56 protein-coding genes (1 of these 56 only partly in view) are annotated in these 56,484 nt (G+C 65.1%); 27 read left to right on the top strand and 29 right to left on the bottom strand.

The window, feature by feature from the left end:
* Both N826_RS06895 and N826_RS45685 read left to right on the top strand, forming a co-directional pair.
* On the top strand, positions 1 to 172 hold the 3' portion of the coding sequence (locus tag N826_RS06895; protein ID WP_044427023.1) for a cold-shock protein. It extends 38 nt beyond the left edge of the window; only the last 172 of its 210 coding nucleotides appear in the window; its start codon lies beyond the left edge, outside the window; it ends in the stop codon at positions 170 to 172.
* A gap of 49 nt (positions 173 to 221) precedes the next feature.
* Positions 222 to 347 (top strand): hypothetical protein, encoded by a 126-nt coding sequence (locus tag N826_RS45685; protein ID WP_280178429.1) that lies wholly within the window; start codon positions 222 to 224, stop codon positions 345 to 347.
* Positions 348 to 425: 78 nt separating this feature from the next.
* On the opposite strand, the gene N826_RS06890 is transcribed toward N826_RS45685, so the two are convergent.
* Positions 426 to 2,201 carry an SLC13 family permease gene (locus N826_RS06890; RefSeq protein ID WP_044427021.1) on the bottom strand — a complete coding sequence of 592 codons (1,776 nt, stop codon included), beginning with the start codon at positions 2,199 to 2,201 and terminating at the stop codon, positions 426 to 428.
* 302 nt (positions 2,202 to 2,503) lie between these two features.
* Here N826_RS06890 and N826_RS06885 point away from each other — a divergent pair, with 302 nt between their 5' ends.
* Entirely contained in the window at positions 2,504 to 3,106 is a 603-nt protein-coding gene (locus tag N826_RS06885) for a glycosyltransferase family protein (RefSeq protein ID WP_044427019.1), read from the top strand.
* A 70-nt stretch (positions 3,107 to 3,176) separates the two neighbouring features.
* Here the strand turns inward: N826_RS06885 and N826_RS06880 are convergent, their stop codons facing one another.
* Both N826_RS06880 and N826_RS44145 read right to left on the bottom strand, forming a co-directional pair.
* On the bottom strand, positions 3,177 to 3,674 hold the full coding sequence (locus N826_RS06880; protein WP_044427018.1) for a hypothetical protein: 498 nt from the start codon (positions 3,672 to 3,674) through the stop codon (positions 3,177 to 3,179).
* Between the two features lie 82 nt (positions 3,675 to 3,756).
* A complete protein-coding gene (locus N826_RS44145) occupies positions 3,757 to 4,311 on the bottom strand; it encodes a DUF2780 domain-containing protein (protein WP_052830892.1) in 555 nt (184 codons plus the stop codon).
* A gap of 289 nt (positions 4,312 to 4,600) precedes the next feature.
* Between N826_RS44145 and N826_RS06870 the strand changes: the two genes are divergently transcribed.
* Complete coding sequence (locus N826_RS06870; protein WP_244619453.1) at positions 4,601 to 6,808, top strand: malate synthase G; 2,208 nt, start codon at positions 4,601 to 4,603, stop codon at positions 6,806 to 6,808.
* 41 nt (positions 6,809 to 6,849) lie between these two features.
* Here the strand turns inward: N826_RS06870 and N826_RS06865 are convergent, their stop codons facing one another.
* Entirely contained in the window at positions 6,850 to 8,655 is a 1,806-nt protein-coding gene (locus tag N826_RS06865; protein ID WP_044427016.1) for an ATP-dependent nuclease, read from the bottom strand.
* A gap of 220 nt (positions 8,656 to 8,875) precedes the next feature.
* Here N826_RS06865 and N826_RS06860 point away from each other — a divergent pair, with 220 nt between their 5' ends.
* The 10 genes from N826_RS06860 (at position 8,876) to N826_RS06815 (ending at position 17,818) form a co-directional block, all read left to right on the top strand.
* Complete coding sequence (locus N826_RS06860) at positions 8,876 to 9,895, top strand: NAD(P)/FAD-dependent oxidoreductase (protein ID WP_063772213.1); 1,020 nt, start codon at positions 8,876 to 8,878, stop codon at positions 9,893 to 9,895.
* Between the two features lie 95 nt (positions 9,896 to 9,990).
* Complete coding sequence (locus N826_RS06855; RefSeq protein WP_044427014.1) at positions 9,991 to 11,148, top strand: NAD(P)/FAD-dependent oxidoreductase; 1,158 nt, start codon at positions 9,991 to 9,993, stop codon at positions 11,146 to 11,148.
* Between the two features lie 71 nt (positions 11,149 to 11,219).
* Positions 11,220 to 11,780, top strand: a complete 561-nt coding sequence (locus N826_RS39735; protein WP_063772212.1) for a hypothetical protein — start codon at positions 11,220 to 11,222, stop codon at positions 11,778 to 11,780.
* A gap of 178 nt (positions 11,781 to 11,958) precedes the next feature.
* Entirely contained in the window at positions 11,959 to 12,393 is a 435-nt protein-coding gene (locus tag N826_RS06845; RefSeq protein ID WP_044427012.1) for a CBS domain-containing protein, read from the top strand.
* Positions 12,394 to 12,631: 238 nt separating this feature from the next.
* Positions 12,632 to 13,960, top strand: coding sequence for an OmpP1/FadL family transporter (locus N826_RS06840; RefSeq protein WP_052830891.1), 1,329 nt, complete (start codon positions 12,632 to 12,634; stop codon positions 13,958 to 13,960).
* A gap of 272 nt (positions 13,961 to 14,232) precedes the next feature.
* Positions 14,233 to 15,087: a phytanoyl-CoA dioxygenase family protein gene (locus N826_RS06835; RefSeq protein ID WP_169789296.1), complete on the top strand. Its 855-nt coding sequence runs from the start codon at positions 14,233 to 14,235 to the stop codon at positions 15,085 to 15,087.
* A gap of 291 nt (positions 15,088 to 15,378) precedes the next feature.
* Positions 15,379 to 15,621 carry a hypothetical protein gene (locus tag N826_RS06830; protein ID WP_044427009.1) on the top strand — a complete coding sequence of 81 codons (243 nt, stop codon included), beginning with the start codon at positions 15,379 to 15,381 and terminating at the stop codon, positions 15,619 to 15,621.
* A gap of 153 nt (positions 15,622 to 15,774) precedes the next feature.
* Positions 15,775 to 16,092, top strand: coding sequence for a hypothetical protein (locus N826_RS06825; RefSeq protein WP_044427005.1), 318 nt, complete (start codon positions 15,775 to 15,777; stop codon positions 16,090 to 16,092).
* A 111-nt stretch (positions 16,093 to 16,203) separates the two neighbouring features.
* Positions 16,204 to 17,211, top strand: coding sequence for a Tim44 domain-containing protein (locus N826_RS06820; RefSeq protein WP_044427002.1), 1,008 nt, complete (start codon positions 16,204 to 16,206; stop codon positions 17,209 to 17,211).
* 271 nt (positions 17,212 to 17,482) lie between these two features.
* On the top strand, positions 17,483 to 17,818 hold the full coding sequence (locus N826_RS06815; RefSeq protein WP_044427000.1) for a hypothetical protein: 336 nt from the start codon (positions 17,483 to 17,485) through the stop codon (positions 17,816 to 17,818).
* Between the two features lie 98 nt (positions 17,819 to 17,916).
* On the opposite strand, the gene N826_RS06810 is transcribed toward N826_RS06815, so the two are convergent.
* The 3 genes from N826_RS06810 to N826_RS06800 all read right to left on the bottom strand — a co-directional run bounded on the left by N826_RS06810 (position 17,917) and on the right by N826_RS06800 (position 20,393).
* A complete protein-coding gene (locus N826_RS06810) occupies positions 17,917 to 19,026 on the bottom strand; it encodes an S-(hydroxymethyl)glutathione dehydrogenase/class III alcohol dehydrogenase (RefSeq protein ID WP_044426997.1) in 1,110 nt (369 codons plus the stop codon).
* 85 nt (positions 19,027 to 19,111) lie between these two features.
* Positions 19,112 to 19,696, bottom strand: a complete 585-nt coding sequence (locus N826_RS06805; protein ID WP_044426994.1) for an NADPH-dependent FMN reductase — start codon at positions 19,694 to 19,696, stop codon at positions 19,112 to 19,114.
* Positions 19,697 to 19,766: 70 nt separating this feature from the next.
* Entirely contained in the window at positions 19,767 to 20,393 is a 627-nt protein-coding gene (locus tag N826_RS06800; RefSeq protein WP_147040222.1) for a trimeric intracellular cation channel family protein, read from the bottom strand.
* 102 nt (positions 20,394 to 20,495) lie between these two features.
* Here N826_RS06800 and N826_RS06795 point away from each other — a divergent pair, with 102 nt between their 5' ends.
* Entirely contained in the window at positions 20,496 to 21,725 is a 1,230-nt protein-coding gene (locus tag N826_RS06795; protein WP_044426989.1) for a Bcr/CflA family multidrug efflux MFS transporter, read from the top strand.
* Position 21,726: 1 nt separating this feature from the next.
* On the opposite strand, the gene N826_RS06790 is transcribed toward N826_RS06795, so the two are convergent.
* Complete coding sequence (locus tag N826_RS06790) at positions 21,727 to 22,131, bottom strand: response regulator (protein ID WP_044426987.1); 405 nt, start codon at positions 22,129 to 22,131, stop codon at positions 21,727 to 21,729.
* 122 nt (positions 22,132 to 22,253) lie between these two features.
* Between N826_RS06790 and N826_RS06785 the strand changes: the two genes are divergently transcribed.
* Positions 22,254 to 22,562, top strand: a complete 309-nt coding sequence (locus N826_RS06785; protein WP_052830889.1) for a hypothetical protein — start codon at positions 22,254 to 22,256, stop codon at positions 22,560 to 22,562.
* On the opposite strand, the gene N826_RS06780 is transcribed toward N826_RS06785, so the two are convergent.
* The 9 genes from N826_RS06780 to N826_RS06740 are packed head-to-tail and all read right to left on the bottom strand — an operon-like array spanning position 22,549 to position 32,060.
* On the bottom strand, positions 22,549 to 23,334 hold the full coding sequence (locus N826_RS06780; RefSeq protein WP_211099232.1) for a PIG-L deacetylase family protein: 786 nt from the start codon (positions 23,332 to 23,334) through the stop codon (positions 22,549 to 22,551). The two genes, N826_RS06785 and N826_RS06780, sit on opposite strands and share 14 nt — an antisense overlap.
* A 20-nt stretch (positions 23,335 to 23,354) precedes the next feature.
* The gene (locus N826_RS06775) at positions 23,355 to 24,626 is read right to left on the bottom strand and encodes a glycosyltransferase family 4 protein (protein ID WP_044426982.1); all 1,272 of its coding nucleotides are present in this window, start codon (positions 24,624 to 24,626) and stop codon (positions 23,355 to 23,357) included.
* 4 nt (positions 24,627 to 24,630) lie between these two features.
* Positions 24,631 to 25,518: a sugar phosphate isomerase/epimerase family protein gene (locus N826_RS06770; RefSeq protein WP_044426980.1), complete on the bottom strand. Its 888-nt coding sequence runs from the start codon at positions 25,516 to 25,518 to the stop codon at positions 24,631 to 24,633.
* A 35-nt stretch (positions 25,519 to 25,553) separates the two neighbouring features.
* Positions 25,554 to 27,005 carry a YcaO-like family protein gene (locus N826_RS06765; RefSeq protein WP_044426978.1) on the bottom strand — a complete coding sequence of 484 codons (1,452 nt, stop codon included), beginning with the start codon at positions 27,003 to 27,005 and terminating at the stop codon, positions 25,554 to 25,556.
* Entirely contained in the window at positions 27,002 to 27,835 is an 834-nt protein-coding gene (locus N826_RS06760) for an MBL fold metallo-hydrolase (RefSeq protein WP_044426976.1), read from the bottom strand. The genes N826_RS06765 and N826_RS06760 overlap by 4 nt, the downstream gene beginning before the upstream one ends.
* Positions 27,826 to 28,797, bottom strand: coding sequence for a Gfo/Idh/MocA family protein (locus N826_RS06755; protein WP_044426974.1), 972 nt, complete (start codon positions 28,795 to 28,797; stop codon positions 27,826 to 27,828). The genes N826_RS06760 and N826_RS06755 overlap by 10 nt, the downstream gene beginning before the upstream one ends.
* Positions 28,797 to 29,939, bottom strand: a complete 1,143-nt coding sequence (locus tag N826_RS06750; RefSeq protein WP_044426973.1) for a hypothetical protein — start codon at positions 29,937 to 29,939, stop codon at positions 28,797 to 28,799. Before N826_RS06750 ends, N826_RS06755 begins: the two co-directional genes overlap by 1 nt.
* Complete coding sequence (locus N826_RS06745; RefSeq protein ID WP_044426971.1) at positions 29,936 to 30,832, bottom strand: HD domain-containing protein; 897 nt, start codon at positions 30,830 to 30,832, stop codon at positions 29,936 to 29,938. The genes N826_RS06750 and N826_RS06745 overlap by 4 nt, the downstream gene beginning before the upstream one ends.
* On the bottom strand, positions 30,822 to 32,060 hold the full coding sequence (locus N826_RS06740) for an inositol-3-phosphate synthase (protein ID WP_044426969.1): 1,239 nt from the start codon (positions 32,058 to 32,060) through the stop codon (positions 30,822 to 30,824). The genes N826_RS06745 and N826_RS06740 overlap by 11 nt, the downstream gene beginning before the upstream one ends.
* Positions 32,061 to 32,429: 369 nt before the next feature.
* Here N826_RS06740 and N826_RS06735 point away from each other — a divergent pair, with 369 nt between their 5' ends.
* Positions 32,430 to 32,963: a uracil-DNA glycosylase gene (locus N826_RS06735; protein WP_211099231.1), complete on the top strand. Its 534-nt coding sequence runs from the start codon at positions 32,430 to 32,432 to the stop codon at positions 32,961 to 32,963.
* Here N826_RS06735 and N826_RS06730 read toward each other — a convergent pair.
* Positions 32,932 to 34,392 (bottom strand): OpgD/OpgG family glucan biosynthesis protein, encoded by a 1,461-nt coding sequence (locus N826_RS06730; RefSeq protein ID WP_044427419.1) that lies wholly within the window; start codon positions 34,390 to 34,392, stop codon positions 32,932 to 32,934. The genes N826_RS06735 and N826_RS06730 overlap by 32 nt on opposite strands.
* Positions 34,393 to 34,584: 192 nt before the next feature.
* Between N826_RS06730 and mdoH the strand changes: the two genes are divergently transcribed.
* Together mdoH and N826_RS39730 are read left to right on the top strand one after the other, a co-directional pair.
* Positions 34,585 to 36,477, top strand: coding sequence for a glucans biosynthesis glucosyltransferase MdoH (gene mdoH, locus N826_RS06725; RefSeq protein ID WP_052830888.1), 1,893 nt, complete (start codon positions 34,585 to 34,587; stop codon positions 36,475 to 36,477).
* A gap of 178 nt (positions 36,478 to 36,655) precedes the next feature.
* Complete coding sequence (locus N826_RS39730) at positions 36,656 to 38,692, top strand: ATP-binding protein (protein WP_052830887.1); 2,037 nt, start codon at positions 36,656 to 36,658, stop codon at positions 38,690 to 38,692.
* Here the strand turns inward: N826_RS39730 and N826_RS06715 are convergent.
* The 3 genes from N826_RS06715 to N826_RS06705 form a co-directional block, all read right to left on the bottom strand.
* Positions 38,673 to 39,329: an SH3 domain-containing protein gene (locus tag N826_RS06715; RefSeq protein ID WP_044426964.1), complete on the bottom strand. Its 657-nt coding sequence runs from the start codon at positions 39,327 to 39,329 to the stop codon at positions 38,673 to 38,675. The genes N826_RS39730 and N826_RS06715 overlap by 20 nt on opposite strands.
* A gap of 340 nt (positions 39,330 to 39,669) precedes the next feature.
* Positions 39,670 to 40,308 carry an FMN-binding negative transcriptional regulator gene (locus N826_RS06710; protein ID WP_044426962.1) on the bottom strand — a complete coding sequence of 213 codons (639 nt, stop codon included), beginning with the start codon at positions 40,306 to 40,308 and terminating at the stop codon, positions 39,670 to 39,672.
* A 47-nt stretch (positions 40,309 to 40,355) separates the two neighbouring features.
* Positions 40,356 to 41,096: a GntR family transcriptional regulator gene (locus N826_RS06705; protein WP_147040219.1), complete on the bottom strand. Its 741-nt coding sequence runs from the start codon at positions 41,094 to 41,096 to the stop codon at positions 40,356 to 40,358.
* Positions 41,097 to 41,264: 168 nt separating this feature from the next.
* On the opposite strand from N826_RS06705, the gene N826_RS42855 reads away from it, so the two are divergent.
* The 6 genes from N826_RS42855 (at position 41,265) to egtD (ending at position 45,817) form a co-directional block, all read left to right on the top strand.
* Positions 41,265 to 41,423 carry an SDR family NAD(P)-dependent oxidoreductase gene (locus N826_RS42855; RefSeq protein WP_147040217.1) on the top strand — a complete coding sequence of 53 codons (159 nt, stop codon included), beginning with the start codon at positions 41,265 to 41,267 and terminating at the stop codon, positions 41,421 to 41,423.
* Positions 41,417 to 41,692, top strand: coding sequence for a hypothetical protein (locus tag N826_RS06700; RefSeq protein ID WP_044426960.1), 276 nt, complete (start codon positions 41,417 to 41,419; stop codon positions 41,690 to 41,692). The genes N826_RS42855 and N826_RS06700 overlap by 7 nt, the downstream gene beginning before the upstream one ends.
* Before the next feature lie 46 nt (positions 41,693 to 41,738).
* Positions 41,739 to 43,181 (top strand): FAD-binding oxidoreductase, encoded by a 1,443-nt coding sequence (locus N826_RS06695; protein WP_084720554.1) that lies wholly within the window; start codon positions 41,739 to 41,741, stop codon positions 43,179 to 43,181.
* Positions 43,182 to 43,285: 104 nt separating this feature from the next.
* Positions 43,286 to 44,308 (top strand): Rpn family recombination-promoting nuclease/putative transposase, encoded by a 1,023-nt coding sequence (locus N826_RS06690; RefSeq protein ID WP_044426958.1) that lies wholly within the window; start codon positions 43,286 to 43,288, stop codon positions 44,306 to 44,308.
* A gap of 193 nt (positions 44,309 to 44,501) precedes the next feature.
* Complete coding sequence (locus N826_RS06685; protein ID WP_044426956.1) at positions 44,502 to 44,807, top strand: GNAT family N-acetyltransferase; 306 nt, start codon at positions 44,502 to 44,504, stop codon at positions 44,805 to 44,807.
* 29 nt (positions 44,808 to 44,836) lie between these two features.
* Positions 44,837 to 45,817, top strand: coding sequence for an L-histidine N(alpha)-methyltransferase (gene egtD / locus N826_RS06680; protein WP_044426952.1), 981 nt, complete (start codon positions 44,837 to 44,839; stop codon positions 45,815 to 45,817).
* A 74-nt stretch (positions 45,818 to 45,891) separates the two neighbouring features.
* Here the strand turns inward: egtD and N826_RS06675 are convergent, their stop codons facing one another.
* On the bottom strand, positions 45,892 to 46,869 hold the full coding sequence (locus N826_RS06675; protein WP_044426950.1) for an AAA family ATPase: 978 nt from the start codon (positions 46,867 to 46,869) through the stop codon (positions 45,892 to 45,894).
* Between the two features lie 175 nt (positions 46,870 to 47,044).
* Here N826_RS06675 and N826_RS06670 point away from each other — a divergent pair, with 175 nt between their 5' ends.
* A complete protein-coding gene (locus tag N826_RS06670) occupies positions 47,045 to 47,344 on the top strand; it encodes a hypothetical protein (protein ID WP_147040215.1) in 300 nt (99 codons plus the stop codon).
* Between the two features lie 22 nt (positions 47,345 to 47,366).
* On the opposite strand, the gene N826_RS06665 is transcribed toward N826_RS06670, so the two are convergent.
* The 3 genes from N826_RS06665 to citF form a co-directional block, all read right to left on the bottom strand.
* Positions 47,367 to 48,572 (bottom strand): acyltransferase family protein, encoded by a 1,206-nt coding sequence (locus N826_RS06665; RefSeq protein ID WP_084720552.1) that lies wholly within the window; start codon positions 48,570 to 48,572, stop codon positions 47,367 to 47,369.
* Positions 48,573 to 48,995: 423 nt separating this feature from the next.
* Positions 48,996 to 50,525, bottom strand: coding sequence for a fumarate hydratase (locus N826_RS06660; protein WP_044426946.1), 1,530 nt, complete (start codon positions 50,523 to 50,525; stop codon positions 48,996 to 48,998).
* Positions 50,526 to 50,564: 39 nt separating this feature from the next.
* Positions 50,565 to 52,112 (bottom strand): citrate lyase subunit alpha, encoded by a 1,548-nt coding sequence (gene citF / locus N826_RS06655; RefSeq protein ID WP_044426945.1) that lies wholly within the window; start codon positions 52,110 to 52,112, stop codon positions 50,565 to 50,567.
* A gap of 187 nt (positions 52,113 to 52,299) precedes the next feature.
* Between citF and N826_RS06650 the strand changes: the two genes are divergently transcribed.
* Positions 52,300 to 53,460, top strand: a complete 1,161-nt coding sequence (locus N826_RS06650; protein WP_044426943.1) for an acyl-CoA dehydrogenase family protein — start codon at positions 52,300 to 52,302, stop codon at positions 53,458 to 53,460.
* 70 nt (positions 53,461 to 53,530) lie between these two features.
* On the opposite strand, the gene N826_RS06645 is transcribed toward N826_RS06650, so the two are convergent.
* The 4 genes from N826_RS06645 to N826_RS06630 form a co-directional block, all read right to left on the bottom strand.
* Positions 53,531 to 54,286 (bottom strand): ZIP family metal transporter, encoded by a 756-nt coding sequence (locus tag N826_RS06645; RefSeq protein ID WP_244619452.1) that lies wholly within the window; start codon positions 54,284 to 54,286, stop codon positions 53,531 to 53,533.
* 266 nt (positions 54,287 to 54,552) lie between these two features.
* Positions 54,553 to 55,122 carry a DUF2076 domain-containing protein gene (locus N826_RS06640; protein WP_044426940.1) on the bottom strand — a complete coding sequence of 190 codons (570 nt, stop codon included), beginning with the start codon at positions 55,120 to 55,122 and terminating at the stop codon, positions 54,553 to 54,555.
* A 60-nt stretch (positions 55,123 to 55,182) separates the two neighbouring features.
* Entirely contained in the window at positions 55,183 to 56,202 is a 1,020-nt protein-coding gene (locus tag N826_RS06635) for a DUF6635 family protein (protein WP_052830886.1), read from the bottom strand.
* A gap of 67 nt (positions 56,203 to 56,269) precedes the next feature.
* On the bottom strand, positions 56,270 to 56,484 hold a 215-nt coding region (locus N826_RS06630; protein WP_044426938.1), incomplete at its 5' end, for a Bax inhibitor-1 family protein.

Genomic DNA, 56,484 nt, shown 5'->3' with positions numbered 1-56,484 from the left:
GGGATATGGCTTTATCCAGCCTGACCAGGGTGGACCGGACGTATTCGTTCACATCTCCGCCGTCGAGCGTTCGGGCATGAACGGCCTGAACGATGGCGACGCGGTTAGCTTCGACCTCGAGAACGACCCCCGCAAGGGCAAGACCTCGGCTGTCAACCTGAAGCGCGTCTAAGTCTGGCGCAATTCGGGACGGCCTTCAGGACAAGGATTGGGAGGCGGCCGTGAGGCTCCAGTCGTGGCGCAAGGGCGACATCCGTCGCGTCTGGCGTAATTACTCGACCGGCTTGGCCGCTTTCGTCCTCGCCGCCATTGTCGTGGTGGTGCTCGTGCTGACTACTCCCCTTTAGGGGAGCTTCAGGCCCCTGGCCGGGAGCGCCGACTATCTCGGTTCTCCCGGCGGTCGCCTGCTTACGTTAATCCGGTTCCTACATCGGCCAGAACATGCCGATCAGGAACGTGCCCAGGGTGATCACGATCACCGACAGCGGCAGGCCCAGTCGCCAGTAATCCCCGAACCGATATCCGCCCGGCCCCATCACCAGCGTATTGCACTGGTGACCGATCGGCGTGAGGAAATCGCAGGCGGCCCCGACCGCCACCGCCATCAGGAACGGATCGGGGTTGAGGCCGAGCTGGCCAGCCAGGCTGGCTCCGATCGGGGCCATCACCAGCACCGTCGCGGCGTTGTTGAGGAAAGGCGTGACGGCCATGGCGACCGTCAGGATCAGCGCCAGCGCTCCCATCGGCGGCAGCGCCCCGGCGGCGCCCGAAAGCCAACCCGCGATCAGGTCGGTGCCGCCGGTGGTGCGCAAGGCGTCGCTGACCGGGATCAGAGAACCGAGCAGGATCAGGATCGGCCAGTCGACCACCTCGTACGCCTCGCGCGGGGTCAGGACACGGGTCAGCAGAAGGATCACCGCCGCCCCGAAGAACGCTATAGTGACCGTCACCATCTGGAGCGCCACCAGCGCCATGGCGATGGCAAGCACCGTGATGGGCAAGTACAGGTGGCGTTTCCGCCCGAGGCTGACATTCCGCTCGGCCAGGGGCAGGCAGCCCAGTTCCGCCAGCGTGTCGGGCATGGCGTCCTTGTTGCCATGGAGTACCAGCAGGTCGCCCTGCTGGAACCGCACCCGGCGCAGGCGCTGGCTGACTCGGCGCCCGCGCCGGCTGAGGGCCAGCAGGTTGACGCCGAACCGTTCGCGCAGGCTGACTTGGGCGGCGGAATTGCCGATCAGTGGCGAGCCCTGGGTCACCACCGCCTCGACCATGCCGATCTCGCCGCGCCGGGCGGATGCGATCTCGCCCTCCTTCAGGCCGACCAGTTCCAGCTTGCCGTCAACCGTGATCTTTTCCAGCGCCTGGGCCTCGCCTTCCAGCACGAGGACGTCGCCGGCGAACAGGGTCCAGTGGCCCGAAGGCACGTAGCGGCGGAACCCCTCGCGAATGATGCCGACGACGGTCACCTCGGCTTCCGCCATGCTCTCCAGGTCGAACACGGTCTTGCCGACCAGCGGCGACTCAGGCGGCAGGCGGGCCTCGGTCGTGTAGTCCTCGATCGAGAACTGGGCGTCGCCCGCCGCTCCCGACCGTTCGGCGCGTGGCAGCAGCCGCCATCCGAAGGTCAGGAAGACGATGCCGACCACCGCCAGACCGATGCCGACCGGCGCGAAATCGAACATCGTGAACGGCTCACCCACGATGTCCTCGCGCATGCGCGACACGATGATGTTGGGAGAGGTGCCGACCAGCGTCGCCAGTCCGCCGAGCAGCGACCCGAAGGACAGGGGCATCAGCAGGCGGGAGGCCGGCTTGCCGGTCCGGCGCGAGATCTGGAACGCGATCGGCATGAAGATCGCCAGGGCGCCGATATTCTTCATGAAGGCCGACAGCACCGTCACGACGCTGACCAGGATGCCGACCTGCGAGCTGGTGGTCTTCATGTGCGGAATGAAAGGCCGCATCATCAGTTCGACGATGCCGGAGCGACCGACAGCGGCGCTGACCACCAGGGCCGACGCGACGATGATCACGATGTCGTCGCTGAATCCGGTGAAGGCCTTGTCGGGAGGGACGATGCCGCAGGCTATCGCCGCAAGCAGAGCGCCGAGCGCCACGACGTCGTAGCGGATCTTGTCCCAGATCAGCAACCCGACCATGACAATGACGATTGAGAAAGCCGCTATCTGGCTGAAAGTCATGGAGTGCCTTGACGGGTAGATCTGTGCAGCGCCGGTCGGACAACCGGCTGAGGAGCAACATCCGGTCGCGACCACGGTTCCAGCAAGGCTGCCCCGCAATCGCCATCGTCATGTCGCGTCCGGGATAGCCAGGATGCGAGAAAACCCGAATCTGGAATGCCGGTTTCCTGTTCTGATTTGCGATTCGCAATTCAGGAGGCAGCAGAAACCACGAATCCCCGCACTCCATCGGATTAACTCAGGTGGCACGGTCTATGCACAAAGGAGACAAACAATACTGCGTTAGTTTGGAGAGTCGTCAAATGCACTCGGACCTGATTGTATTCGGAGAGAACTGGGGACGGCAGCCGACGGGGGCCCATCACCTCGTCCGTCACCTCGGCACCGAGCGGAAGGTGGTCTGGGTGAACTCTCCCGTGCTGCGATGCTGCGCGAGCTGCCCCCGTGGCCAAGACCAGCCCTCGGACATGGGAGACTACCGGCCCGACCGCATCCTGGCGCCGCTGGCGCAGCACGTCTCCAGCAACACCGCATCGCGGGCGGACAACCAGCAACTGCTTGGACACCAGATCCGCACGGCGATGTCGATGCTGGAACTGCGCCGCCCGATCCTGCTGAGTTCGGTGCCGACCGCGATCGACGCCGTCGGGGAGATCGACGAGCACGCGGTCGTTTATTACTGCGACACCAACTTCACCCTGATGGCCGACGTCAGCTGTTGCTCCATCAAGGCGATGGAAGCCGAACTGGCGGTTCGAGCCGACCTCATCATCGCGGCGACGCCTGAACTGGCCCAGCGCTTTCCCTGCCACAGGACCGTGGTCATCGACCAGGACGACGAAGCGGACGGAAGCTGGACCGCCCGTGCCGCAACGGTCGGACGCCTGCTCGACCAACTCGCCTGAGCGGCCGGCAACGCCACGGAAGTCCTTGATGGCCGGGAACTCCCGCTGGAAGGACACCGTCGGGGTGCCGTCAGACACGCGGCAGGATCTCGACCGTTTCGCCGAGCGGGCGGCCATCCGCCAGCCAAAGAAGCGCCTTGCGGCCGAACATGGGCGTGCCGGGCACGGTCCGCCCCGCCTCCGCCAGCGCCTCGTTTGCCGTGACCTTGAAGAAGCTGACCGGTTCGGTCGTGAAGGCGATCCCTTCCTGCTGAAGGGAGCGGCCGAACGGCACCGTCGCGGAGGCCAGCCGCCCGAGCACGCCGTTGCCCAGTGCGCCGGTCAGGGCCCGCACTTCGGCGATCTCGACCGGCAATTCGCCGGTGCCGGCGACAAGGACGACGCGGCGCACCAGCACCGCGCCATCCGCCGTCACGCCGTGCCGCAAGACGAGAGCGCTCAGCATCCCGTTCCAGTGCGCCGACAGGGTCGCCGTCATCGACGCATTATGGTCCAGCAGCGCCCGGAAGGCCGAAGGCAGCGCCGACGAGGCTACTTCATCGAAGGACGACATTTCGAACGCGGACATGAGATCTGACATTTCGGGCAATCGATTTCCTGTCCGCTGACGGCCAAGCCTTGGCCGGCCCCCGTCCTAACCGGTGGCAGTCTTAGCCAGTCAGGGCGCTCTTCAGCAAGCCCGCCGCACCGCCGCCGCCACTGGAGTTGAGATATTCCATCACGACGGGAAGGAACTTGCCCGCCATGTCGGGCGACATGCCCAGGGACGAGAACGATCCGGCGAGCGGCGCCAGGGCTCCCAGCCCGCCGGCGGCACCGCCGCCGCCGACGCTGCCGAGCGCGCCGGTCGCCATCCCGGCCAGTCCGCCGCTGTCGGCCTGTCCCTTGGAAGAGGACGCGCTGGAGGCGGTTCCCATCAGGCCGTCGATGCCGGGAACCTGACTCTGGACCTGACCGAACTGCTCCGGCGCCATCCGCTGCTTCGCCAGATTGAACAGGGCGCCCGCACCACCTTCGGCCTGCGGCTTGGTGACGCCCAGCTGCGACGTCAGCGCATTGACCAGACCGCCCGCGTCGGCGGCATGGGCGCTGCCCGTCGGACCGCTGAACGCGGCCAGGGCGGTGAAGAGAAACAGAGCCAAGGCGTGGACGGGGAAGCCAGCCTTGAATGAGAAGATCGCCCGAAATGATGTGACATGCCGCATGGTATTTTGTTCTCCATTATGAAAGGCGTGCAATGCAACTCCGTGGAGCCGCGGCAGTGGCGGTGATGTGGGACAGGGTATGTGGACTTGCAACGTTTGCCCCAGGGTTTGTCCAGGAAGCGTCCAGTCCCCCGGCAGCATTACCCACTGGGTGCCCATCTCACGATAACAAGCGCCGAGACAGGAGTTCACGGAACAACAGCTATGCCGACTGTATTTTTGACTCTGGCGTTGATGCGGTGCACAAACACGCTTGGCGCCGTCAGGGAAATGATTGGATGCCACTAAAATGAATGACTTGCAGGAGGGTGGAGTTTTGAGCGAATGGAACCAGATCGGCGAATTGCAGGTTGCCGCCGAACTTCGTGAATTCATCGAAAAGGAAGCACTGCCGGGAACCGGGATCGAGCCGGACCGCCTGTGGAGTGCTCTGGACGCCATCCTCCACGATCTGGCGCCGCGCAACCGCGAACTCCTGAAAAAGCGTGACGACCTGCAAGCCAGGATCGACGCCTGGTACGGCGACCACCGCAGCCGCCCGATCGACCTGGAGGAGTACAAGAGCTTCCTGCGCGAGATCGGCTACCTGCTGCCCGAAGGCGAGGACTTCCAGGTATCGACCGCCAATGTCGATCCGGAAATCTCGACCATCGCCGGCCCGCAGCTCGTCGTCCCCGTCATGAACGCGCGCTATGCCCTGAACGCCGCCAACGCGCGCTGGGGCAGCCTGTACGACGCGCTCTACGGGACGGACGCCATCCCGTCCGACGACGAGAAGACCCCTGTCGGCGGCTACGATCCGCACCGGGGCGCCAAGGTCATCGCCTACGCCCGTCAGGTCCTGGACGATGCGGCGCCGCTGGTCGAGGGATCCCACGCCGATGCGGCGGGCTATTCCATCGCGGACGGCAAGCTGTCGGTCACGCTGAAGGGCGGCGGCACCACGACGCTCCGCGATGCCGCCAAGCTGGCCGGCTATCAGGGCGGCGCCACATCGCCGACCGCGATCCTGCTGGCCAACCACGGCCTGCACCTAGAGATCCGGTTCGACCGCGAACACTTCATCGGCAAGGACGACGCCGCCGGCATTTCCGACGTCGTCGCGGAATCGGCCCTGACCACGATCATGGACTGCGAGGACAGCGTCGCCGCCGTCGATGCCGAGGACAAGGTCACGATCTACCGCAACTGGCTCGGCCTGATGAACGGCAAGCTCACCGCCACCCTGGAAAAGGGCGGCAAGCGGATCGAGCGCCGGCTGAACCCCGACCGCACCTATACGACGCCGGACGGCGGCACGCTCACCCTGCCCGGCCGCAGCCTGATGCTGGTCCGCAACGTCGGCCACCTGATGACGATCGACGCGGTCAAGCTCAAGGATGGCAGCGAGGCGCCGGAAGGCATCCTGGATGCGCTGTTCACGACCCTGATAGCACTGCACGACCTGAAGAAGGGTGAAGGCGACCTGCGCAACAGCCGCACCGGCTCGCTCTACATCGTCAAGCCGAAGATGCACGGTCCGGAGGAAGTCGCCTTCGCGAACGAGCTGTTCGGCCGCGTCGAAGACGCGCTCGGCCTTGCCCGCTACACGATCAAGATGGGCATCATGGACGAGGAGCGCCGGACGACGGTGAACCTGAAGGAGTGCATCCGGGCCGCCAAGGACCGGGTCGCCTTCATCAACACCGGGTTCCTCGACCGCACCGGCGACGAGATCCACACCGCCATGGAAGCCGGCGCCGTGCTGCGCAAGGGCGACATGAAGGGTTCGGCCTGGATCAAGGCGTACGAGGACAGCAACGTCGATACCGGACTGGCGACCGGCCTGAAGGGCCGCGCCCAGATCGGCAAGGGCATGTGGGCGATGCCCGACCGCATGGCCGAGATGCTGAAGACCAAGATCGGCCACCCGCAGGCCGGCGCCAACACCGCCTGGGTCCCCTCGCCGACCGCCGCCACTCTCCACGCCCTGCACTACCATCAGGTCGACGTGGCCGCCCGGCAGGAAGAGCTGAAGGGCCAGAAGCGCGGCAAGCTGGACGATATCCTGACGATCCCGCTGGCCGACCGGCCGAACTGGGCGCCGGATGCCGTTCAGCAGGAGCTGGACAACAATGCGCAGGGCATCCTGGGCTACGTCGTCCGCTGGATCGATCAGGGCGTCGGCTGCTCCAAGGTGCCGGACATCGACAATGTCGGCCTGATGGAAGACCGCGCGACGCTACGCATCTCCAGCCAGCACATCGCCAACTGGGTGCGCCACGGCATCGCGTCGGAGGAGCAGGTGGTCGAGACGATGAAGCGCATGGCCGCCGTGGTCGACCGCCAGAACGCCGACGATCCGCAGTACAAGGCGATGGCAGCCGATTTCGACGGCAGCATCGCCTTCCAGGCGGCGCTGGACCTCGTGCTGAAGGGCCGCGAGCAGCCCAACGGCTACACCGAACCCGTCCTGCACCGCCGCCGCCGCGAATTAAAGCAGAAGCTGGCGGGGTAACAGCGGAATATCCGGGAGAGTGCAGGCCGCCGGAGTCTGTTTCAGCGGGCTCCGGCGGGTTCGGACATCTCCCTTGCGGACTCGAACAAGTCTGCAAGCAGGTCAAGTTTTTCACTTACCTCCGACGGAATGGCGCTGGCATCCACGAACTTCACCATCCGATGCAGCTCTCCTTTTTTCAGGAGCATCGGTTCATGGAGCTTGTCCCTCAGCCGGCGGAAGAATTCCTCGGCGAACGTGCTCAGCTTCAGCCGCGCGGTCCGTGCTTCCCAAACCAGACGCGCCGCATCGGTTGGCGAGTTCTTCCAGGTCTGAAAGTCGGCCGGTATGGAATCGAAGATTTTCTCGAGCACGAGCCGGTCGAGAACGCTTTCTATTTCCGGCCGGTAGGCGCCGAAAAGCTCCAGATCCTGAAATTGCTCCATGGCGTAGCGGCGCAAAAGATCGGGCGTGATGAAATAGTTCTCCGCCTCGTAGCGCCGCCAATAGACGACCTTCAGCGGGCCATCGATTTCATTGCGCCGATCTCTCCCATCGTTGTCGAGTATCGCCAATCCCCGAAGGCCGGGGAGCATGCCGCGTAACGCGCCAAAGTGCTCCCGAGGCAGGATGCCGAAACCGCCCTCGACCCGTTCCAGCTCGCTTTCCTGGCTTACCAGGGGGTAATTGTCCTGCACATAGAAGGAATTCACCCGATCATCCCATTCTTGGGCCACCGGGTGATCGATTCGTTCGGCCAAGGCACGCAGCATGTCGATGTCGGTACCGCCCTCGACATACAGGACATACCCGCGCTCCCGTGCCCTGACATAATGATCGGCGCCGAAATGTTTCAGGCAGTTGCGGATCGACGTCCTCTTGGCCAGATCGTCGGCCTTGCCGTTCAGCAATAAGGTCAGGTTGCTCTCGAGCGCTTCATCCAGGATGACCTCCGAATGAGTCACCATGACGACCTGGGAGTCGTTCTCGGTAGCGATGTCGCGCAGCAAGACATAGACCTGCTTCTGACGCAGGATTTCCAGATGCGCATCGGGTTCGTCGATCAGCAGCACGCTTCGCTTATGGGAAAACAGGTACGCGAAGATCAGCAGCATCTGCTGAAAGCCGCGTCCCGATGAAGCGACATCGAGCAGATCCTTCGCGCCCGGCTGCTTGTAGTGCAGCTCGATGGCGCCGCGCGCGGTTTCCGTCGGTGTCCCAAGAGACACGCCGAACAGGCGGTTCATCAGTTTTACAACGCGATCCCAATCCTGCGGATGGTCCTTCGCGACGATCAGACACAAGTTCCGCAGCACTTGGGCGGTTTGCCCCTGACCGAGCAGCAGATCGATACGTCCCGGCTGGAGGATCGGTTCCTCCGTCTCCAGGCCTGACATGGGATAGAGCAGTTCCACGCTGATAGACGCGGCATGCTTGATCAGGTCGAGGTTCCCGATGACCGCTTTGTCCGGAGAGCAGTAGACCAGCTCGTCCCCCCGATTGCTGAAAAGCATGCTCAGCGGAATGACTTCCCCTTTGAACTGAACGCCGACCGTAATCGTCAGGGGAATATACTTGCTGCCTGCGCGTACGATCGTGTTGTGCCAGAAGGATTGAGTCTTCTTGACCGGAACAGCCACGATGTTCAGCCTGTTGAGAGCTGTAGCCGTCCGCTCCTTCGCCACCGAGTCGCGACGCTGGTCATACCAGTTCTTCACCGCCTGCGACCACAATGCCAGCGCTTGGATCGCACTCGTCTTGCCGCAATTGTTCGGCCCGATCAACACGGTGGGATGATCGAGTTCAATCCGCTGCTTCTCGCCAAACGTCTTGAAGTTCTCGATCTCGAGGAAATGCAGCAGACGCATCGATCAGGGCTCCAGACTCGGCGAGGCATTCCTTGGATCATATCCGACGGGACGGGGAGCCCCTCGGTTTGATGCTCCATGGCCGATGGGATTGCAATGGAGATCGCCACATCGAGCGCTGGGCATCCCGCGCCAGTTCGGGGTCAGACGTTAGAAACAGGGAACGCCACCCCCTAAGGTCCGTTGAGGGCATGCGCAGCCATTCAGGGGACAGAGGAACATGACTGGCAAGCTCGATTGCCTGATCGTCGGCGGCGGACCCGGCGGGTTGACGGCGGCAATATATCTGGCCCGTTTCCGGCGCACCGTGCTGGTGGTCGACGAGGCCAAGAGCCGGTGCGCCTGGATACCGACGTCTCACAATCATGCGGGCTTCATGAACGGCATCAACGGTCTGGACCTGCTCGACCGGATGCGCTGCCAGGCGGCACAGTACGGTGCCCGCATCGAGACCGGCTCGATCAAGTCGCTGCGGTGCATCGATCAGGGCGGCTTCGTCGCCACGACCGAAGCGGGCGGGGCGCTGGCTGCGGAAACCGTCATCCTGGCGACGGGCGTGATCGACGACCAGCCGCGCCTGCCCGACCTGTTCGACGCCGTCCAGCGCGGCCTGATCCGGGTATGCCCGATCTGCGACGCCTATGAGGTGATCGACAAGAAGGTCGCGGTGATCGGCCATGGCCGCGACGCCATGGGCGAGGTCCTGTTCATTCGCGGCTACACCGCCGACCTGACCCTGCTGACCCTCGGCACCCCGATGAACCTGACCGCGGAGGACAGGAACAAGCTTTCCGAACTCGGCATCCGCACGGTCGAGGAGCAGGTCGAGCGGGTGACCGAGGAAGACGGCAGGATCACCAAGGTCGTCCTGAAGAGCGGCGAGGAACTGTCGTTCGACACGCTCTATTCGGCGCTCGGCACCCTGGCCCGCTCGACGCTTGCCGCCCAGGTCGGCGCCGACATGAACGACCAGGGACGGGTGATCGTGGACAGCCACTGCCTGACATCGGTTCCCGGCTTCTATGCCGCCGGGGACATCGTCGAAGGCCTGAACCAGATCTCCGTCGCCATGGGCCAAGCCGCCATGGCCGCGACAGCCGTCCACAACCAGCTCCGCCGCCGCGAAGGCATGATCCCGCCCGACAGCGCCGTTCCCCCGGCCGATCCGGAGCCGATCCAAACTCCCAAGACCACGCTGGCGGCCTGCACCCAGCCGCCGGAAGCAGGAGTGGGAGAGTAGCCGCAACTCACCCCCCTGCCCCTCTGGTCAGCGCCTAGCTTGGGCGCTACGCTGACAGCCGACCAGCCTTGATGGCGGAAACAGAGCGGCGGACCATGACTTCCTGCGACTTCCTGATTATCGGCGGCGGCATCGCCGGAGCCTCGGCGGCGTTCGAACTGGCGGCGTTCGGCAGCGTCGTGCTGGTGGAGCGGGAGAGTCAGCCTGGGTATCACTCGACCGGGCGCTCCGCCGCCCTCTATACGGAAACCTATGGCAATCAGGCGATCCGTGCCCTGACCGTCGGCAGCCGCGCCTTCTACGACGGGGTCGCTGGGGCGGGTTTCTCCGAACACCCGGTGCTGACTCCGCGCGGCGTCTTGCTGATCGGGCGGGACGACCAGCGCGCCGCGCTCGACCACGCTTTCCAGGCGGGAAGCGTGCTCACCCCGAGCGTGCGGGTGCTGACGGCTGCCGAGACGCTGAGGATGGCGCCCATGCTGCGCCCCGACTATGTCGCCGGAGCGGTATGGGAACCGGACGCGATGGATATGGACGTCCATGCGATCCATCACGGCTACCTGAGGGGCCTGCGCGCCCGTGGCGGACGGATCGCGACCGATGCGGAACTCCTGGGCCTAACCCGCCGCGACGGGCTCTGGCACACCGAAACCCGCGCGGGGTCATATTCCGCACCCTGGGTCGTCAATGCGGCCGGCGCCTGGGCCGATACCGTAGCGGCACTGGCGGGTCTGGCCCCCATAGGCCTCGTCCCGAAGCGCCGGACGGCGATTACCTTCGACCCGGTATTCGATCCAGAACGGACCAGTCCAGGACAGGCCGGCATGCCCCACTGGCCAATGGTCTGCGACGTGGACGAGACGTTCTACTTCAAGCCCGAGGGCGGACGCCTGTTGGCATCCCCCGCCGACGAGACGCCGTCGGAGCCCTGCGATGCGCAGGCGGAGGAACTGGACGTCGCCTTGACGGTTGACCGGATCGAACAAGCCTGTTTGTTCTCGATTCGCCGGATCAGCCACCGGTGGGCCGGCCTGCGTACCTTCGCGCCGGACAAGACACCGGTGGTCGGACCCGATTCGCGGTCGGAGGGTTTCTTCTGGCTGGCGGGTCAGGGAGGTTACGGTATCCAGACCGCCCCTGCCATGGCGAGGACTGCGGCCGGGCTGCTGACCTCCGGCAAAATCCCGGAGGATCTGACCGCCCTTGGCGTCAGCGCGGAGGATCTTGCGCCCGGGCGGCTGAGGGCAGACTGAATGACGAGGCCGCTGCGAAGCGGCCCTGGAACGAAGAGGCCGCGAAGCGGTCCTGAACGAGGTACCGGAAGATGAACGACACGGCGAACCGTCATCGCTCGACCATCCATTCACGCATCGGCGGGCCGGTCCTGCTGGGAGCCGCCGTCATCGTCCTGGCATCCTGCGCCAATCCCAGGGCCGATGAGGCTCTGTTCGCCCAGCAGGCCTTCGTCGGCATGCCCAAGCAGACGCTTCTATCCTGTGCCGGCGTACCGGAGCGCAGCACTTCGGTCGACAACCTGGAATACTTTACCTACACCAGCACCCGCACGGTCTCCTATCAGAGCTATACGCCTTTCATGGGGCCAGGGCGGTTCTACGGCTATGGCTACGGCTATCCTTATTACGGCGGCTATGCGCCAACCTACGACATCAGGAACTACAGTTGCCAAGCGACGTTCACGCTGCGGAACGGCAAGGTCGAAAGACTGGTCTACGGCGGGCCTGAAGGTATCGGTCCCAGCCAGCTGGCACAGTGCCAGACGATCGTGGAGGCTTGCCTCGCCCTGGTGCCGCAGCAGACCCCCGCCCTCTCGTCTCCGGCGGCTTCCTTGCCGACGGCACCGGCCGCTTCGGTGCCCGCCCGTTAGCGTTCCTCCAACAATTTCGGGTTCCTGACAACTGCGACTTGCACTCAGCCCATCGGATGGTCCTATCATGTAGAGGTGACCCCGATTGGCCTGATGCGGCCATGATCGTCACTCAACGATAGCGGTCCGGCCGCATGAACGGGACGGGCCGCCTTGATACCAAGGAGGAGCAAGTCCCATGCATGTCGCAGCAGTCATCAAGCGCAAGGGGTCGGGCGTCATTTCCATCACGCCCGACCACACCATCGCCGACGCCACCAAACTGCTGACCGAGAACCGCATCGGCGCCATCCTGGTGATGGACGGCGGCGAGGGTATCCGGGGCATCATCTCCGAACGGGACATCATCCGGGCGCTCGCCAAGCATGGCGCGGATGCGCTTAGCCACACGGTCGGCTCGCTGATGACCCGCGAGGTCCAGCAGTGCTCGCCCAACGATACCATCGCGGAAGTCATGACGACGATGACCACGCGGCGATTCCGCCACCTTCCCGTTGTGGACGGCGGCAAGTTGCTGGGCATGATCAGCATCGGCGACGTGGTCAAGCAGCGGCTGGACGACACCGAACTGGAAGTGGAAACCCTGCGCGGCTACGTCACCGGCCAGGGCTGACCGGATAGCCCGTCTCCTCCCGCTACCCCTGTCGCTCTCGCCGGTCTCTGATCGGTGGGCGGAGCGCCGGATATCCGTGCGCTCCCTCCGCCCTTAAAAAACGCCCCCACGCCCAGCGCATCCAGCTCAAGAGACCAGTTGACGTTTACGTAAACTGTATGTACCCGTTTCAGTCGAAGCCGCCATTACTGGTCAAAAAACAGGCGGAATGAAGAGCATCCTTGGGAGGTAATGATCCATGAAGCGTTTCGGCGACGTTTCCAGACCCTTAGCCGCGTCTGCCAGTCCCTTTGCCAGCCGCTTGGCCGTCACGTCTGTTCTGGCGCTGCTGGCCGGCGCGCAGCCGGCAAGCGCGGCCGGCTTCTATATCAAGGAGCAAAGCGTTACCGGACTGGGCCGGGCCTTCGCCGGCGAATCGGCCATGGCGGAAGACGCCAGCACGATCTTCTTCAATCCCGCCGGCATGACCCGGCTCCAGGGACCGGAAGCGACGGCCGGCGCCCATCTGCTGGTGCCCCGCGCCGATCTGGAGAACAGGGGTTCGTCGGCGTCGGTCCGGACACCGGCCGGCGCCGTGACCCGTCCGATCGGCGGCAGCGACGGCGGCAATCCCTACGATCCGACGCCTGTCCCCAACGCCTATTTCGCCTATCCGCTGATGGACCGCGATCTGTGGGTCGGGCTTGGCGTCTCGGCGCCGTTCGGTCTGGCGAACAAGTACAATGCCGACTGGTTCGGCCGCTACGACTCGATCGAGACCGATCTCCTGACGATCGATATCGCCCCCAGCGTCGCCTACAAGGTGCTCGATTGGGTGTCGATCGGCGGCGGCATCGACATCCAGTACGCCGACGCCAAGCTGACCAACGCCATCTTCGCCGGCACCGGCCCGGACATCATCTCCAACGTCGAGGGCGACGATTGGGCCGTGGGCTACAATGTCGGCATCCTGTTCGAGCCGCTCCCGACCACGCGGGTCGGCATCCATTACCGGTCCAAGATCGACCACACGCTGGAAGGCGACGTCAAGCTGAACCGGGCCGGCACCTCGCTCAGCAACCTGCCGGGCTCCGCCGACCTGGATCTGCCCGATATCATCGCGGTCGGTTTCGCCCATGACGTGACGCCTGCCCTGACGGTCATGGCGGAGTACAACTGGTACGGCTGGAGCAGCTTCAAGGAGATCCGGGTCAAGCGTTCCGGCCTGGCGGACCAGGTGGTTACACAGAACTACCAGGACACCTTCTCCGTCGCGCTCGGCGCGCAGTACAAGGTTGACGACGCCTGGACGGTGCGCGGCGGTTTCCAGTACGACGAGACCCCCACCGTGGATGGCTTCCGGTCTACCCGTACGCCGGACGGCGACCGGTACTGGCTGAGCGCCGGATTGTCCTACGACGTGTCGGACAGCTTCACGGTGGATGTCGCCTATACCCACGTCTTTATCGACGATGCCGACGTGAACACGAGCCAGACCGGGGCGGCAGCGGCGCTGTCCACCAATACCCGCGCCATGTCCGAGGGCAGCGTCGACATCTTTGCGGCCGCTCTACGCTATAAGTTCTAAGCTTTCGGATCTTCGAGACTCACCTGAATATTATACGACTACTATGAGGAGCGACGCGGCGGAGGTATCGGCGTGTCGCTCCCGTGATGACCGACGGAACGCGGATTTCGCCATCAAGTATTAGAACACCTTTCGGTTTCCAAATACTGCAATCGATGTGAAAGGATCGATCTCAAGTTGAAGATTTAGACAAATCCTTAATGGAGGTCGAGGTGCCCGTGTTGGACTCGGTTCTTGGCAAAACACTCCCATTCAATATTCATTGGCAATTGGTGAAACAGACCCCGCACCTGACGCTCAGCAAGCAGCAGGCCGAAACGTTCTGGGAACAGGGACACCTAAGCATTCCGGAATTCATCGATCCTGCGGAAGTCGACGAGATCGAGCGCATCTTCCGGCACCTGTTCGACGTCCGGGCGGGCTGGAAGGAAGGCCATTTCTACGACATGGCAGGTTCCGAACAGAACGGCGACTTCAAGCTGCCGCAAATGCTTCATCTCACAAAATACGCTCCCGAACTTCTGCGGACCAGTTTCTGGGCCAATGCCGACGCGCTCGCCCGGCAACTGCTTGGGCCGACCGCGCATTTCTCCTTCGACCACGGGATCAACAAGCCGGTGCGTCCCGATTCGCAGACGCCCTGGCATCAGGACCAGGCCTTCCACCGCGCCGGCAGCCGGATCGAGAACATCACGGTCTGGCTCCCCCTTCAGGAGGTCAGCCCCGACAACGGCTGCCTGAAGTTCATCCCCGGCAGCCACCTGACCGGCATGCTCCAGCACCGCAACTACCAGAACGACCAGCGGATCGAGGGCCTGGAAGCGATAGACGTCGACAACGACGAAGCGGTCTTCGCACCGCTGCCCAAGGGCGGCGTCTCGATCCATCACAGCCGCACCCTTCACGCGGCCGGCCCCAACCTGTCGCGTGGTCCCCGTAAGGTCTATTCGCTGGTGTTCGCGGTCGAGATGGACGAAGTCGTGGTGCCGGTCGACTACGATTGGAACAGCCACAAGCCTACCGCCCGACTTCAGCGGCAGCAGGCCTTCGACAGCAAGCTGACCAGCAGGGTCCAGCGCTCGATCAAGAAGGTGCTTTCCACGACGCTGCACAGCGTCGTCGGCTAGCGTCGGACGGCGGTCTATAAGACTAATTTCCGACAGGACCCCTGGGCCGAAGTTTTCGGAGTAATACCAGGAGCCGAAGAGTTTGACCGGCGGTCGGCAAGTGTTGGGCCACGGCCCAACCTACAGGCTCCTGCTTCGTAGCTTGGGCCGTGGCCCAACAAACACCGTCCATACAGGTCAATGTCTTCAGTCCCTGGTATAACTGCACGCTTCTGCTTTCAAACGCCTAAGTAACTTTATGTCGCAATAGATGTTAATGAAATTAATCAAGGTTAAGACGGAGCATTCATCATGGGATCGGTCGTTCGCGGCTTTCCGTTTCTGCGGCTGCTGGATATCGGCCGGCGGCACGGGAGCATTACGATAGCCGAACTAAACCGGCTGCTGCCGATAGACGGTCCGGAAGCCGCCGAATCGGGACATGCGCGCGACGCCTTGCGCAACCGGGGCGTCGCCATCGTCCTGAGCCGATCCAGTTCATCGGGCGAGGGATTCCATCTGCTGAACGACGACAGGATCGTATACCCGCGATAGAGCGGCGGGAAAGCTCCGGAGATACCTCCGCTGGGCCGGCCCCGGCGAGGCGTGGCGGCCTTAAGCTCCACGGTTCCCGATCCATCTCCAGGAGCGATGTCCATGCAGTTTCCGTTACAGGCAGCGCCTCGTGCGTCAGTGCTCGTTGTATCCATGGTGGCCTCGCTCCTTTCGGCATCCGGTCTGGCGCAGGCTCAGGGCGTAACACCCTACGACACCTTCCGGGATGCCTCGGGCGCACCCGCTTATTCCAGCAATCTCACCACATTGCCGGATGACCGCGACCTGCTCGGTCCCGGTTCGGCCCCTCTTCTGACGATGAGCGACCCGTTCAGCGAGCGCGTCAGGCCGGCACGCGGCTACGGCGAGATCGGCGATCCCGACGCGGACTATTTCGAAGCGCAGGCCGACCTGACTCGCCAGAAAGCCCAGTCGCTGCAAGCCCTGGACGATCAGAGGCGTGCGCGGTGACCCCACGATATGGAATAGATGACGGCGTGCTTGCCATAATCGCTGAAAAAATGCGCAAGCGACCCTATATAGGAGCGAGAACCATCCTGGCAGGCACCACAGAAACAGGTCATGACCCAGAACAATAAATCCCGGCGCAGCCGGACGGTCGTCGTTCTCGCAGCCCTCCTGTCCATCGCCGCCACGACCGCGGTCGATGCGCGCGCCGGCAAAGGCAGCAGCATGGGCAGCCGTGGCAGCAGGACATACGACGCCCCAGCCACGACCAACACGGCGCCGGGCACCGCAGCCCCGATGCAGCGCTCCGCCACCGAACAGCCGTCGGCGGCGCGTCCGGGGGCCCCGGGTGCCGGCATGCAGCAGCAAGCTCCCGCCCGGCGTGGCTTCTTCGGCGGGCTGGCGGGCGGCCTTCTGGGCGCCGGCCTGTTCGGCATGCTCCTGGGCGGTGGGTTATTCGGCGGTCTGGGTGGCATCGCCTCGATCATCGGCTTGCTGCTCCAGATCGCCCTGATCGGCGGACTGATCTGGCTGGCGGTGCGCTTCTTCCAGCGCCGCAACCAGCCCGCCATGGCGGGCGCCGGCGGTCCAATGAACCGTGGCCCGCTCAACGGCGGTCCACTCAACCGCGAACAGGGTCCCGCCGGCTACGGCAGGACCGGCGGCGGCGGAGCCGCAGCGGCCTCCCGCACCGTCAAGACGCCGAAGGGCGTCGATGGCGTCGGAATCGGTCCTGCCGATTACGAAGCGTTCGAAAAGCTGCTGCGCGAGATCCAGACCGCCTATGGTCGTGAGGACAAGGCGGCGATCCGGTCTCTGACGACGCCGGAAATGGCCGGCTACTTCGCGCAGGAACTGGACGACAACGCCGCGCGCGGCGTCGTCAACCGGATCGAGGACGTGAAACTGCTTCAGGGCGACCTGGCCGAGTCGTGGCGCGAAGGCGCGGTCGATTACGCCACCGTGGCCCTGCGTTACGGACTGGTGGACTATACGGTCAACAAGGCGGACGAACAGGTGGTCGACGGCGACCGCACGAAGCCGTCGGAAGGCGTCGAGATCTGGACCTTCCAGCGTCCTGCCGGCGGCGGCTGGGTACTCTCCGCCATCCAGCAGTCCTGATGCGATCCTGGGCTTGAAGCCATGGACGCCACCCGGCGACGCTTCGCCGGGTGGCGTCCAGCCAGATCAGGGCGTCCGATTCGGGCTGGGTCATGACCGTGGCTCCCCTGCTTCGATCAAGCATTGTTTTGAAGCCGCCGATCCGATCCATCAAAACATCTTGAGGTATTCGCGCACTCATCCGGCTGACATGCGTGCCTATGTCTCTTTCGTGCGGGATGGTACGCCGGACGGTACACGTGTATTGTCGGGGTGAAACAGGAGGGATGCCGTGAGTAAGTACGAGGAGCAAGCCTACCGAGTTGGCGGCGCCAAGCCCAATCCTAACGCCAAGCCCAATGTACCGTTGCTGAAAAGCCAGTTAGCCCGGCTGAAGCACGATCTCGAGCAATTCATGGCCCGCAAGCCCGATGGCTCGGTAATTGCCCCGCTGAGGGAGCGGATCAGGGAAATGGAGTCGACCATCGCCAGCGCGGAGGCCGAGAACAAGCGCGAGCGTCAGGCGAACCGCCCCGACGACGACGATACGGGATCGGGAGCGCGCGGCGAGATGAGGTCGACGTCCAGCCGCTTTCCACCAAGGGGACGGCCCGGTCGCGCCGGTTGAGCCTGCCGGCATAAAGAGCCTGCCAGAGAGAAAGCACCGGCGGCGGGATGACCCGCCGCCGGCGCTTTTCTTTTGCGCACCAAACGGGCGCGCGAAGTTCAGAAGGTAACGACCGAGCGGATCGACTTGCCTTCGTGCATAAGGTCGAAGGTGTCGTTGATCTGGTCGAGCGGCACGACATGGGTGATCAGGTCGTCGATGTTGATCTTGCCGTCCATGTACCAGTCGACGATCTTGGGAACGTCGGTCCGGCCACGGGCGCCGCCGAAGGCGCTGCCCTTCCACACCCGGCCCGTGACGAGCTGGAACGGACGGGTCGAGATCTCGGCACCCGACGGCGCCACGCCGATGATGGTCGAGATGCCCCAGCCCTTGTGGCAGCACTCCAGCGCCTGGCGCATCGTGTTGATGTTGCCGATGCACTCGAAGGTGTAGTCGGCGCCGCCCTTGGTCAGTTCGACCAGATGCGGGACGATGTCGCCGCCGATTTCCTTCGGGTTGACGAAGTGCGTCATGCCGAACTTCTCGGCCATCTCCTTGCGGCCGTTGTTCAGATCGACGCCGACGATCATGTTGGCGCCGACCATGCGGGCGCCCTGGATCACGTTCAGGCCGATGCCGCCCAGGCCGAACACGACGACATTGGCGCCGGGATGGACGCCCGCCGTCCAGATCACTGCGCCGAGGCCGGTCGTGACACCGCAGCCGATGTAGCAGACCTTGTCGAACGGAGCGTCCTCGCGGATCTTGGCAAGGGCGATTTCCGGCAGGACCGTGAAGTTGGCGAAGGTCGAGCAGCCCATGTAGTGGTAGATCGGCTTGCCGTTGAACGAGAACCGGCTGGTGCCGTCGGGCATGACGCCCCGGCCCTGGGTCTCGCGGATCGCCTGGCACAGGTTGGTGCGCTGGCTGAGGCAGTATTCGCAGTTACGGCATTCCGGCGTGTAGAGCGGAATGACGTGGTCGCCCTTCTTCAGGCTGGTGACGCCCGGTCCGACATCGACCACGATGCCGGCGCCCTCGTGCCCGAGGATACAGGGGAACTTACCTTCGCTGTCGGCACCCGACAGGGTGTAGGCGTCGGTATGACAGACGCCGGTGGCCTTGATTTCGACAAGCACTTCGCCGAACTTCGGGCCTTCCAACTGTACTGTCTCGATGCTGAGTGGTTTGCCGGCCTCAAAGGCTACGGCAGCACGTACGTCCATTATTAAATCCCTCCCAACACGGACATTTCTTCCCTTGTGCTTCGATGCTTAACCATCCATCCGGGCAAATCAACCCTCCAAGGGTCTAGGAGCCGGACCTAGCACGTTGGTGGTAGCGTATATGGTCCGCGAAAGCGGCCAGAAACCCTTTGAGGAAATCGGCGGTTCCCTGGTCCGTCAGGTTGCCTTCGGCGTCGAACTTGGAGTTCGCCTGACCGATCATGACTTCCGGACGGTTCATCACCTGTCCATTGAGATAGATGAAGCACTGGCGCAGATGGTACTGCGCGCGGGACGACCCCAGCACGCCCGGACTGGCGCCCAGGATGCCGATCGGCTTGCCGTCGAACGGCTGCTCGGGCGGACGCGAGGCCCAGTCGATGGCATTCTTCAGCACGCCGGGGACCGAGTAGTTGTATTCGGGCGTCGCGATCAGCACGCCGTCGGCGGCCTTGAGGGCTTCGCGGAAGGACTGGACGCTGGCCGGATAGCCAGGTCCGGTGCGCAGGTCGTCGTTGTAGAGGGGGATTTCCGACAGGTCGAAGATGTCGATTGCCAAATCGGCCGGGGCCAGCGCCTTCAGCGCGCGGAGTGCCGCGGTATTGATGGACCCCTTGCGCAGGCTGCCCGAAAAGCTGACGACCTTCAGGGTCGTCTTCTGGTCGCTCATGATGTCTGCTCCGGTATGGGGGATTGAGTATTCGAGGGCGGTGGGGCCGGCGGTGCGACCGTGACATACTTCAATATTCGCGTCCCGGCCGCGACTTGTAAACCGGCAGCGATACGCCGAAGGCGATACCGACGGCGCGAATCGCGAAGGCGGTCCCGAAACCGGCTGCCTGCGCCCATACCGGCGGCGCTCCGGACAGGATCAGGCCGATATCCGCCAGCGCTCCGGCGGCGGCGGCCGTCGCGTAGATCTCCTTCCGCAGCACCAGCGGTACCTCCGCGCACAGCACGTCGCGGATGACGCCGCCGAAAGTCGCCGTCATGACGCCCATGATGACGGAGACCGGCAGCGAACCGGTGACCTCCAGCGCCTTTTCGGCACCCGTGACGCAGAACAGCGCCAGACCGGCGGCATCGGCCCAGAGCAGCACGCGATAGCGCGACTCGATGTAGGGAGCGGTGAAGAAGATCGCGATGCCGGTGCCGATGCAGATCAGGACATAGACCGGTTGCGTGATCCAGTAGACGGCCCCTTGCCCCAGCAGCAGGTCGCGGATAGTCCCGCCGCCGATGCCGGTGACCGTGGCGATCAGGCAGAAGCCGACGATGTCCATCTGCTTGCGCGATGCCGTAAGCGCGCCGCTGGCGGCGAACACGGCGACGCCGCACAGGTCGAGCCATGCGATCCACTGCTCCAACGCGATCCTCCCATGCGGGTTTGTCCAGGTCCCGGCTTCTATACACCGGCTTCCATCGGTGCGATGCTCCTTCGATACCGGCTCATCTGATTCAAAGTTCCAATGGCATCGCTTTCCGACGGACGGGCTTCGCCCGTCAAATCACCCGTTCATCCACACTGGCTGGCGGTCGTGCTCAGCTCCCTGATGGCCTTCGCGCCGTTGGCCATCGACATGTACCTGCCGGCCTTGCCCGCGATCGGGCGCGACCTAGCGGCCCCGCCGGCGGCCGTGCAGCTGTCGCTTTCCAGCTTCTTCCTCGGTTTCGGCATCGGACAGCTCGTCTGGGGGCCATTGGGAGACCGGTTCGGGCGGCGCGGACCTATAGTGGCCGGGATTGTGCTGTATATCGTCGGATGCGTCGCCTGCGCGCTGACCGCCGATGCCGACCATCTGGTTTTATGGCGTTTCGTCCAGGCGTTCGGCGCCTGTGCCGCTCCGGTCCTAGCGCGGGCTATGGTGCGCGACCTGTTCCCGCAGGATCAGGCCGCCCGCATGCTGTCGCTGATGATGCTGATCATGGGGATCGCCCCGATGGTGGCGCCGCTGCTGGGCGGACAGGTGCTGGTCTGGTCGGGCTGGCGGATGATCTTCTGGGGGCTGGCGGTCTTCGGGCTGATCGTGCTGGCGGGGCTTTACACGATTCCGGAAAGCCTGCACGCCGACAAGCGGCGGCGCATCGGGGTCGGCGACATGCTCTCGGGCTATCTGCGGCTGCTCGGCGACCGCGCCTTCATGGCCTATACGCTGAGCGGCGCCTTCTTCACCGGCGGCATGTTCGCCTATATCGCAGCGACGCCCTTCGTCTACATCGAATATTTCGGCATCTCGCCGCAGTTCTACGGCTTCCTGTTCGGCATCAACGTCATCGGCATGATGGTCTTCAACATGGTCAACCGGCGGCTGGTGCTGGCGATCGGGTCGGACCGCTCGCTGGTATGGGGCGCCCTTGCCTGCGCCGGCTTCGGCCTGATCCTGGCGGTGCTGGGGACGACGGGAAGCTTCGGCTTGCTGGGGATCGTCGTGCCGCTGTTCTTCTACCTGGCGATGATGGGACTGGTCGGCGCCAACGCGATGGCCGGAGCCATGTCGGTGGTGCCCGGCATGGCGGGAGCAGCGTCCGGACTGGCCGGCACCGTCCAGTTCGGCATGGGAGCCGCCGCCAGCGCGCTGGTCGGCTGGCTATCGGACGGCACGCCCGTCCCGATGGTGCTGATGATCGGCGTCATGGCGGTGTGCTGCGCCGTCTCGGCGCTGGCGCTACCGAAGCGCGGGGCGGAACCGGCCTTGTGAGCTACAGGAACGGCGACAGCCGCTTCGGGATCTTCGTCGGAAACTCGCCCTTTCGGATCAGTTTGACCGCTTCGATGCATTCGACAAGTTCGCTGACCGTCGCCGGGCTGGCGAGATAGCCGAACGCCACGTCCCGGTTGCGGCGGGCGATCTCCTTGTCGCCGGCGGTGAAGAGTGACTTGATGTTCCAGCTGTTGGCGATGGTGCGCGCGACGACGATCCCAAGACCCGGCCCCGCCGGAAGATCGATGTTTATCAGGGCGAGGTCGGGCCGGAACTGTTCGGCCAGGGTGATGGCGTCGTTCACCTCCGTCACCGGTCCTATCGGATCGTAGCCCGCCTCCCGGAGAGCTTCGGACAGGGCTTGGGCGAGGATCAGGTCGCTTTCGAGCAGCAGGATTCGCATTGGATCATGGTGGGTTTCGGATACGCGGTCGGGGAGCTTAACCCGCCACGGCACTTAAGGTTACGGATGCTTAACCTTAATGATCCAAAACATGTGCATGCAACTTATGAGAAGTTTATCGCATGTTCGACATCAGTCCGACCATAGCCCTCGCCGTGTTCGTTTCGGCCTTCGTGCTAGACTTCCTGTATGCCCGCTACACCTACTACATCATCTCCATGAAGGCGGAGATGGCGGCGACGGTCTCGTTCGTCTGGCACATGCTGAGCGCTTCCGTGATCGTCCAGTACGCGGATAACTCCGCCTACATCCTGTTCATGTGCTTAGGGGGAACCCTGGGTACATATCTGACGGTCTGGCAACGGCGGCGGGCGGCGCAGAACGCTGGCACGGACACCGGCACGGCAACAGCAGGGCTCACGCACCCCTGAGCGCACCCGCCACGGCCGGATCGGCCAGGAAACACTCGGCGTGGTCCGGCATCCCGGCACGGGCGGCCTCGTCCGCCGCGAACGCCGTCAGGGTCTGACCGACCCGTTCGACCCCGCCGAACTGGAACGGCAGTTGCGTCGCGTAGCGGCAGCAACCAGCGATCTTGGCGGGAAGATGGTCCGTGACCGGGACCGCCAGCTTGACCAGCCCCGACGGCAATCCCGGCGGTGGAGCCTCCTCCGGAGCGCGGGTCGCATAGGGAAGGTCGCGGTACCACACGGCGGGACGCCCGAGCGACACGACGGCGCGGACGGCCTGCCGGTGATCGACATGGTTGCCCAGTGCCTGAGGGGCGAACACGACATTGGGATCGACGGCTTCGGCGATGGCGCCGACGCGGACCGCTACCTCGCGCCAGATCTGGTCAGTGGCCAGCACGGGTCCGAACAGCGCCGCCGGGGAGTCGTAGCCACGGTGCGGCGCTTCCTCCAGATCGAGCCAATGGACCTCGTCGGCCTCGATTCCGGGCGTCGCGGCGAAGGCGGCGTCCTCGTCGCGGCGGAGCGCCATGTAATCGACTTCGGGAGCCAGCCCCTTGTCGGTCTGGCAGGCGAGCGCGAAGCCTTTCGGGTTGACGACCGAGCGCGTGAAGACGGTCGCCAGGACGACGCTCCAGCCGCGTGCCTTGAGGGCGGCCAGCGTTCCGGCGCAGGAGAAAGCGACGTCGTCCAGGTGGGGGGAAACGAACAGCGCTGTACGGGTAGTGGTCACGGTCGCGTCGGCCCTCATCGTTACAGCAGATGCGGTGCTGCGCGGAACCGGCAGGAAAGGTCCGCCGTCTCCCGCGTGACTTCGGCAGGATCGTAAAGGGTCGTCCAGCCGGTGTCCGGCTTGGTCCCTTGCAGGTCGCGGTAGATTTCCTGGATGCGGCGGCCGATGGCGTGCCAGGAATAGAGGCTGCGGACTTCCTCCAGCGACTGATGGGCCAGCCGGCGGCGCAAGGGTGCGTCGTCGACGATCCGGGCTATCGCCTGGGCCAGGCCGTCCACTTCGCGCGGCTCGACCAGCAGGGCGTTGGAGCCGTCGGTCAGGCAATCGACCACGCCGACGGCGTTGGTCGAGACGATGGGCAGGCCGCTCGCCATCGCTTCCAGGATCGTGTTTGAGAATCCCTCGGAATATGTCGGCGAGACGAAGATGTCGCCGCGCCGGTAGACATCGGCCGCCGCGAAGTAGTCGGCGTGACCGGTCATCTCGACATCGTCGCCAAGGTTCAGCTCGGCCACGCGAGAGCGTACCGCCTCTACATCGGGGCCGATGCCGGAAATGATCAGGCGCAGCTTGCGGCCTTGGCCACGCAACTGGTCGAACGCGTCGATCAGCTCCATCACGCCTTTCCGCCGGTCGACGCGGCCATGGTAGAGCAGGACCGGCACGTCGGAGAGATCTGCGATGTCGCGGTCGGGGCGCGGATGGAAGCGTTCGGTGTCGGTGGCGCCGGGGACGATGACGAAGCGGTCGAGCGGAGTGCCGTGGTGGTCGCGGACTTCCTCCGCGAAGCTGCGGCTGCCGATGATCAGCGATCCGGCATGGCCCAGCACCGCCAGCATGGCCTGCTTATGGGTGGCGCAGCAGGTTCCGACCCAGTGGCCGTCGCCTCCCTGGATCGAGACGACGTTGGGGATGCCGAGCCGCCGGCTGACCTCCAAGGCGGCCAGCCCGCAGGGATAGCCGTACTGGGCATGGACGAGATCGAACGGCTTGGCCGCATGCTCCGCCAGCGCCGCTTCGATCATGGCCGACAGGTCGGCCTCGAAGTCAGCGGGGCGTTTGTGGCCGACCTCCTGCTCGCCCAGCGATTCCAGCCCGATGACCTTGACGCCCGGCACGGCGGGGGGAGGGCCGCCGCCATAGACGGCGGAACCAGCAGGATCGTTGCGATACTGCGAGATCATGACGACGTCGTGACCACCGGCCACAAGCTCGCGCAGCAGGTTGGCGGCGTAGACGCTCATGCCGGAGATGGCGGGGAAGAAGCGGCGGCTGATGAAGCAGATACGCATGGCGTCACGCACTCCGGCGGGTCTGGGCCGAACCCTCGACTGAAGCGGCAGGCAAATGGGCCTTCAGCCAGTCGAGGCTTTCGGGGATGGCGAGGTGGGCGCGGTGAGACTCGCGGGAAAGCTCGACGCAGACCAGCCGGTCGAAGCCAATGCCCTCCAGCGCTTCCAGAACAGACGGGACGTCCATGTCGCCCTGCCCGAATGGCAGATGCTCGTGGACGCCCCGGCGCATGTCCTCTACAGCGACGGTGCCGAGGCTGCCGGCGAATTCCTGGACGGCGGATGCTGGATCACGCTCCCCCGTGACGAGGCAGTGGCCGGTGTCGAGCGCCAGGCGCAGCGGCCAGGAGGTCCGCTTCGACAGGTCGCGGCTCAAGCGCTGGAAATCGTCGACGGTTTCGACCAGCATACCGGGCTCCGGCTCCAGCGCCACGGTGACGCCGTGCTCCGCCGCCGCATCAGCCACCTGGGCGACGCCGTCCACCAGCCAACCCCACGCAGTCGCGGGATCGACGCCGCGCTGGGGGACACCCGCCCAAAACGATACGGCTTCCGCCTCGCAGATGGCGGCGATGCGGACACAGCGGGTCAGGAAGTCGATCCGGCGGGCGCGGCCCTCGGGCGTCGGGTTCAGCAGGGTCGGCTCGTGCTTGACGCGCGGGTCGAGCAGGTAGCGCGCACCCGTTTCGATCACCAACCCCAATTTCAGTTCGCGCAGCCGCCCGGACAAGGCTTCGGCGCGGCGTTCCAGGTCGGGTTCGAAGGGATCGAAGTGGTGGTGATCGAGCGTCAGCGCCACGCCGTCATAGCCGCTGTCCGCGATCAGCGAGAGCGCGTCGTCGAGCCGGTGGTTGGCGGCGCCGTTTGTGTTGTATGCGAAGCGAAGGGCCATTCTGTGGGCCTCCTTTTTTGGTTTTTCCCGATTGGTCACTCGCCCAGGACGAAGCGGACGGCATGGCTTTCCGGCTCGCGGTAGAGGGCATAGAGCGGTCCGACGATACGGTCGATGGCTGCGGTGTCGAGCCATGCCGGCCCTCCCAGCCGCTCCATCGCCGCCTTCGTCAGGGGAACGGCACTCTTGCCCGGCGGCGAAGCGCCGATGCCGGCCAGTTCGCTGCCGCGCTCCAGCAGGCGGCGGATGCCGCGCTCGCCGATGCGGTGATAGCTCATCGTCTCGCACTCCAGGCCGGGGACGATGGCCTTCACAGCGAAGACGTCGCCGCCGGGCGGCGAGAGGTCAAGGTAGAGGATGTCCAACCCGCTCCCGCGCAGCTTGCCCGAGATCGTTCGCAGCCGCTCGGCCGGTGTGTCGGCCGGCGAGGTCGGCAGATCGGTGAACGGAGAGGAGGTCCGCCGCGACAGCACGCTGTCGGCCAGCATGCCGCGCAGGTCTGCGGCAGACTGGCTGACCCAGGCGGCCATCGCCTCGACCGCGCGCGGCTCCTCGGCGGATGCGACATGGCGGGCGCGGTAGCGGTCGAGATAGCCGGGAGGCGCCACCCGGTTCACGAGATCGAGCGGACCGTGCGACATCGCCTTCCGCGACCGGCTGGAGCAGAACTCCAGCAGCGCCTTCGCCAAGGCACGCTCGCGGTCGAGGTCGGCAGCCTCGCCGCACGCCGTCTGCATGATCGGCACGGTGGAACGGCCGTCGCGGTCTGAGCCGACGACGTAGAGGTTTACCAGCCCGAAATCGGTCGATGCCAGCTTGGCAATCACGTCGATGCCGAGGACATCAAGGTATTTCAGCAGCCGGCGGGTCTCCGGATCGGCAACGTCGGCAAGGTCGAGCACGTGTCCCTGATCCATCGCCCGGAAGCCGGTGCAGTTGCCGTCGCGCTGGAGCAGTTCCAGCAGGCCGTGGACCAGCGCCCGCTCGAAGCTGTCCCCTGCGCCAAGGCCGTTGGTGATCGGCGTCGTCAGCGGCTCGATCCCGTCGAGCTGGGAACGGTAGCAGGCGGCGAACTCATACGGAACCAGCACCGCCTCGCCCGACGGGAAGCGCTTGGCCGCGACCCAGGTCAGGGGCATGTCCGGCGTGTAGTCCGAACCGGCGGGGAGGCACAGCGTCAGCGGATCGCAGATCGCCGCCGCGCCGCGGCGGGCGGCGAGATCGTTGTAGCTGCCGGTGACGCGCTCTATTCCGCGCAGGACCGTGTCGGCCTGGGCATTCTCGGTCAGTTCCCCCAGCACGCCGACCAGAGCCTGTTCCTCAGTGGCGCCGTAGCCGAAGGCGTCGAACTGGGCGCCGTCATTCTGGCGGTGACAGGCGAAGACGACCGGCACACCGATCCGGTCCAGGGCATCGACCCGAAAATGCTCCAGGTCGCCCGGCGGCAGGTTGGCTCGATAGGCGTCGATGACTTTGCGGAGACTCATGCCAGCGTCTCCAGCGGGAACGGACGGGTGCTCGGCGGTCCCGCCAGCAGGCGGTCGAACAGACCCAGCGCATGGGCGCGGGTAACGCCGGAGGCGTGCTCGAACGGCGTGAAGACGGTGTCGAAATCAAGCTCGGCGAAGACGGCGCGGTAGCGCCTGACCTCGTCGTGGCTGAGCGGGATCTGGTAGTGGAAACCCTTGTGGCAGCTCAGCGCCACCGGGCGGCCTTCCCCGTCCAGATCGACCTTCAGGCAATCGCCGCAGAACAGCGCCCGGTCCTGGACGTCGTGCAGCACGGCATGACCTTCGTAATGGCCCTGGGTCGCGATCATGGTCAGTCCGGGCGCCAGTTGGTGGACGTCGTCCGCCGGCCACGACACCCGGAACGCCTTGGTGTAGCGCAGCCCGTCGCGGTGGATCACGACGGTCGGCTCGAACCGCTCCGCCAGTTGCCAGAGCGCGCCGAAGCCGTGGGGATGGGAGCCGGCCAGGATGGAGATGCCGCCAAGACGCGCGATCTCGTCCAGGGCCTCCGGCGTGTAGAACGGAGCGCCCTCGAACGCGATATTGCCCTCGTCGCGCAGCAGCAGCCAGCCGGTGGAGCCGAGCCCGAAGGCCGGATCGCAGGAAAAACCAATGATGCCGGGCATCGCTTCGGCCCAGTGGGTGGTGACGCTGCCGGTCAGGTCTTCGACGGTGCGGAAGTCCCAGCCGTCGGGTGGCAGGGCGTTCCGGACATCCATGCAGACGGGGCAGCCGATCGGCTGCTGCCCGGCAAACCAGGGTTGCCAGAACCCGCAATGGGCACAGGCGTACTGGATCAGCGGCATGATCGCTCCATCAAGGTGAACAGGCGCAGGTCGCGCTCGGCGGGAAAGGCGAAGGGGCGGCCGGACAGGACGGCCTCGCCGAAGGCTTCAATCTGATTCAGGAAGGGACTGCGGTCGGGGTCGGGCACCGGAACCGCGCTGCCCGCTCCCGTGGCGGCATCGATCAGCGTCAGGTTGCCGCCGGGCGTCTGGCCCATGGTGTTGGTCGCCACAGCCATGGCGCGGGTGCCGACCAGTTCCAGCGTCCGGCGCGGGTAGGTGTCCGGGCAGTTGTAGGCAACCTGGATCGTCCCCAGGGTGCCATCGGCGAAGCGACCGGTCAGTACGGCGCCGTCATCGACGTCGTAGGGGTGGACGCGTTTCTGGGTCAGCGCGTGCAGGTCGCTCCAGGGCGTGTCGAGCAGGACTTCAAGGAGGTCGATGCCGTGGGGGGCGAGGTCCCACAGCGCTCCGCCGCCGGCCCGGCGCGGGTCGGCCCGCCAGTTGTCCGCCGTCCAGTCCGGCGGCAGCCAGCAGGCGTAGAAGATCCGGGCCTGGGTGATCGTCCCCAGCGCGCCTTCCGCGATCAGGGTGCGGAGATGCCGGTGCGCCGCGTGGAAGCGCTGGTCGTAGGCGATGCCGAGCGTCACCCCGGCCCCGGCGCAGGCATCGACCATGGCGGCGGCGTCGGCCGAATTGGTCGCCATCGGCTTCTCGCACAGCACATGCTTGCCGGCTTCGGCGCAGGCGGCGACGACGAGCCGGTGCTGGTCGTTGGGGGTTGCGACATAGACGGCTTCGACCTTCGGATTGCTCAACACGGCGGACAGGTCCGAGGTCCCCAGGCTGCCCAGCCGGGACGGGTCGCGGTCGCATAGCGCCACGACGCGGCCATTGGCGGCGGCGTGGATCGCGGGGATGACGTAATCACGCGCCACCCAGCCGCAGCCCACCACCGCCCAGCCAAGTTGTCGGTCGGCCATCACCAGCGCTCCGGCAGGTTCAGCAGGATACGGCGGCGGGCGAGGTCGTCGGTCAGCGGATCGTCGCCGACCCTGCCGCTCAACTGGTCTTCGCGGGGCAAGTCGATCTCCAGGTATGTGGCGTTCGCGTATTCGCGGGCGAAGGCTGGCGTCGGCCATGCGGGCCTGAGGCGACCGCTGTCGCGGGTAAGCAACGGGTTGAGCCGGAGCGGCGTGCCGGCCAGGGGAAGGTGAAAGTCGATGGGCGACGTGGGACCGATGCCGCCGGCTCTCCAGGCCAGCGATACCGCTTCCACCGCCGCAAGCTCCTGCGGTGTTCGCGCCAGTGCGGGTCCGTGCGCCAGTTCGGCGTCGTCGTAGAGGCGGCATCCGGGGAAGAGGGCAGCGTATTCCTCCGGCGTGCGGGGACGCCCGGCGATGCCGTGCTCGAACCGGATATTGTGGGCATGGCCGATCAGGACGCTGCCACGCTCGCCGGCGCCGGCCATCAGACTTGCCGCGATCCGCTCCTGCTCCGGCATGAAGTAGAAGGCGTCGTGGCACAGGATCGCGGCGCCCTCCGGCAGCTCCAGCGGCAGCCCCGCCGTCACGTCGGCGCAAACGAGCGGCGCATCGGGCAGCAGGAAATGCCGGGCCAGCCAGAGCTTGGAGAAGACAACGTCGATGCCAGCGGCCGCGATGCCGTGGGCCGCCACTTCCCGCAGGATCTGGCCGATGCCGCAGGCGAGTTCCAGCACAAGCGGCGGGTCGGTCCAATTGGTTTCCAGCAGACCCAGCGCCGATAGGAAGGTCGGCGCCGACCAGCGGTGCGCGAAGTAGTGCGCGACCGGGCCGAAGTTCAGCCGTTCCATTGCCTGACGCAGGGTCAGTCCGTCGATGTCGTCCGCGAGACAGGCAGCCTCGTCGAGCGACGGCGGCGCGATGCGTGCCCAGTCGTCCTGGTCGCGCAGCAGCAGCGCCAGGGCGCCCCGCTCGTCGCCCCGGTCGATGGCGGCAAGTGCGGCATCGCGCAGCTCCCGCCGCCCCGTCCGCAGATAGGGAATGCCGGCCAGGACGGGCCAGCGCTCCGTCCCGTCGGTCAGCACTCCGGGGCCGTCTTTGCGAAGCGGCTTCCCGGTCGTCGGACTCAGCAACACCGTCACCGGATCAGCCCGACCGTCCGCAGCAAGCCGGTCTGGAAGTCCTGGAGCGGCCCGGCATGGACCAGTTCCATCTCCTCGACCGCATGGCGCAGTTCGAAGCTCGCGACACGGGCGTACTGGTCCATCTGGAGCACGCGGTCGATCACGTCGGCGGAGTGGAACGCTTTGGCTTCTGGAGTTTCCGCGTCGGGCAGGATCGTCCGCGCTTCCCGGCAGGCACGGGCGAGGTGATCGGGCAGCGTCGCTATGATCTCCTCCGTCAGCCGAGCCATGACGGGCTCCAGATGACGCCCCAGCAGCATCTCGCCGGCGAAGCCGCTGTCCGGCATCACCGCATTATGGAAGTGGTGCGCCAGTCCTGCCAGGAATGGAACAGCAGCATCGGCGCGGTAGGCGGGACCCACCAGCACCGCGTAGACCGCCACTATCATGCAGTGGTCGGCGTGGCTTTCCGGCGGTTCCAGGATCAGGCGCGGATGACCCGGCCGGGTAGCGCCGGCACGGGGCTGGCGTTCCAGATCGTGGACGAAGGCTGGCGCTTCGGCGGCGGCAGGCTCCGGTTCGCTTAAGTGGTCGCGCAGGGCGGCGGCAAGCAGCGGATCGAGCGGTTCGGCGACCGCGTCGAACGCCGATTGCAGAACCTCCGTCGCCTCCCCGTCGCTCAGGCCGGCGCGGGTCAGCATCGTGCGGTCGATGCCGCCCAGCCGGCACCCGGCCACGGCCAGCGCCGTTTCCCGCAACGCCACGGTGACGAGGGAATCCCCCGCCACCAGCCGTCCCCACGACCGCCGGAAGGCGCGCGCGGCCAGCGTGCCGTCGATACCGGCGGCGCGCACCCGCTTCAGGTCGTTGATTTCCCGCAGCAGCGGAATCAGGGCAGCGTCAACCGACATCGGCAAGGCTCGCCGCCGCTGCCTTCAGGGACTTCTCCGCCCGACCGGTTCCATTGTCCAGCCAGTCGCGGAACTGGCGCTCCTGCTCGGGCCAAGCATGCTCAGGCTCGGCGCCGTTGGTCATCTGGGGCGCCTTGAAGAACACGCCCAACTCCTCCAGCACGCCGCCGTGGCCGCGCTGCTTTGCCAGATCCAGGCAGCGGGCGATCTCGATCACCAGCGGGGCAGCAAGGATCGAGTCCTTGCACAGGAAGTTGATCTTCATCTGCATGCGGTGACCGAGGAAGCCGGTGAAGTCGATGTTGTCCCAGGCTTCCTTGTCGTCGCCACGCGGCGGGTAGTAGTGGATGAAGACCTTGTGGTTCTCGACCTTGTAGCCGAGGATGCTGTCCAGCACCGACCCTTTGGTGTCCAGCTTGGACGCCAGCGAACTGGGATCGTCCAATGCCAGACCATCGCGATTGCCCAGAATATTGGTCGAGTACCAACCGTCGACGTGTAGCGCTCGGCCCCGCAGCGCCGGGGCGATGACGGTCTTGACGAGGGTCTGGCCGGTCTTGCCGTCCTTGCCGGCGATCGGCACACCGTTGCGCCGCGCCAGCTCCTTCAGCGCCGGAATATCGGCCGAAACGCTGGGAGTGAAGTTGCCGTACGGGATGCCGCTGGTGATCGCGGCATAGGCGTAGAGCATCGCCGGGCCGATTTCGTCGTCGTTGGCGTCCAACGCCATCTCGAACGCTTCCGGCGTCGCGAACTGCGGCAGCGTGATATCGACCAGACGCTCGGTGGACGCCAGATGGACGACCACGAGGCTGTCGACACCGCTGTCCGCCTTGAAGCGCTTGAGATCGTCCTTGAGGCTGTCGATCTGGTCGCGCATGGAGGTCAAGTTGGCGCCCTCGCGGCCCGCCACGTTGCGGCAGAACTTGACGTTGCCGATGGCGGGCCATGGCCTGACCGACTCAAGTTCGGTGCGCACGAGGTCCAGTTCGGCCGGAGCCAGGACGCCGTGCTGGCGGCAGGCGGACGCCAGATCGTCCGGGTACAGGTCCCAGCCGGCCAAGGCGATGTTCTGGTAGGGAGCCAAGCCGGCCTGGGTGGACTCCGCCAGCGGCAGCCCGGACAGATCGACCGCTCCGCGGCGGATCATCTCCAATCCGGCGGCTGCCGTCGTGGCAACCGCACCACCCAACCCGACTATTGCAACGCCCAACCGGCGTGCAGGCATCTGACTAACCAATTCTATCCTCCGGAAATATACCGGACGCGGAAAGCGTCGCTGGCAAATTCTTCTCAACAGTGGCAACGGACAATGGTCGGGATATCAGACGGGCACATTCGCCAATCGGCGATAAGCATCATTCATGCGGGTTACCCATTCAACAATCAGGCTATTTGATGTCATGCAGTTGAAGAATACAAATTTGCCCTAGTTGCTATGCGCCCTACTTTGTTTTTAAAATAAATAACGAAATTGAACGAAACGGCGACTTACCCGTACCCGAGTTATCCGAAAACGCTCCGCGAGGCGCCCGAGCGTGCGCGACGCAGGACCTTGCTTGGTGCCCCTCACATAGCGCCTCTGGCAGCATATGGAGTGCTGCTAGCGGCACGCCTCGGCAAGGCGGTGCCGGATGCCGATCCACTGGATGGCGGCATCGATGCCCGCCTGCTGATCCTGCTGGAAACACCGGGGCCGAAGGTGCTGGGAACCGGCTTCGTGTCCCGCGACAATCCCGACGGCACCGCGGCCAACCTGTTCCGCTTCCTGCCGCAGGCCGGCATCGCCCGCTCCGACACGGTGATCTGGAACATCGTGCCGTGGCTGATCCAGACGGCGGGGGAGCGCAACCGCAACCCGACGCGCGCCGAGGTGGCGGAAGGATTGCGGCACCTGCCGGACTTCCTGGACCTGCTGCCCCGCCTGGAACTGGCCGTCGTCGCTGGCCGCAAGGCGGAGGCTGCGGTCGATCTGCTGGAAACCCGCAAGATCCCCTGCCTGACGATGCCGCACCCGAGCCCGACCTATGTCTGCACCAGCCCCGACGTGGCGCTGCGCATTTCCGTCTGCCTGGGAAAAGCAGCCGAACGGCTGGCGGTCACCAGGAATAGCGCCATGTCTCCGTCATGACCCGCTCCCCTTCTCTGAGCCGCGCGTCGAGCTGTGCCGGCACATCAAGTTCCGGCCGATACTCGAAATACAGCCGCCAGCCGCCGGTCTGGGGCACGTGCTCGACCACCGGCTCGACGACCTGCCCCGCCGTCGCGGATACCTCGGCGGAAACCCCGGCGCCGTGACCGGGCAACCCCTTCCCCTCAAAGTCCACGACGAAGAAGCGCCGCTCCGGCGAGGGCGGCACGGTCGGCCGCAGCCGTTCGGCGGAACCGATGCGGGTCGCGGTCACATGAGCCAGCGGGACCAGTTCCGTGCCGCCGTCCATCACCGTCAGCGTATAGCCGTAATCCAGCACAGCTCCGGCCTCCAGCGGACGGTCCGGCACCCAATAGGCCACGATGTTGTCGTTGTACTCCTCCAGCGACGGGAACTCGTAGAGCTGGACCGCCCCGTCGCCCCAACCGCCCCGAGGCTCCACCCACAGGCTGGGCCGCCGCTCGTGCATCGCCTGGACGTCGAGATAGCTGCCGAAATCCCGGTCGCGCTGCATCAGGCCAAAGCCGCGCGGGTCCTTCATCCGGTAATCGGTCGACCGGGGCGTCGCCCTGCCGTTGACCAGGGGACGCCAAGTCCACTCGCCTCTGGCCGATGCCATCAGCAACCCGTCGCTGTCGTGCATCTCGGGCCGAAAATCGTCGAAGCTACGCGGACCGTTCTCGCCGTGAAGGAACATGCTCGTCAGGGGTGCGACACCCAGTTGGCCGACCGCTCGGCGCATGAACAGGGCCGCATCGATTTCGGCCTTCGTCCGGGCACCGGGCCGCAGCCGGAAGCGATAGGCCCCGGTCAGGCTGGGACCGTCGAGCAGGGCCAGCACGGTGACTTCGCCGCTGCCGGGCGCCGGACGCTCGATCCAAAACTCGGTGAAGTCGGGGAACTCCTCCGGCCGGTCGCTGCCGGTCTCGACCGCGATGCCCCGGCCCGACACGCCGTATTCCTGACCGGACGCGATCAGCCGGAAATAGGACGCTCCGAGGAACACGGCGAACTCGTCGCCGGTCGAGCCTCCCCCCGCCGCGTGGTGTATCCGGAAGCCGGCAAACCCCAGGTCCGGGATGTCCGGGACCGTCAGCCCGCCGAGGTCGAACATGTCGGGATGATAGGCCACCGGCACCACGCCATCGGGGCCGATCACGTTCACCCGCACCAGCCGGCGGTACAGGAACCCGCGATGGAAGAACTGCGCGGTGAAACCGCCGCTCCCCTCCCCCTCTCCCGCCCACAGCGCGTGGTCCGGCCGGAAGCGTACGGCACGGTACTGGTCGTAGGTCATGTCGCGGAGGACGTCGGGCATCGTCTCCGCCGGCGGCCGATACGGGCGGGCGGCAAGGTCCCGCGCGATGTTCCGGACGTGTCCGAAGCCGAAGCCCCCCCCGGCGTTCACGTCTTCCGCCAAAACCTGGCCGTATTTCGCAAATACCGTGGCGCTCCCGAACGCCAGCGTCCCAGACAGGACTCGGCGCCGTGACAACAAAGAGCCAGAGCGAATAAAAACTGCATCAAAGAAGTTCATCGATTCGCCCTGACATAATTCCTGCTATCCCGTCCGTTAACTTCCCAAAAGGCCACCTGTTCCATGACGACCGAGACCTCCGCGCGCGTGCCGTCAGCCGTGCGCCGGGCGATCTTCCTGATCCCCGTCCTGTGCCTGACGCTGCTTTCGGCCTTCCTCGCGGCCGAAGCGATGGGAGGCCCCCGCACGGCGCTAGACTGGGTGCTGGTCGTCCTGTTCACCGCCAATCTCGGCTGGCTGGCCCTGAACGGCTGGCAGGTGGTGCTGGGCTTCGTCCTCCATTGCCTGGGCTCTAAAGCGGCCCCACCGCTGGAGGTCGAGGCGTCACGGATCGACGTCTCTGTCCCGCCGTGCAGCCGCACCGCCGTCGTGCTGCCGATCTACAACGAGGACGTGACCACCGTCTTCGCGGCGGTCGGCGTCATGGCCCGCTCGCTGGCCCGCACGGGGGAAGTGGACCGGATCGACCTGTTCGTGCTGAGCGATACCCGTGACGAGGCGATCTGGCGGGAGGAGGAGCGCGCCTACGACGTCCTGCTGGCGGAGACGGGCGGCAAGGCCGGCATGCCGCAGGTGTTCTATCGCCGCCGCCTGGACAATGCCGGGCGAAAGGCCGGCAATCTGGCCGATTTCTGCACCAACTGGGGCCACCACTACGATTTCATGGTGGTGCTGGACGCCGATAGCCTGATGAGCGGCGACACGATCCGGCGGATGATCCGGCTGATGGAGGACAACGGGCGGATCGGCCTGATCCAGACCGTGTCGCATCCGGTCAACCGGGAAACGCTGTTCGCCCGCATCCACCAGTTCGCGGCCAACCTCTACACGCCGCTGTCCGTGCTGGGCCTGAACTTCTGGAGCCAGGAGGACGCCAACTACTGGGGACACAACGCGATCGTCCGGATCAAGGCCTTCATGGCCCATTGCGACCTGCCGGTGCTGCCGGGCAAGGCGCCGCTGGGCGGCGAGATCCTGTGCCACGACGTCGTCGAAGCGTGCCTGATGCGGCGCGGCCCGTGGGAGGTCCGGCTGCTCCCGGAGCTAGGAGGCACGTGGGAGGAGCTTCCCGGCAATACCATCGACTACGCAGGCCGCGACAAGCGCTGGTGCCAGGGCAACCTTCAGCACATGCGGTTCCTGCCGGCACACGGCCTCCGCTGGCCAGGGCGGATGCATATTCTGATGGGCATCATGTGCTACCTGTCGGCCCCGATCTGGTTCGCCTTCCTGGTGCTGTCGGCCGGCCAGCTGATCCTGGGGGAGGAGCGCGGCGGCTATGGCCTGCTGACGTCCGGCCTGTTCAACCCAGGTGCGGCGGCGAGCGCCATGTTCGCCCTGACCCTGACGCTGCTGTTCCTGCCCAAGGTCTTGAGCATCGCCGCCGTCATGGCCGATGGCAAGGCCCGGCGCGGTTTCGGCGGTGGCCTGTCCCTGCTGGCGAGCGCCTTGCTGGAACAGGTGTTCTCGACGCTCCAGGCGCCCGTCCTGATGGCTTGGTACTCGCGCTTCGTCGCCTCCACCCTGGCGGGGCGGATCGTCGCCTGGGACGCCCAGCCGCGCGGCGACCGCGGCGTCGGGTTGGGCGAGGCGTTCCAGTGCCACGCGGGTCACGTGATTCTCGGGCTGGTGATGGCGGCGGCGGCACTGCTGGTCGGCCCCGTGCTGTTCTGGTGGATGTCGCCGATCATCCTGGGCCTCGTGCTCAGCCCCGCCCTGACGAGCTGGTCGAGCAGGCGGAGCATCGGGCTTCTGGCACGGCGCCTGCGCCTGTTCCTGATCCCGGCGGAGACGGCGCCCGAGCCCGAGCTTCGCGAGATGGCCGCGCGTGCGGCCCCGACGCTTGCGGCCGGATCTGCTTTGCGCCCGGCTTTGCCGCCGCGCGGCCTCATCCCGATGATCCCGCAAAGCCTGATCCGGCGGCCGCTGGATCAGGACACCGTGGATGCCGATTAGAGATCCGAAAATCGGAGTATGAAGATCGCGGCCGGTTTCCGCGGAAGTTTCGAGAAAGACCGGCCAAAATCAGTATTACTTTATTCCATCTCATTGTGACGAACCGTCGGTTGAATTTCTTGCCAAAGCATTAATAATACCGCTATCGAGAGCGGGGTTATTGCTTCGGAGGTCATCGATGGGAATGCTTCGGGGATCGCCGCTCGTCAGCCGCCTGGTTCTCCCTGTGATCTTCATGTTCGTCGTCGGGGCGGCGACCATCTTCGGGCTGGCCGTCGTTTCAGCCTGGTGGCAGGACAGAGGAGCGGCGACGGAGTCGAAGCGGATCGTCGACCACGCGCTGGAGGAGGCGAAATCCGCCCTCGCCGTGCTCGCCAAGGACTATACTTGGTGGAACGAGCCGATCACCCATCTGTATGTCGAATTCGATCCCGGCTACGCCGACCGCGACTTCGGCGTTTTCCTGACCGGTCAGCACGATGCGGCGGCGGTTTTCCTGCTGGACGCGGACGGCCGGGAAATCTATGGCCGGATCGGCGAGACCGTCACGGATACGAGCACCGGGAACGGCAGCGGCTTCACCTCCGACGCCGAACTGAAAGCGCTGTTCGAACAGGCGATGGCGTCGACGCCGGAAGAGCCGGTCCCGGCGACCGGTCTGGTGCCGTTCGACAGCGGCATCCACATCGCCGCGGCGTCTCGCTTCACCCCGGAAGCCGGCACCGACGAGTTCGATGCCGCCGTCAGGCCGGGGGTCCTGGTGATCCTGCGCGTGGTCGACGGCGAATTCCTCGAAAAGCTGAGTCAGGCGACCCAGATCCGCAATGCCGCCATCCTGGATCCTCCCGGCCCCAAAGCCGATGCCGCCGGTGCGCCGTCGATGCTGATGCTGACCGCTCCGCTGAACACCCCGCTCGGCGTGCTGACGTGGGACGCTCCGACGCCGGGACGCGATTTCCTCCGCTGGTTCCTGCCGCCGCTGCTGGCCGTCGCCGTCGTCATGGGCCTGCTCCTGGCGCTGGTGCTGCGGCGCGCGCGCCAGTTCGCCGAACATCTGGCCGCCAGCGAGGAGCGGCTGGCACTGGCGCTGGATGCCGCGCGGGACGGGCTGTGGGACTGGAACGTCGCCACCGGCGACGCGCATTTCAGCGAACGCTGGGCGACCATGCTGGGCTATTCGCCCAGCGAGATCGAGCCAAGGATCGAGGCTTGGGAAAAGCTGATCCATCCCGACGACAGCGCCGCCACCCTGGAGGCCCTGGCCCAATGCCGCCAGGGCCGCTGCCCGACCTACGAGGCGGAGTACAGGATGCGGTCGAAGTCCGAAGGCTGGCTGTGGATCCTCAGCCGGGGCAAGGTGGTGAGCGTCAATCCGGCGGGCGGCGCGCAACGCATGGTCGGCACGCACACCGACATCACCGCCCGCAAGCTGGCCGAACGGAAAGCGGAGGACGCCCGGGCGGAAGCCGAGGCGGCAAGCCAGGTCAAGAGCCACTTCCTCGCCAATATGAGTCATGAGCTGAGGACGCCGCTGAATGCGATCATCGGCTTCTCCGACATGCTGCTGCGCGAGTTCTTCGGCCCGCTGACGCCTAAGCAGAAGGAATACGCGGGCGCCATCAATTCATCGGGCAACCACCTGCTGGAAGTGATCGGCGACGTCCTGGACCTGACCAAGGTCGAGGCCGGGAGGATGGAGCTTCACCGCGAGCCGGTCGATGTCTGCGCGCTGGTCCGGTCCTGCGTCGCCCTGATGGGAAGCGAGGCGCATGCCGCCGGCGTGACGCTGGAAGCCAGCCTGCCGCCGCAGCCCATCGACATCCTGGCCGACAAGGTCCGGCTGCGCCAGATCATCCTGAACCTGCTGTCCAACGGCGTGAAGTTCACGTCGGCCGCCGAATGCGACCGGCGGGTCGATGTCACCGTCACGCCGGCCCGCCACCGGCTGGAGATCAGGGTCAGCGACACAGGCATCGGGATGCGCGCGGAAGACATCAAGGTGGCGCTGGAGCCGTTCCGCCAGATCGACGACAGCATCGCCCGGCGCCACCAGGGGACCGGCCTGGGTCTGCCGCTGGCGAAGACGCTGTCGGAACTTCACGGCGGCGAACTCAAGGTCACCAGCGAGCCGGGCCGGGGCACGACGGTCGTCGTCAGCCTGCCGAGGACGCAGCGCCCCGTGCTGGTCCACCCCGTCAACGAGCAATCGGCTTGAACGAAACCGGCGCGCCGGTCGCGACCCAGCCGCCGTAGAGACGAGCTGCCGGGACGGCTGGCTGGGAAGCGGCGGCCGGAACCGGTATGGACACCGGCGCCGCGATGGGCGGCGCGGGTGCCACGACGGGCGGCGCGGTCGCCGGCACGGGTGCCGGAGCGGAGGCCGCAATCGGGACAGGCGCCGCCAGTGGCGAGGACTGAACCGTCCGTGGCGGCGCCTTCGCCGGCGGAACCTGCATGACTTCGGCCTGCCGGATCGGAGCCGGCACCGCCACGACGGTGGTCGCCGTCACCGGCGGCGGTTCGTCCATCTGGTGGACCAGCCGCGTGTGGATGTAGGCATGCCGGTCGCCCATCTTCACGGCGAACCACTCAGCACCCGGTACCTTGCCCAGCACGTCGAGCGGCTGTCCCGCCTTGATCCCGCCGACGACCGGGAAGTCGGTGCTGGGACCGGCGCGCAGGTTGGCGGCCTTGCCGACCTGCCAGCGGCCCACGACCGGCTCGAAGTCGGGCAACCTCGCGGCGGGAGCCGGAGTGGGTTTCGGCGGCTCGGCCGCTTGCTGGATGAAGGGAAGACCCTGGCAGGCGCTCAGCGAAATCAGGAGAGCGGCGGCAAGGACTGGACGGCGCATGGCATCGGTACCTTCGTCTAAGCTGACCGGCACTGCGGCCGGCCGTTTGCACCGAACCTAGCGGCAATGCCTTGCCGAGCCGTTAACCACGCATGCGTCCAGCAAGACGGGGATACTCCATAGGCGCTGGCTATACCAGGGGCCGAAGACTTTGGCCTTTGTGGAGAGTGTTTGTTGGGCCACGGCCCAACCTACAGGCTCCTGCTTCGTAGGTTGGGCCGTGGCCCAACACTTGCCTACCGCCGGTCAAACTCTTCGGCTCCTGGTATCGTGCCAACGGCATTGCAGATTGCCGAGCCGTTAACCACGCGTAGCCCCAAACGGGGAGATGTCGCCAGGATCACCCCGGCTTTCCCCGTTCGACGACGAGATCGGCCATGGGAATGCCGGCGTCGCCCTGCTCCCGGTAGCCGGCGGCGACCCCGGCCCGGTCGGGTTCGGGCCGGTTCTGGCTGACCTTCCACTTGCCCTCGATCCGGCAGATCGGGATCTCGACGCCGATGATGCCCTTGATCTGTGCCGCCACGAAAGCGGCGGGCGCATCGTCAACCTGCCACGGCTCCGGCCTCGAGGCTTCCCGTGCCTGCGTAAGGCTCTCGATCTGCCGCCGCAGCCAGTCGGCATCGTCAATTACGGCGGGCTTTCCCCAGGCATGGACCGTCGCGTAGTTCCAGGTCGGCACGACCTTCCCAGTCTCCCGCTTGGTCGCATACCAGGACGGCGTCACGTAGTCCTGCGGTCCTTGGAAAACCACGAGGCATTCCGGGACCGCCGCCAGTTCCCGCCACTGCGGATTGGCGCGCGCCATGTGGCAGAGCAGCGTGCCGCGCTCCGATGCGGAGGATTCGATCAGGAACGGGATCGGGTTGGCCATAAGGCCGCCGGGACCCGAGGTGATCAGCAGGCCTAGCGGATGGGACCTGATGAGATCGTGCTGAACGTCGAGCCGGTCTTCCCGGAAATGGGGTGGCCGATACATGGAGCTTGTCCTATCAGAATGATCCCGGCGGGCCCTGTCGTGCCAAACTACACCGGATAGGCCATGCCGAGCTTGCGCCGGATATAGTCGGATCGGCCGCCGGTATTCCGCGCCGCCCGAGTGCGCTCCGCCAGCGCCTCGACGTAGTTCTCCCGTGTGCGCAGGATATGCCGGTCCAGGATCTCCGGCAAGGCGGCATCGTCTCCGCGTTCGAAGATCCCGACGATCCGCTCGTGGTCGGCAAAGGAGCGGTTCGGGTCGCCCTTGGTCAGGAAGGCCAGATGGGTCCGCAGCGCCGAAACGCGGCCCAGGATCATGGAATAGGCGTGGCTCAGGTAGCGGTTGCCGCAATGGTCGAGGAACGACAGGTGGAAAGCCATGTCGGCCTTGCCGTACAGGCGCATGTCTCCGCGTTGCCGCGCATCGGCCATCTCCGCCATGGCGGCCAGCAACGATGCCAGCGTTTCAGGCGCGGCGCGGCGCAGCGCCAGGGTGGCCGCCCTGACTTCCAGCATCACGCGGAACTCGCACAGTTCGACGATGTCGTCCTCGACCGGATTGAAGACGAAGGTGCCGGACTTGGGTACGACGGTGACCAGACCTTCGGTCTGCAACAGCCGCAACGCCTCGCGGACCGGCGTGCGGCTGATCCCCATCGCGGCGGCGAGGCTGTCTTCCGACAGCGCCTCGCCCAGGTCGAACTCCGCCAGGATGATGGCGTTGCGGATGCGGTCGGCCACCTGGAGCGCCATGGAGGGTGGTTTCCGCGCCTCTGCTGCCATCGTCATCCCGCCGTCCCCTTCCGTGCCGTTCCTGTCGTCAGTTTCCGTCCATATAGGTTTCGAAGACAAGTTTACTCATCTCTCCACACCTTGGTGTCCATGATACGTGCCTTGCCACTAGAACATAAGATCATGTATCCTAGATTTGGAAACAAGCAAAACCAGGAGGAAACGTTGACCGCCCTGGACCTCGATGGGACCTGCGTCATCGTCACGGGCGGAGCATCCGGCATCGGCCGCGGTATCGTCGATACGGTCATTGAACACGGCGGACGCGCCGCCGTCTGGGACATCGACGAAGGTCGGCTGCGCAAGACAGCGACGATATGCTGATAATCGGCCCCAAGGTGGTCTCCGTCGTGGACGGCAACGAGACGACCGGCCTGACCGCCTCGGACTTGCAGGAGATGGGCTTCGACGTCGTGTTCTATGCCGTCAGCGCCATTTTTACCGCCGTCAAGGCGGTGGGCGATACGCTGGAGGAGCTGAAGCGAACGGGGACTCCGAAAAGGCGGAAATCCGATATGGTAAGCTATGCCGAGTTCTCCGGCGTCGTGGACCTGCCGTTCCACCAGAACTGGGCCGACCGCTTCGGCGGCTGAGCCTTCCGCGACATCGCAGTGAAGAAACGAACTCCGGGAGGGAGACATGGAAGCGCAGTTGAAAGCCGAATTTCCAGCCGACACGCCGCCTGACGCCATCGCGGCGACGCCGTCGGAACTGAACCCCGCATTGGTCGCGGGTCTCCGCGACCTTCTCGGCGAGCGTTTCTCGACCGCTCCGGCCGACCGCGAGCACCATGGCCGGGGAGAGTCCTACCACGCCATCCAGCCGCCGCAGGCGGTGTGCCGAGCGCTCTCGACCGACGAGGTCTCGGGCATCGTCAAGCTCTGCGCCAAGTTCGACACGCCGGTCGTGGCGTTCGGAGCCGGCACCTCGCTCGAGGGCCATGTGGCGGCACGCCGGGGCGGCATCTGCATCGACGTCGGCGGCATGACCCGGATCGTCGCCGTCCGGCCTGGCGACCTCGACTGCACGGTGGAAGCGGGCGTCACGCGCCAGCAGCTCAATGCGCATCTGCGCGACACGGGGCTGTTCTTCCCGGTCGATCCCGGCGCCGAGTGCACGATCGGCGGCATGGCGGCGACCCGTGCTTCCGGCACCAATGCGGTACGCTACGGCACGATGCGCGAGAACGTCATCTCGCTGACCGTGGTGATGGCCGACGGCAGCATAATCCGGACATCCAGCCGTGCCCGGAAATCCTCCGCCGGGTACGACCTGACCCGGCTGATCGTCGGATCGGAAGGCACGCTCGGCATCATCACCGAGGTCACGATCCGGCTCTACGGCGTGCCGGAAGCGATGGCATCGGCCGTCTGCTCCTTCCCCGACATGGGATCGGCGGTCGCCGCCGTCACCACGATCATCCAGTTCGGCATCCCGGTCGCCCGCGTCGAGTTCCTAGACAGCAACGCCATGCGCGCCACCAACAAGCATTCCGGCCTCACCCTGGACGAGGTGCCGACGCTGTTCTTCGAGTTCCACGGCAGCGAGGCTTCGGTCGCGGAACAGGCCGAACTGGTCAAGGAGATCGTCGCGGACAACGGCGCCTCGGGCTTCCAGTGGGCATCCGACCCGGAAGCCCGCGCCCAACTCTGGCGCGCCCGGCACAACATCCACTACGCGATCCAAGGCATGCGGCCGAACGCCCGCGTCTGGAGCACCGATGTCTGCGTGCCGATCTCGGCGCTGACCCAGGTCATGACCGAGACCCAGCCGGACCTTGAGGCGGCATCGTTCTTCATCGCCACGGTCGGCCATGTCGGCGACGGCAACTTCCATCTGGGCTTGTGCATCGACCCGACCAGTGCCGCCGAACTGGCCGAAGCGGAGATCCTCAACGAGCGTCTGGTCCGCCGCGCCATAGCCTTGGACGGCACCTGCACCGGCGAGCACGGCGTCGGCTACGGCAAGGCAAAGTTCATGAACCTGGAACACGGCGACGGCGTCCGCTTCATGCGCATGATCAAGCAGGCGCTCGATCCGAAGGATATCCTCAATCCGGGAAAGATCCTGCCTGCGGCGTGACGACGCGGGAAGACCGTCGGTGAGAGACAGGGCAGGCATACGGTTGCGTGCATCTTGCAGGCTGATATAACGTCTGCCCGATAAAAGTCTAAGGCGGCGCAACCATGTCAGCACCGATCGAGGCAGTCGGCGGCGCTTCGGGCGACCGTCGGCTGATCCGTCGTCACGATCAGTTCGCAAAGACGCTGCTCGACCAGCCCGGCATCGCAGACGCCTTCCTGCGGGAGCGATTGCCGGCCGCCGCCGCGGCGCAACTCTCGGCGGAACCGGCGATCGACCGGTCGGAGAGCTTCGTCGATCCGACGCTGGCGGAACTTCGCGGCGACCGCATCTACAGCCTTGCGACCCGGGAAGGGCGGCCTTTCCTGATCTGGACCCTGGTCGAGCACAAAAGCTCTCCCGAAGCGGACGCCATCGTGCAGGTGCTGGGATATCTGACCGGCGTCGCATCTAGCAACGCCCAGCGGCGCATCAATCCGGACGGAACGGTCTGGATCGTCCCCGTCCCGGTGTTCGCGGTCATCCTGTACCACGGCATCGACCGCTGGTCGCTGCCAACCAGCCTCGGTGCGGCATATGGATTGCCGGCCGAGATGGTAGGCGAGGGTTTGCTCGATTTCAGCTATACTCTGGTCGATCTGACGACGATTCCCGATGAGGAGCTGTCTGGTCATCCGGAGCTTCAGGCGGGCCTGCTGGTGCTGAAATACGCGGCCCGCGACGACGATCCGGAAGTCACGCTGGACCGGTTGCTGGGAGCGGCGGCGGTGGTCGGCTTGTCCATCGTCCGTATCGTGGTCAGATATCTTTTCGGGACGAGCGACGCCGCGCAGCTGGGTCGCCTCAGAACCGTACTGGGACGTATGATACCGGGGCAGGAGGACGACGTTATGCCGACGATCGCAGATGTCTTTGTGGCGGAAGGTGTTGCCAAAGGGCTCGTTCAGGGCCACGCGCAAGCCAAGACCGAAACGCTGATGCGGATGCTCCGCCGGCGGTTCGGGGAGGTTCCCGAAACCATCGAACTTAAGGTGTCCTCGGCACCGGTTGCCGACATCGACAACTGGATCGATGCCATCGTCGACGGCAAGCCGCTGGACGCGGTATTCGAAGATCCCAAGCACTGAGAACGGCCTCCAGAACAGCCGATCAATCCGCAGTTGGATAGGAAGCCCTTGGCGCAGCCTTGCGCAGGGGCATTCCTTAGGCGCTCCCCAACGTTCCCTGCACGGAAATACCGGATTAACGGCAGAACCAAATCCCTGCTGTCCTGTTCGTACTCGGATACCGATGTAACCGATCGTTCAGGGGGATTCCTCCATGCCCGACTCTCCGTCCGGCACCGTCACCGACAACGCAGCACTCAGCCGTTACGAGTTGACGGTAGGTGACGATGTTGCCTTCATCGACCATGTCGGTGAAGGCGATGCCGTTGCCTTCGTGCATACCAAGGTGCCGGAATCCATGGCGGGCAAGGGCGTCGGATCGAGACTGGTGAAGGGCGCGCTGGAAGACGCACGCCGCCGGGATTTGAAGGTCGTGCCGCGATGCCCCTTCGTCCGGGAGTATGTCGCGAGGCACCCCGAGTACCAGGACATCATCCAGCCCGTGGCCGGGAACGAATAAAGATCCGCATAGGACAAGGGGAGAAAACGTTGAGGAATGCGACAGCTCCGCGCCCGGTCACGGTCGCGCAATCCCCGGCCAAGCTGGATGCCGGGTTTCTTGAAGATGTTCTCGATGGCTTGGGGTTGGCGGAAAAGACCCTGCCCGCCAAATATTTCTACGATGAGCGCGGCTCGAAGCTCTTCGACGAGATCTGCGAACTCGACGAGTACTACCCGACCCGGACCGAAACCGCTTTGCTCGCCGATCATGCCGGTGATATCGCGGCGCAGGTAGGCCCGGGCATCACCCTGCTGGAACTCGGCAGCGGATCGAGCACCAAGGTCCGCCTCCTGCTGGACAGGCTCGACCACCCCAAGGCTTACATCCCCGTCGATATCTCCCGGGAGCACTTGCAGGTTTCGGCGGCTCGCCTCGCGGCCGACTATCCCGGCCTGAAGGTCACCCCCATCTTCGCCGACTATGTCCAGGGATTTCCGGTATCGGTGGAGGGCGGAGCCGACCGCACCCTCGCGTTCTTCCCCGGCTCGACCATCGGGAACTTCCACCCGGTGGAAGCCCAGTCCTTCCTGGCGCGTCTCGCCCGGCGGTTGGGCGCCGGCAGCCGGCTATTGATCGGCGTCGATCTCAAGAAACCCAAGGAACGGCTGGAAGCGGCGTATAACGATGCCGCCGGCGTGACCGCCGCCTTCAACCTCAACCTGCTCGAACGGATCAATCGCGAGTTGGACGGCACCTTCGACCTTGATGGCTTCACGCATCTGGCCTTCTACAACGACGACGTGGGCCGCATAGAGATGCATCTGAAAAGCGTACGGGACCAGACAGTGCTGGTCGCCGGCGTTCCTTTCAGGTTCGAGGAAGGCGAAACGATCCATACCGAAGACTCATACAAGTATTCGGCCGACGAGTTTCGCAAGCTGGCCCATGTCGCCGGCTGGTCTGCCGACGCTACCTGGACCGACGATGCACGCCTCTTCAGCATCCACTTGCTGAACAGCCGGGGCTGAGCGTAACCGATCACTCGGCCCCAGGTTCAGGGTCTCGGGATCACGACTATTCCGACCGGCTGTCTCCTGCCGATCTATGCCCGCCGTCGCTGCTGCGGCTTCTGTTTCCTGACGAACCCGATCCACGCGATATACATTTCCTTGGCATTGCGGGGCTTCATCTCGCCCCTCAATTGTTCGTAAGCGATTTCCGCCTCGAACGTGTCGGTGAAGGCGCCCTGCTCCACCGCCCAGGCTACGGCTTCCGTAGGGCTGTAGAATGTCAGCACGTTGTCCTGCGGACCTCGTGCGGCATCAGCCTGCGGAGCGCCGGCCGCCGCATCGGTTACCGAAGCGGAGGGCTCCATCGCCACCGCTTTCGGCGGTGTCGGCCTGACGCCGCCTCCCTGTCCGTAGAGTGCGGCTTCGATGCGCTCCGGCACGCCTTTCCAGTGGCCCTGCTCGTCCCAGATCACCATGCCGGACGGCCCCTCGCGCGACCATTCCACCAGGATGCCGCGCCGGTCCTTTTCGCGCACGATGCGGAGCGATGCGTTGAGCGACCGGAACAGGCGCTCGCGCTCGGTTTCCGGCAGCGTTTCGCGGATATGGGTCTGGCCATTGAGCTGCGCGTCCTCGAGGTGCCAGACCCATAGGACGTGAGTTCCGTGCGCCGTGACGGAGTCCTGGAGCAGCCGCATCTTCTCGGCCTTGTCCACCCAAGCCTGGTTCTTGTTCCTGTTGCGATCGGCCGCGTTGTCCAGCATTGCGCGCGCGATCGAACTGCCGATCAGCGACGTGATGCTGTCGATCGCGATCGTCTTGATGCCGGATCCCGGCATGTTCCGGTCCAGGAGATCCTGGATGCGCTCGACCGACCGGTTATCCGCCGGTTCCTCGCTCAGCTCGTACAGTTCCCCGCCCTTGAGTTCGTGGCGGCGTCCGTCCGCGTCCACGATCAGCGCCGGCTGCTGCATTGCCAGGATGAAAGTCGACTTGCCATCGCCGTACCGGCCCTTCAACGCCCAGCGTCTTGGGGGAAGGATATCTTTGTCGACTCGTTTGAACGCCATGGGAAAAGTCTCTGATGTTCGGTGCCACAGCCCTGCTTCACGGCTGGCCGGACCAGCAAAGCGAGCCTTCCTGACCGGACCCTATCACGTCAGACGTATTTTGTCGTTCACTATTTGTTCGATTCGTTATTTTCGTCTCCTTCCCGATCGGCTACAGTCCGGCGGACAAAAGACTGTGGAACAGAAGAAGGAGGAAGCCGTGGCGAGGGAGTTTTACGTTACTTGCCGCATGGATAAATGGTTTGTGGATGAAGGCAACGAGTCGCATGGCCCCTATTTGAGCCGGCGCGACGCTGTTGCCGATGCCATCGAAGCAGCCGAACAACTGGCGAAGCCGAAGCAAGCCATCAACGTATTGCTGAAAATACAGGGATCGAGTGCCGAACTGCTGTGGAGCTCGAAGAACTCGCTCGCGTCCATGCGCGCCGACCTGCCCAAACAGGCAGGGTCCGGGCCACTGGCGAACAGCCCGTAAATCGTCCATGGGACGGCGGCGCTTACGGTCCATTCTGCAAACCCCGCACGCACCGGCGTTCTCGGGAACGGTCGCTCCGTGACATCCCGTTCGCTGAGACCCCGCTCGATGAAACCCCGTTGAACAGGAACCTGAGCGTTTCGCTCCTGCGGACCAGGGCGTGAACGCCGAACGAGGCGATCGTCGTTCCGATCACGATCAAGGCGAACTCGCCCATCACGGGCCATGAGGTATTCGTGAAGAGCAGACCGAACCAGCAGACGAAAACCATGTGGAACAAGTAAACGTCCATGGAGGCATCCGCCATCCTTCTGGTGAGCGCGTTGGCATGGTTGAACCACCGGCGGGCGGCGCACAGCAGCACATGGGCCGACAGGATACCGGCAACAGGCGTCAGGAAGTAGCTCGCCGCTTTGTAGACCGGTTCCTCCCTAGGCTCGACGAGCGTCAGGATCAGGCAAGCCGCCGCAGCAGCGATACCGGCGGGCCAATGGATGGTGGTGAACCTATCGAGCCATTCGGGACGATAGGCCAGGGCCGCCCCCAGGAGGAAGAACGGCGCGAAGGCAACGGTCCGTATCGTCTGGATCATTCCCGACAGCAGAATGTTCAGGTCAAGCATGCTGCCGGCAGTCGCCGCTGCGATGACACCGGTTCCCGTTAGGATCAAGGCCAGGACGGCGCTCTTCCGGTCGCGGCCGATCAGGTCCAATCCAGCATTGCATAGCGATCCCAGCCGTAACTTCGCGCCATACCTCCACCCCAGGGCCAGCACCGTCGAGTAGATCAGCAGATCTGCCAGGAACCATAGCTGTTCGATCCAGTGTCCGCCTGGACTGGACAGCAACGACAGCCAGTTCCGCCAGGCATCCGGCGCACCGCCATCCGGCACATCGGGAACGGCGAGCGCCCTCGCCAGCATCTGCCAGGGATTGACCAGGAGCGCCACGCTGACAAGGGGCACGCCCAGGCGGAAAAACCGGCTTCTCAGCCACACGGCGTCGCCCTGCTTCCGGATCATCATCATGGCAAAGAACCCCGAGATGATCATGAATGCAGGCATGCGGAACGTGTGGGTGAACTGGAACACCCATGTCAGCAGAAACGACGTCTCGACAGAAGATACCAGCCAGTCCGTGTTGGTCGAGTAGATCATGGCGGTATGATACGGGATACCCAGGAACATCAGAAAAGCTCTGAGATGGTCCAGGTAGTGTTTCCGTTCCATATCATCGGCTCCGATATCGACGATTGGCTGGCGGCGCACAGAGGACTGCACGTCCGATAATCCATCGTCCCGCCACCTTCATGGCACGTCCCAGGATAGAACAGCCCTAGTCAAGGAATGTGGCAGCCAGCTCTATCAAATCGCTACAAGAAGGACACCGATCGGAGAGGCCCAATATCCCTTAAGGGTTTTTCCCGTGAACAACTTCCGCATAGCCGATCCTTGCGATCATAAACCTTGGAGGTTTATGAGTGTCGCTGCGGAATGCCGCCATATCTGTAACCTGGATGACACCAAGAGAAGATTATTAAACTATTTCCCCTTTCTATGGTGAATTGACAACTTCACCGCAGCGGTTTCCCGTCGTTTCTGATTGGAAACAATGCCTCGCTGACGGTCGACCGAAGCCGCTGCGCAGTGAACCTAGATGCCGGACTGCATGCCAGCGGGCGGAGCACGGTCGTTTCTCCAGGCGGCCGGACCGGAGGTATGGACCGACTCCCCCCTGGCATCGACGGCGACGGTCACCGGCATGTCCCGGATCTCGAACTCATGGATGGCCTCCATGCCGAGATCCGCGAAGGCGACGACGCGCGCGGCCTTGATCGCCTTGGATACGAGGTAGGCGGCGCCGCCGATGGCGACGAGGTAGACCGCCCGGTGCCGCCGGATGGCCTCGATGGCGGCGGCTCCCCGCTCCGCCTTGCCGATCATCCCCAGCAGTCCGGTCCGATCGAGCATCGTTTCGGTGAACTTGTCCATCCGCGTCGCGGTGGTCGGTCCGGCCGGCCCGACGACTTCGCCCCTGACCGGATCGACGGGGCCGACGTAGTAGATGAAGCGGCCGGTGAAATCCAAGCCCTCCGGCAAGGGCCGGCCTTCGCCCAACAGGTCCGCGATGCGTTTGTGCGCGGCGTCGCGGCCGGTCAGCACCTTGCCGCTCAGGAGCAGCCGTTCCCCCGACTTCCAGGCCGCGACATCGTCGCGTGTCAGCGTGTCGAGATGGACGCGCCGCACCGTCTCGGACGCTTGCAGGTGAACCTCGGGCCAGTCGCCGAGATCGACGCTCGGCAGACGCGCCGGTCCATGCCCGTCCAGAACGAAATGCACATGGCGCGTGGCGGCGCAATTGGGAATGATCGCGACCGGCTTGGAGGCCGCGTGCGTCGGGTAGTCCCTGATCTTCACGTCGAGGACGGTCGTCAGCCCGCCCAGTCCCTGCGCACCGATGCCTAGCGCATTGACCTTGTCATGGATCTCGATCCGCAGTTCCTCGATCCGGTCCCGTGGGCCGCGGGTCTTGAGGTCGTGCATGTCGATCGGCTCCATCAGCGCCTCCTTGGCAAGGAGCATTGCCTTTTCGGCACTGCCGCCGATGCCGATGCCGAGCATCCCCGGCGGGCACCAGCCGGCGCCCATGGTCGGCACCGTCCTCACGACCCATTCAACGATGTCGTCGGACGGGTTCAGCATGACGAATTTAGCCTTGTTCTCCGACCCTCCCCCTTTGGCCGCCAGCCTGACATCCACCACGTCGCCCGGCACCACCTCCATGTGGACGATGGCCGGCGTGTTGTCGCCGGTGTTGCTGCGCGCTCCGGCGGGATCGCGGATCATCGAGGCGCGCAGGACGTTGTCGGGGTTCCGGTAGGCGCGGCGCACGCCTTCGTTCACCATGTCGGTGACGCTCATGGCGGCGTTCCAGCGGACATCCATGCCGATCTTCAGGAACACGACGACCAGACCGGTGTCCTGGCAGATCGGACGCCGGCCCTCCGCGCACATACGGGAATTGACGAGTATCTGAGCCATGGCGTCGCGTGCGGCCGGCGATTCCTCGCGCGCGTAGGCGTCGCCCAAGGCCTTGATGAAATCGGGAGGATGATAATACGAGATATACTGCAAGGCATCTTCGATGCTTGCGATGAAATCGTCCTGTCCTATCGTCGTCATGGAGACCTCTACAGCTATCTGAGGATTGCCGGTGCTTCGTCACCCGGGCATGGCTTCGACAAGGTCGATCACGGTACCGTCGCGGTATTCCGCCACGGCGACGATACGGCCTGTTCCACCGCAACGCTCCGTCGGGGCAGTGCCCACCGCCTCTCCCGTCAGGCGCATCGCCTTTTCCCTCAATTCGCCGATGGTGACCACGGACAGCCCCTCCGACAGCAGCCGGTCGCGCAGATCGGGGCGCCTCGGGTTCACCGCCACGCCCTCGTCCGTGACGACGACGTCGATCGTTTCTCCGGGCGTCGTGATGCAGGCCACCCTGTCGACGATCTTGGGATGGCTTTTGGCGGTCAGCTTGGTCGTCACCAGGGCCAGTTTTGCGCCGGCCGCGGTGTCGCTGTGGCCTCCCGATCCGCCGATGATCAGGCCGCCCGCTCCCAGGGTGACGTTCACGTTGAAGTCTAGATCGATCTCGGCGGCGCCCAGGACCATGGCGTCCAGCTGGTTGACGACCGCGCCTTTGTTGTGCGGATTGGCATACATGGAAGCCGACATCGACTGATGCGCCGCATCGCGCCGATAGGACTCGACGGCCTCGAGGTCGAAGCACTGGACATTGAACAGCGTCCGGAACAATCCGGCCTGGAACATCTCCACGATCGTCCCCGTGATGCCTCCGGCGGCGAAGCTGCCGACGATCCCGCGCTCCACCATGACGTCCCTCAGGCAGGCGGCAGTGGCGAGCGAGACGCCACCGGCGCCGGTCTGGAAGGAGAAGCCGTCCTTCAGCAGGCCCGACGCCGCGATCACCCGAGCAGCGGTCGCGGCGATCTTCAGCCCGTCGGGCTTGTCGGTGACGCGCGTGCTGCCGGACACGATCTGACGCGGATCGCCTATGCTGTCCACCGCCACCACGTAGTCGACGTCCTCCTGCGTGATGTCGATCGGACAGGCCGGATAGGACACCAGGTTGTCGGTGATCGCGACGACCCGGCGGGCGTGCTTCGCGTCCACCATCGGGTAGCCCAGCGTCCCGCACGCCGACTTGCCCTCCACCCCGTTCAGGTTGCCGTAGGTGTCGGCGGTCGGAGCGGCGACGAAGGCGACGTCGATGGGGAGGTCGCCGGACTCGATTGCCCGTGCCCGCCCGCCATGCGTCTGCATGACCGCAGGCGTGGCGAGCCAGCCCCTTGCCACCGCCTCCGCGACGGGACCCGCCATGTAGGCGGTCGAGATGCCGGTCACGACGCCGCTGCGGATGTGATCGACCAGCGGCGCATGAACAGGGAAGAGGGAGCTTGGCGCGATCCTGATGTCCCGCAGGCCGAGGGCCGCGATCTCCGCCATCACCGCCCTGAGGACGTCGTCGCCGTTCCGCAAGTGATGATGGAACGATACGGTCGCGCCGTCCGTGAGCCCGCACGCCTCGATGGCCGCACGGATACTCGGCAATACCTTCGACGCTCCCGGCCGCACGGCGCATAGCCGCACCGGAGCGCGCGTCGCCATTCCGCTGTCGGCGAAGGCTCCCGCGAACCGCTTGACCGGCCCGTACCCTTCGATGAAGTCAGGAAATTGCCTATCCATGCCGAGCGCCCCTGCCCTCCCTGTCCAACTGTGCCTGCTTATCAATCTTTCTTCCCGTTACGACCGCTTGCTACGACCGCTTGCCGGGTGTCCGGCAGGACGATAGGTCATTGGCTGGCAGGCGTCCAATATGCAGGCGTCCGATACGATGATCCGTGCCGGTCGCTGAGAAATCGAGGAAACCACCATGCTGAACACGACCGACCAGTACCAGGAAATCCGCGACGCGGTTCGTGACCTGTGCTCGAACTATCCGGCCGAGTATCATCGGAAGATCGATGAGGAGCGCGGCTATCCGGAAGCCTTCGTCGACGCGCTGACCAAAGCTGGCTGGCTCGCCGCCATGATCCCGGAGGAATACGGCGGATCGGGCCTCGGCTTGTCCGAGGCCTCCGTGATCATGGAGGAGATCAACCGTTCCGGCGGCAATTCCGGGGCCTGCCACGGGCAGATGTACAACATGGGAACGCTGCTCAGGCATGGCTCGGAGGAACAGAAGCGCAGATATCTCCCCGGGATCGCTTCCGGCGAGCTGCGCCTGCAATCGATGGGCGTGACCGAGCCGACCACCGGCACCGACACCACCAGGATCAGGACGACGGCGGTCAGGAAGGGCGACCGCTACGTCGTCAACGGCCAGAAAGTCTGGATCTCGCGCGTCCAGCACTCGGACCTGATGATCCTGCTCGCGCGCACGACGCCGCTGCCCGACGTCAAGAAGAAGTCCGAAGGCATGTCGATCTTTCTGGTCGACCTGCACCAGGCCATCGGCAACGGGATAACCGTCCGGCCGATCGCCAACATGGTCAACCACGAGACCAACGAGCTGTTCATCGACAACCTGGAGATCCCGGCGGAGAACCTGATCGGCGAGGAAGGCAAGGGCTTCAGATACATCCTCGACGGACTGAACGCCGAGCGCACCCTGATCGCCGCCGAGTGCATCGGCGACGGCTACTGGTTCATCGACAAGGTCGTTCCCTATGTCAGCGAGCGCGTCGTCTTCGGCCGGCCGATCGGCCAGAACCAGGGCGTGCAGTTCCCGATCGCGGAGGCCTTCATCGAGATCGAGGCCGCCAACCTGATGCGCTTCGACGCCTGCCGCCGTTTCGATGCGCACGAGCCCTGCGGAACCCAGGCCAATATGGCGAAATACCTCGCCGCCAAGGCCTCGTGGGAAGCCGCCAACGCCTGCCTGCAATTCCACGGCGGCTTCGGGTTCGCCACCGAATACGACGTCGAGCGCAAGTTCCGGGAAACCCGGCTGTATCAGGTAGCGCCGATCTCGACCAACCTGATCCTCAGCTATGTCGCGGAACACGTGCTCGGCCTGCCCCGCTCCTTCTGAGATCGGACCGGACAAGGCGCCAGGGCTGACCCATCACCCCAAAGCCCACTATGAGCCAAAGTCTAGACGATCAGCCAAGCGCCGCGCTGATCAGCACCATGCCGCCCAAGCCAGCCAGGAGACCTGAGGTCGCGGAGTTCTCATGCCCTTTTCGATGGGTCTCGGGAATGATCTCGTGGCTGATCACGAAGATCATCGCACCGCCGGCGAAGCCCAGACCCCAGGGCAGCAATGTCTCCGCCAGACCGACCGCCACCACTCCGACCATGGCTCCCAGCGGCTCGACCAATCCGGTCCCGAAGGCGACGAGCAGAGCGGTCGAACGCTGCCATCCCAGGGCAATCAGGGAAACGGCGACGGCAAGTCCCTCGGGCATGTTCTGGATGCCGATGGCAATGGCCAGCTGAGAGCCGACGGAACCGTCCTGCGCGCTATAGCCGACGCCGACGGCCAAGCCTTCAGGGATGTTGTGCAGGGTGATCGCGATGGCGATCAGCGGCAGCGTGACCGGAACCTTTCTATCCGAGGCATCGGTAAAATGAAGGTGCGGCGTGACATACTCGAATAGCCAGAGGCTGCCGGCACCCAGCAGGATCGCCGCGACCACCGCCGACGCTCCGCTCAGGGATCCTCCATACAGGGCTTCAGCCTCGGCCAGCGCCGGAAGGATCAAGGAGAAGAAGCTGGCGGCGAGCATGATGCCCGCCGAGAAACCGAGCAGCGTATCCTGGAGTCGCTCCGAGATCCGGGGAACCAGAAGTACGGGAAGAGCCCCCACTCCGGTGGCGATCCCGGCAATGAGGCTGGCAACGACGGCGTCAGGCACGGGGGGAAACATCGATACACCATCAGTATGAAAAAGGCTCCTGCCGGTCGGTTGACCCGGCAGAAGCCGTCGCTTTTCATGTTGTCCGGGCCTTGGGGCGCCTGCGCATCGGATGCCCGGCCTTCCGACAGGCTGGACATGCGATGGCGGCGTGACACCCAGGTTGCCTGCCTCGATCTCAGGGATCGGGTACCGGATAAACAGCTGGTTGAAAGATCTGCCAGGACGGCGTGCCGACCCGGCAGATCGCAATCATGAATCCGGCCTTAGAGTTCTTCGTCCTCACCGCCGAAGAACGAGTCCTCCTCGGCCGCCATTTCCTCGGGCATGGGCTCTTCGGCCGCCGGTTCTTCAGCCGCGGCGTCACCGGAGAAGGCACTGGCCAGGGCACTGCCGATCAGCATGCCGCCCGCGACACCCATAGCGGTCTGCATGGCGCCCGCGAGGAAGCCGCCGCCTGCCTGCTGCTGATTCGGATTGGAATAGGCCGCAACGCGCGGGTCGCCGATATTCGCCTGCCGGGAGGTGGAAGGACGCGGGTTGGCGGATGCATTCGAAGCACCGCCACCGAACAAGCCGCCGAAGAGACCGCCGGAAGCCGATCGCGGCTGCTCCTGCGCCTGCTGCTCCAGTTCCGCGATCCGCGCCTGCGAGGCGGCAAGCGCCTGCTCCTGGATGACGATCGCCTGGGCCATCAGGTACGGTGCTACGGGCTGACGGGCAACCTGCTCCTGAATGTGGCTCTCCGCCTGCGGATCGCGCGGGCCGGACTGCGCTTCGGCCTGCCGCAGCTTGCCGAAGAGTTCGTCGATGATCTGGCGTTCGTTCTGGTCCATGGTTTTCCTCATGAGTTTTGGCCGCCTTGATGAGCGGCTCTGGGGGTATTGCCGGTGCGGTCAGCCCGCGCGGGTCATGCGCAGGGCCAGGCCCGCGTAGTCCAGGGCATCCAAGAGGCGGGCCACGTAGTGGTCCCGCACTCTCAGGCTGCTCGCCGTCCCGCCGCGAAGGTTCGCCTGCGTGACGTCGAGAAGGTGGTGCAGCCGTCTCTGGTGGAGACCGAGACGGCGCTGCATGGGGTCGGCAACGATCCCGGCGAAGGCCGCCAGGGTGGCGCCGAGGAGGGCCAGTCCGACCGTGATGCCGAGCACGAGTCCCGGTGAAGCGGATGCCGGGAACAGGGAGTACCAGAGGAAGCCCGGTCCCTCGCCCAGGGGGAACGCCTCGATGGCCGCCTGCTGGGCGATCACGGCGGCGATGCTGGGGCCGAGCGTGAGCATGCCGGGCGTCATCTGATGGAAGATAATGGCGCCAACCGATAGGCTGACCGCCGCCGTGGTGATCTCGCCAGCGGCCGTTCGGGCGCCGCCGTAGGCGGTCAGTGCCTGCCGCAGCCGCGTTTCGAACTCGTGCGCGCCATGCTCGTTTCCTTGTGCTTTGGCGCGAGCCAGGAGCGCCTGGATCTCGGGAGTGACGAGCATCGCTTCGCTCAGCGGATCTCTACGGTCAGGGTTTTCCGGTCCATCCTTGTCGATGCCGAGAAGCTCCATCTCGATCAGATCGGTGATGTGGCGCGACACGGCGGTCTCAAGGAACAGGTTGCGGGTATCGAGCCAGTGGGCCGCACCGGGAGCTCCGGCTTTGCCCGCCAGGATCGCCGAAAGCTTGAGCGCCGCGGTCGGAACGGAGAGCAGCAGGTTGACCGGCGCCCGGAGGATGTCCAGGCCCAGGGCCCGGCGGTGTATCCGCAGGGTGCCTTGTAGCGAGAAGTGCCGGCTGACGAAGGCATCGATCATGGCATGTCGATCGGTGAAGTAGCGCGTGAGCGCCGCCTCGTAGACCGCGTTCAAGTCCGCCGCCGAAGTCGAAGGAGCATTCCGGCAGCTGTCGGCTTCGGCGGACATCGGTTCGGATGGCATGGTTTTTGTCGATGCTGAAAACGGTTCCTCGAACCGGGGTGCTTCAGGCACCCCGGAATCCTTGCCGTCACTCCTGGCGTTGCCCTGTAAGCTGGAGCAGCATCTGGAAGAGGTTGATGAAGTTGAGGTAGAGGCTGAGCGCGCCCATGACGGCCATCTTGGTCATGGTGTCCTGGCCGAAGTGCTCGGCATAGGATTCCTTGATGTTCTGGGTGTCGTAGGCGGTCAGGCCGGTGAAGACGACGACGCCGATCACCGAGATCGCGAACTGAAGCGCGCTGG

This window comes from Skermanella aerolata KACC 11604 (assembly GCF_000936425.1).
Lineage (GTDB): Bacteria > Pseudomonadota > Alphaproteobacteria > Azospirillales > Azospirillaceae > Skermanella > Skermanella aerolata.
This window is presented reverse-complemented; position numbering and strand designations above follow the sequence as displayed.

Excerpts from the sequence above, each read along its gene's own strand:
- N826_RS06740 (WP_044426969.1), bottom strand. The coding sequence starts at position 32,060 with ATGCCTGCACGCCGGTTGGGCGTTGCAATAGTCGGGTTGGGTGGTGCG.
- N826_RS06660 (WP_044426946.1), bottom strand. The coding sequence starts at position 50,525 with ATGACGACGATAGGACAGGACGATTTCATCGCAAGCATCGAAGATGCC.
- N826_RS06640 (WP_044426940.1), bottom strand. The coding sequence starts at position 55,122 with ATGGACCAGAACGAACGCCAGATCATCGACGAACTCTTCGGCAAGCTG.
- N826_RS06885 (WP_044427019.1), top strand. The coding sequence starts at position 2,504 with ATGCACTCGGACCTGATTGTATTCGGAGAGAACTGGGGACGGCAGCCG.
- N826_RS06635 (WP_052830886.1), bottom strand. The coding sequence starts at position 56,202 with ATGCCATCCGAACCGATGTCCGCCGAAGCCGACAGCTGCCGGAATGCT.
- N826_RS06685 (WP_044426956.1), top strand. The coding sequence starts at position 44,502 with ATGCCCGACTCTCCGTCCGGCACCGTCACCGACAACGCAGCACTCAGC.
- N826_RS06760 (WP_044426976.1), bottom strand. The coding sequence starts at position 27,835 with ATGCCGCTGATCCAGTACGCCTGTGCCCATTGCGGGTTCTGGCAACCC.
- citF (WP_044426945.1), bottom strand. The coding sequence starts at position 52,112 with ATGGATAGGCAATTTCCTGACTTCATCGAAGGGTACGGGCCGGTCAAG.
- N826_RS06795 (WP_044426989.1), top strand. The coding sequence starts at position 20,496 with ATGGCATCGCTTTCCGACGGACGGGCTTCGCCCGTCAAATCACCCGTT.
- N826_RS06840 (WP_052830891.1), top strand. The coding sequence starts at position 12,632 with ATGAAGCGTTTCGGCGACGTTTCCAGACCCTTAGCCGCGTCTGCCAGT.
- N826_RS06665 (WP_084720552.1), bottom strand. The coding sequence starts at position 48,572 with ATGGAACGGAAACACTACCTGGACCATCTCAGAGCTTTTCTGATGTTC.
- N826_RS06755 (WP_044426974.1), bottom strand. The coding sequence starts at position 28,797 with ATGGCCGACCGACAACTTGGCTGGGCGGTGGTGGGCTGCGGCTGGGTG.
- N826_RS06710 (WP_044426962.1), bottom strand. The coding sequence starts at position 40,308 with ATGTATCGGCCACCCCATTTCCGGGAAGACCGGCTCGACGTTCAGCAC.
- N826_RS06845 (WP_044427012.1), top strand. The coding sequence starts at position 11,959 with ATGCATGTCGCAGCAGTCATCAAGCGCAAGGGGTCGGGCGTCATTTCC.
- N826_RS06825 (WP_044427005.1), top strand. The coding sequence starts at position 15,775 with ATGGTGGCCTCGCTCCTTTCGGCATCCGGTCTGGCGCAGGCTCAGGGC.
- N826_RS06805 (WP_044426994.1), bottom strand. The coding sequence starts at position 19,696 with ATGAGCGACCAGAAGACGACCCTGAAGGTCGTCAGCTTTTCGGGCAGC.
- N826_RS06865 (WP_044427016.1), bottom strand. The coding sequence starts at position 8,655 with ATGCGTCTGCTGCATTTCCTCGAGATCGAGAACTTCAAGACGTTTGGC.
- N826_RS06830 (WP_044427009.1), top strand. The coding sequence starts at position 15,379 with ATGGGATCGGTCGTTCGCGGCTTTCCGTTTCTGCGGCTGCTGGATATC.
- N826_RS39735 (WP_063772212.1), top strand. The coding sequence starts at position 11,220 with ATGAACGACACGGCGAACCGTCATCGCTCGACCATCCATTCACGCATC.
- N826_RS06880 (WP_044427018.1), bottom strand. The coding sequence starts at position 3,674 with ATGTCCGCGTTCGAAATGTCGTCCTTCGATGAAGTAGCCTCGTCGGCG.
- N826_RS06890 (WP_044427021.1), bottom strand. The coding sequence starts at position 2,201 with ATGACTTTCAGCCAGATAGCGGCTTTCTCAATCGTCATTGTCATGGTC.
- N826_RS39730 (WP_052830887.1), top strand. The coding sequence starts at position 36,656 with ATGGGAATGCTTCGGGGATCGCCGCTCGTCAGCCGCCTGGTTCTCCCT.
- N826_RS06820 (WP_044427002.1), top strand. The coding sequence starts at position 16,204 with ATGACCCAGAACAATAAATCCCGGCGCAGCCGGACGGTCGTCGTTCTC.
- N826_RS06650 (WP_044426943.1), top strand. The coding sequence starts at position 52,300 with ATGCTGAACACGACCGACCAGTACCAGGAAATCCGCGACGCGGTTCGT.
- N826_RS06870 (WP_244619453.1), top strand. The coding sequence starts at position 4,601 with ATGAATGACTTGCAGGAGGGTGGAGTTTTGAGCGAATGGAACCAGATC.
- N826_RS06705 (WP_147040219.1), bottom strand. The coding sequence starts at position 41,096 with ATGACGATGGCAGCAGAGGCGCGGAAACCACCCTCCATGGCGCTCCAG.
- N826_RS06715 (WP_044426964.1), bottom strand. The coding sequence starts at position 39,329 with ATGCGCCGTCCAGTCCTTGCCGCCGCTCTCCTGATTTCGCTGAGCGCC.
- N826_RS06695 (WP_084720554.1), top strand. The coding sequence starts at position 41,739 with ATGGAAGCGCAGTTGAAAGCCGAATTTCCAGCCGACACGCCGCCTGAC.
- N826_RS06790 (WP_044426987.1), bottom strand. The coding sequence starts at position 22,131 with ATGCGAATCCTGCTGCTCGAAAGCGACCTGATCCTCGCCCAAGCCCTG.
- N826_RS06785 (WP_052830889.1), top strand. The coding sequence starts at position 22,254 with ATGTTCGACATCAGTCCGACCATAGCCCTCGCCGTGTTCGTTTCGGCC.
- N826_RS06690 (WP_044426958.1), top strand. The coding sequence starts at position 43,286 with ATGTCAGCACCGATCGAGGCAGTCGGCGGCGCTTCGGGCGACCGTCGG.
- N826_RS06810 (WP_044426997.1), bottom strand. The coding sequence starts at position 19,026 with ATGGACGTACGTGCTGCCGTAGCCTTTGAGGCCGGCAAACCACTCAGC.
- N826_RS06765 (WP_044426978.1), bottom strand. The coding sequence starts at position 27,005 with ATGAGTCTCCGCAAAGTCATCGACGCCTATCGAGCCAACCTGCCGCCG.
- N826_RS44145 (WP_052830892.1), bottom strand. The coding sequence starts at position 4,311 with ATGCGGCATGTCACATCATTTCGGGCGATCTTCTCATTCAAGGCTGGC.
- N826_RS06700 (WP_044426960.1), top strand. The coding sequence starts at position 41,417 with ATGCTGATAATCGGCCCCAAGGTGGTCTCCGTCGTGGACGGCAACGAG.
- mdoH (WP_052830888.1), top strand. The coding sequence starts at position 34,585 with ATGACGACCGAGACCTCCGCGCGCGTGCCGTCAGCCGTGCGCCGGGCG.
- N826_RS06860 (WP_063772213.1), top strand. The coding sequence starts at position 8,876 with ATGACTGGCAAGCTCGATTGCCTGATCGTCGGCGGCGGACCCGGCGGG.
- N826_RS06675 (WP_044426950.1), bottom strand. The coding sequence starts at position 46,869 with ATGGCGTTCAAACGAGTCGACAAAGATATCCTTCCCCCAAGACGCTGG.
- N826_RS06770 (WP_044426980.1), bottom strand. The coding sequence starts at position 25,518 with ATGGCCCTTCGCTTCGCATACAACACAAACGGCGCCGCCAACCACCGG.
- N826_RS06745 (WP_044426971.1), bottom strand. The coding sequence starts at position 30,832 with ATGTCGGTTGACGCTGCCCTGATTCCGCTGCTGCGGGAAATCAACGAC.
- N826_RS06775 (WP_044426982.1), bottom strand. The coding sequence starts at position 24,626 with ATGCGTATCTGCTTCATCAGCCGCCGCTTCTTCCCCGCCATCTCCGGC.
- N826_RS06855 (WP_044427014.1), top strand. The coding sequence starts at position 9,991 with ATGACTTCCTGCGACTTCCTGATTATCGGCGGCGGCATCGCCGGAGCC.